At 47.9% G+C, this 50,480-nt stretch carries 52 protein-coding genes; 39 read left to right on the forward strand and 13 right to left on the reverse strand.

Features of this window, described 5'->3' with window-relative positions; genetic code table 11:
• Positions 1-524: 524 nt before the first annotated feature.
• Positions 525-3,761 (reverse strand): ABC transporter ATP-binding protein/permease, encoded by a 3,237-nt coding sequence (locus G7Y37_RS07270; protein ID WP_165062808.1) that lies wholly within the window; start codon positions 3,759-3,761, stop codon positions 525-527.
• A 228-nt stretch (positions 3,762-3,989) separates the two neighbouring features.
• A complete protein-coding gene (locus G7Y37_RS07275) occupies positions 3,990-4,505 on the reverse strand; it encodes a ferritin (RefSeq protein WP_165062809.1) in 516 nt (171 codons plus the stop codon).
• Positions 4,506-4,570: 65 nt separating this feature from the next.
• Here G7Y37_RS07275 and tilS point away from each other — a divergent pair, with 65 nt between their 5' ends.
• Entirely contained in the window at positions 4,571-5,668 is a 1,098-nt protein-coding gene (gene tilS, locus G7Y37_RS07280) for a tRNA lysidine(34) synthetase TilS (RefSeq protein WP_165062810.1), read from the forward strand.
• A 12-nt stretch (positions 5,669-5,680) separates the two neighbouring features.
• Here the strand turns inward: tilS and G7Y37_RS07285 are convergent, their stop codons facing one another.
• A complete protein-coding gene (locus G7Y37_RS07285; RefSeq protein WP_165062811.1) occupies positions 5,681-6,640 on the reverse strand; it encodes a C-terminal binding protein in 960 nt (319 codons plus the stop codon).
• Between the two features lie 483 nt (positions 6,641-7,123).
• Between G7Y37_RS07285 and G7Y37_RS07290 the strand changes: the two genes are divergently transcribed.
• A complete protein-coding gene (locus G7Y37_RS07290) occupies positions 7,124-7,375 on the forward strand; it encodes a GlsB/YeaQ/YmgE family stress response membrane protein (protein ID WP_165062812.1) in 252 nt (83 codons plus the stop codon).
• Between the two features lie 81 nt (positions 7,376-7,456).
• Here G7Y37_RS07290 and G7Y37_RS07295 read toward each other — a convergent pair whose 3' ends face one another.
• The 4 genes from G7Y37_RS07295 to G7Y37_RS07310 all read right to left on the reverse strand — a co-directional run bounded on the left by G7Y37_RS07295 (position 7,457) and on the right by G7Y37_RS07310 (position 12,826).
• Positions 7,457-9,904 (reverse strand): FtsX-like permease family protein, encoded by a 2,448-nt coding sequence (locus G7Y37_RS07295; RefSeq protein ID WP_165062813.1) that lies wholly within the window; start codon positions 9,902-9,904, stop codon positions 7,457-7,459.
• Positions 9,905-9,913: 9 nt separating this feature from the next.
• Positions 9,914-10,693 carry an ABC transporter ATP-binding protein gene (locus G7Y37_RS07300; protein WP_165062814.1) on the reverse strand — a complete coding sequence of 260 codons (780 nt, stop codon included), beginning with the start codon at positions 10,691-10,693 and terminating at the stop codon, positions 9,914-9,916.
• 163 nt (positions 10,694-10,856) lie between these two features.
• Positions 10,857-12,077 carry a HAMP domain-containing sensor histidine kinase gene (locus G7Y37_RS07305; protein WP_165062815.1) on the reverse strand — a complete coding sequence of 407 codons (1,221 nt, stop codon included), beginning with the start codon at positions 12,075-12,077 and terminating at the stop codon, positions 10,857-10,859.
• Positions 12,074-12,826 carry a response regulator transcription factor gene (locus G7Y37_RS07310; protein ID WP_241156060.1) on the reverse strand — a complete coding sequence of 251 codons (753 nt, stop codon included), beginning with the start codon at positions 12,824-12,826 and terminating at the stop codon, positions 12,074-12,076. The genes G7Y37_RS07305 and G7Y37_RS07310 overlap by 4 nt, the downstream gene beginning before the upstream one ends.
• Positions 12,827-13,128: 302 nt before the next feature.
• Between G7Y37_RS07310 and G7Y37_RS07315 the strand changes: the two genes are divergently transcribed.
• The 3 genes from G7Y37_RS07315 (at position 13,129) to G7Y37_RS07325 (ending at position 18,643) form a co-directional block, all read left to right on the forward strand.
• On the forward strand, positions 13,129-14,679 hold the full coding sequence (locus G7Y37_RS07315) for a sodium:alanine symporter family protein (RefSeq protein ID WP_165062816.1): 1,551 nt from the start codon (positions 13,129-13,131) through the stop codon (positions 14,677-14,679).
• Positions 14,680-14,947: 268 nt separating this feature from the next.
• Complete coding sequence (gene arsS, locus G7Y37_RS07320; protein ID WP_165062817.1) at positions 14,948-16,972, forward strand: arsenosugar biosynthesis radical SAM (seleno)protein ArsS; 2,025 nt, start codon at positions 14,948-14,950, stop codon at positions 16,970-16,972.
• A 138-nt stretch (positions 16,973-17,110) separates the two neighbouring features.
• On the forward strand, positions 17,111-18,643 hold the full coding sequence (locus tag G7Y37_RS07325) for a hypothetical protein (RefSeq protein ID WP_206214133.1): 1,533 nt from the start codon (positions 17,111-17,113) through the stop codon (positions 18,641-18,643).
• Here the strand turns inward: G7Y37_RS07325 and G7Y37_RS07330 are convergent.
• The 6 genes from G7Y37_RS07330 to G7Y37_RS07355 form a co-directional block, all read right to left on the reverse strand.
• Positions 18,605-19,240: a GyrI-like domain-containing protein gene (locus tag G7Y37_RS07330; protein WP_165062855.1), complete on the reverse strand. Its 636-nt coding sequence runs from the start codon at positions 19,238-19,240 to the stop codon at positions 18,605-18,607. The two genes, G7Y37_RS07325 and G7Y37_RS07330, sit on opposite strands and share 39 nt — an antisense overlap.
• Before the next feature lie 183 nt (positions 19,241-19,423).
• Positions 19,424-20,119 carry an ABC-2 transporter permease gene (locus G7Y37_RS07335; protein WP_165062818.1) on the reverse strand — a complete coding sequence of 232 codons (696 nt, stop codon included), beginning with the start codon at positions 20,117-20,119 and terminating at the stop codon, positions 19,424-19,426.
• Positions 20,116-21,018 (reverse strand): ABC transporter ATP-binding protein, encoded by a 903-nt coding sequence (locus tag G7Y37_RS07340; RefSeq protein WP_165062819.1) that lies wholly within the window; start codon positions 21,016-21,018, stop codon positions 20,116-20,118. Before G7Y37_RS07340 ends, G7Y37_RS07335 begins: the two co-directional genes overlap by 4 nt.
• Before the next feature lie 80 nt (positions 21,019-21,098).
• Positions 21,099-21,473 (reverse strand): GntR family transcriptional regulator, encoded by a 375-nt coding sequence (locus G7Y37_RS07345; RefSeq protein WP_165062820.1) that lies wholly within the window; start codon positions 21,471-21,473, stop codon positions 21,099-21,101.
• Positions 21,474-21,744: 271 nt separating this feature from the next.
• A complete protein-coding gene (locus tag G7Y37_RS07350) occupies positions 21,745-22,323 on the reverse strand; it encodes a manganese efflux pump MntP family protein (protein WP_165062821.1) in 579 nt (192 codons plus the stop codon).
• 56 nt (positions 22,324-22,379) lie between these two features.
• A complete protein-coding gene (locus tag G7Y37_RS07355) occupies positions 22,380-23,033 on the reverse strand; it encodes a DNA-3-methyladenine glycosylase (RefSeq protein WP_165062822.1) in 654 nt (217 codons plus the stop codon).
• 150 nt (positions 23,034-23,183) lie between these two features.
• Here G7Y37_RS07355 and G7Y37_RS07360 point away from each other — a divergent pair, with 150 nt between their 5' ends.
• The 34 genes from G7Y37_RS07360 (at position 23,184) to secY (ending at position 50,190) form a co-directional block, all read left to right on the forward strand.
• Positions 23,184-23,831, forward strand: coding sequence for a nucleoside triphosphate pyrophosphatase (locus tag G7Y37_RS07360; RefSeq protein WP_165062823.1), 648 nt, complete (start codon positions 23,184-23,186; stop codon positions 23,829-23,831).
• Between the two features lie 120 nt (positions 23,832-23,951).
• Positions 23,952-24,266: a hypothetical protein gene (locus G7Y37_RS07365; protein WP_165062824.1), complete on the forward strand. Its 315-nt coding sequence runs from the start codon at positions 23,952-23,954 to the stop codon at positions 24,264-24,266.
• Positions 24,250-24,696, forward strand: a complete 447-nt coding sequence (locus G7Y37_RS07370) for a PIN domain-containing protein (protein ID WP_165062825.1) — start codon at positions 24,250-24,252, stop codon at positions 24,694-24,696. Before G7Y37_RS07365 ends, G7Y37_RS07370 begins: the two co-directional genes overlap by 17 nt.
• A gap of 130 nt (positions 24,697-24,826) precedes the next feature.
• Positions 24,827-25,378, forward strand: coding sequence for a hypoxanthine phosphoribosyltransferase (hpt, locus tag G7Y37_RS07375; protein ID WP_165062826.1), 552 nt, complete (start codon positions 24,827-24,829; stop codon positions 25,376-25,378).
• Positions 25,379-25,393: 15 nt separating this feature from the next.
• The gene (gene ftsH, locus G7Y37_RS07380; RefSeq protein WP_346773613.1) at positions 25,394-27,643 is read left to right on the forward strand and encodes an ATP-dependent zinc metalloprotease FtsH; all 2,250 of its coding nucleotides are present in this window, start codon (positions 25,394-25,396) and stop codon (positions 27,641-27,643) included.
• Entirely contained in the window at positions 27,644-28,966 is a 1,323-nt protein-coding gene (folP, locus tag G7Y37_RS07385) for a dihydropteroate synthase (RefSeq protein ID WP_165062827.1), read from the forward strand.
• Positions 28,951-29,736 (forward strand): biotin--[acetyl-CoA-carboxylase] ligase, encoded by a 786-nt coding sequence (locus tag G7Y37_RS07390; protein WP_165062828.1) that lies wholly within the window; start codon positions 28,951-28,953, stop codon positions 29,734-29,736. Before folP ends, G7Y37_RS07390 begins: the two co-directional genes overlap by 16 nt.
• Positions 29,737-29,869: 133 nt before the next feature.
• Positions 29,870-30,547: a biotin transporter BioY gene (locus tag G7Y37_RS07395; RefSeq protein WP_241156062.1), complete on the forward strand. Its 678-nt coding sequence runs from the start codon at positions 29,870-29,872 to the stop codon at positions 30,545-30,547.
• 108 nt (positions 30,548-30,655) lie between these two features.
• Complete coding sequence (recJ, locus tag G7Y37_RS07400; RefSeq protein ID WP_165062829.1) at positions 30,656-34,009, forward strand: single-stranded-DNA-specific exonuclease RecJ; 3,354 nt, start codon at positions 30,656-30,658, stop codon at positions 34,007-34,009.
• A 1-nt stretch (position 34,010) separates the two neighbouring features.
• Positions 34,011-36,293 (forward strand): bifunctional (p)ppGpp synthetase/guanosine-3',5'-bis(diphosphate) 3'-pyrophosphohydrolase, encoded by a 2,283-nt coding sequence (locus G7Y37_RS07405; protein WP_165062830.1) that lies wholly within the window; start codon positions 34,011-34,013, stop codon positions 36,291-36,293.
• 139 nt (positions 36,294-36,432) lie between these two features.
• Positions 36,433-36,714, forward strand: coding sequence for a type II toxin-antitoxin system RelE/ParE family toxin (locus tag G7Y37_RS07410; protein ID WP_165062831.1), 282 nt, complete (start codon positions 36,433-36,435; stop codon positions 36,712-36,714).
• A gap of 11 nt (positions 36,715-36,725) precedes the next feature.
• A complete protein-coding gene (locus tag G7Y37_RS07415) occupies positions 36,726-37,061 on the forward strand; it encodes a HigA family addiction module antitoxin (protein WP_304518581.1) in 336 nt (111 codons plus the stop codon).
• A gap of 127 nt (positions 37,062-37,188) precedes the next feature.
• The gene (locus G7Y37_RS07420) at positions 37,189-37,866 is read left to right on the forward strand and encodes an MBL fold metallo-hydrolase (RefSeq protein ID WP_165062832.1); all 678 of its coding nucleotides are present in this window, start codon (positions 37,189-37,191) and stop codon (positions 37,864-37,866) included.
• A 42-nt stretch (positions 37,867-37,908) separates the two neighbouring features.
• The gene (locus G7Y37_RS07425; RefSeq protein ID WP_165062833.1) at positions 37,909-38,964 is read left to right on the forward strand and encodes an inorganic phosphate transporter; all 1,056 of its coding nucleotides are present in this window, start codon (positions 37,909-37,911) and stop codon (positions 38,962-38,964) included.
• Between the two features lie 12 nt (positions 38,965-38,976).
• Complete coding sequence (locus G7Y37_RS07430) at positions 38,977-39,600, forward strand: DUF47 domain-containing protein (RefSeq protein ID WP_165062834.1); 624 nt, start codon at positions 38,977-38,979, stop codon at positions 39,598-39,600.
• 122 nt (positions 39,601-39,722) lie between these two features.
• Positions 39,723-41,033 (forward strand): trigger factor, encoded by a 1,311-nt coding sequence (locus tag G7Y37_RS07435; protein WP_165062835.1) that lies wholly within the window; start codon positions 39,723-39,725, stop codon positions 41,031-41,033.
• Between the two features lie 257 nt (positions 41,034-41,290).
• Positions 41,291-42,121, forward strand: a complete 831-nt coding sequence (gene rplB / locus G7Y37_RS07440) for a 50S ribosomal protein L2 (RefSeq protein WP_165062836.1) — start codon at positions 41,291-41,293, stop codon at positions 42,119-42,121.
• Between the two features lie 19 nt (positions 42,122-42,140).
• Positions 42,141-42,413 carry a 30S ribosomal protein S19 gene (gene rpsS, locus G7Y37_RS07445; RefSeq protein WP_165062837.1) on the forward strand — a complete coding sequence of 91 codons (273 nt, stop codon included), beginning with the start codon at positions 42,141-42,143 and terminating at the stop codon, positions 42,411-42,413.
• 12 nt (positions 42,414-42,425) lie between these two features.
• Positions 42,426-42,767 (forward strand): 50S ribosomal protein L22, encoded by a 342-nt coding sequence (gene rplV / locus G7Y37_RS07450; RefSeq protein ID WP_165062838.1) that lies wholly within the window; start codon positions 42,426-42,428, stop codon positions 42,765-42,767.
• Between the two features lie 3 nt (positions 42,768-42,770).
• Positions 42,771-43,493: a 30S ribosomal protein S3 gene (rpsC, locus tag G7Y37_RS07455; RefSeq protein ID WP_165062839.1), complete on the forward strand. Its 723-nt coding sequence runs from the start codon at positions 42,771-42,773 to the stop codon at positions 43,491-43,493.
• Positions 43,494-43,919 (forward strand): 50S ribosomal protein L16, encoded by a 426-nt coding sequence (rplP, locus tag G7Y37_RS07460; protein WP_165062840.1) that lies wholly within the window; start codon positions 43,494-43,496, stop codon positions 43,917-43,919.
• Entirely contained in the window at positions 43,920-44,114 is a 195-nt protein-coding gene (gene rpmC, locus G7Y37_RS07465) for a 50S ribosomal protein L29 (protein ID WP_165062841.1), read from the forward strand.
• Between the two features lie 11 nt (positions 44,115-44,125).
• Positions 44,126-44,386 carry a 30S ribosomal protein S17 gene (gene rpsQ, locus G7Y37_RS07470; RefSeq protein WP_165062842.1) on the forward strand — a complete coding sequence of 87 codons (261 nt, stop codon included), beginning with the start codon at positions 44,126-44,128 and terminating at the stop codon, positions 44,384-44,386.
• Between the two features lie 39 nt (positions 44,387-44,425).
• Positions 44,426-44,794 carry a 50S ribosomal protein L14 gene (gene rplN / locus G7Y37_RS07475; protein ID WP_165062843.1) on the forward strand — a complete coding sequence of 123 codons (369 nt, stop codon included), beginning with the start codon at positions 44,426-44,428 and terminating at the stop codon, positions 44,792-44,794.
• Between the two features lie 12 nt (positions 44,795-44,806).
• On the forward strand, positions 44,807-45,148 hold the full coding sequence (rplX, locus tag G7Y37_RS07480) for a 50S ribosomal protein L24 (protein WP_165062844.1): 342 nt from the start codon (positions 44,807-44,809) through the stop codon (positions 45,146-45,148).
• Positions 45,149-45,381: 233 nt separating this feature from the next.
• Positions 45,382-45,924: a 50S ribosomal protein L5 gene (gene rplE, locus G7Y37_RS07485; RefSeq protein ID WP_206214134.1), complete on the forward strand. Its 543-nt coding sequence runs from the start codon at positions 45,382-45,384 to the stop codon at positions 45,922-45,924.
• Positions 45,925-45,996: 72 nt separating this feature from the next.
• The gene (locus tag G7Y37_RS07490; protein WP_165062846.1) at positions 45,997-46,182 is read left to right on the forward strand and encodes a type Z 30S ribosomal protein S14; all 186 of its coding nucleotides are present in this window, start codon (positions 45,997-45,999) and stop codon (positions 46,180-46,182) included.
• Positions 46,183-46,288: 106 nt separating this feature from the next.
• Entirely contained in the window at positions 46,289-46,687 is a 399-nt protein-coding gene (rpsH, locus tag G7Y37_RS07495; protein ID WP_165062847.1) for a 30S ribosomal protein S8, read from the forward strand.
• Positions 46,688-46,697: 10 nt separating this feature from the next.
• Positions 46,698-47,237 carry a 50S ribosomal protein L6 gene (gene rplF, locus G7Y37_RS07500; RefSeq protein ID WP_165062848.1) on the forward strand — a complete coding sequence of 180 codons (540 nt, stop codon included), beginning with the start codon at positions 46,698-46,700 and terminating at the stop codon, positions 47,235-47,237.
• A gap of 15 nt (positions 47,238-47,252) precedes the next feature.
• On the forward strand, positions 47,253-47,624 hold the full coding sequence (gene rplR / locus G7Y37_RS07505; RefSeq protein WP_165062849.1) for a 50S ribosomal protein L18: 372 nt from the start codon (positions 47,253-47,255) through the stop codon (positions 47,622-47,624).
• A 12-nt stretch (positions 47,625-47,636) separates the two neighbouring features.
• Positions 47,637-48,161 carry a 30S ribosomal protein S5 gene (rpsE, locus tag G7Y37_RS07510; protein WP_165062850.1) on the forward strand — a complete coding sequence of 175 codons (525 nt, stop codon included), beginning with the start codon at positions 47,637-47,639 and terminating at the stop codon, positions 48,159-48,161.
• A complete protein-coding gene (gene rpmD / locus G7Y37_RS07515) occupies positions 48,161-48,352 on the forward strand; it encodes a 50S ribosomal protein L30 (protein WP_165062851.1) in 192 nt (63 codons plus the stop codon). The genes rpsE and rpmD overlap by 1 nt, the downstream gene beginning before the upstream one ends.
• Positions 48,353-48,466: 114 nt before the next feature.
• Entirely contained in the window at positions 48,467-48,916 is a 450-nt protein-coding gene (gene rplO / locus G7Y37_RS07520; RefSeq protein ID WP_165062852.1) for a 50S ribosomal protein L15, read from the forward strand.
• Positions 48,910-50,190, forward strand: a complete 1,281-nt coding sequence (gene secY, locus G7Y37_RS07525) for a preprotein translocase subunit SecY (protein WP_165062853.1) — start codon at positions 48,910-48,912, stop codon at positions 50,188-50,190. Before rplO ends, secY begins: the two co-directional genes overlap by 7 nt.
• Positions 50,191-50,480: the final 290 nt, after the last annotated feature.

The raw sequence follows: 50,480 nt of genomic DNA on the forward strand, positions 1-50,480 counted from the left end.
TATCCTGTAAAGTGTCCATAGTGGCCGTTGCCTTTCTGCTGAATCGGTTACTTTCACAAAAACGATTCTAGGCAATGGTCACTTCTATCTCAAAGTGGCTCCTGACACCAACTTTCGGCACACGATCAAATGCAAAGCAGATTGAAGCTTCCTAGTTCAAAAAAGTTAGAAAAATGGTCAAAACTTCCGGCTTTCCACGGTTCTGAACGCAAAACCCTGCTTGCTAAGGCATCAAAAAGGCAGTAAGTTTTCTGTTTGCCCAGTGTTCTCCACAATTCAAGTTAGCCATGTGGCGCTATGACCATGGAAAGCTGGAAGTTTTGACCATTTTTCTGCAAAAAAACTTCCCAAGGCCTGTAGTCCAAGCCTGTAGCCAATCGTACTAAAGAGCAGCGTGCCAAAGAATCGCACCAAATGCCGATCGCAAATGCCGATCGCGTCATCGATCGACATTGACCGCGTCACTATCGCGTCTGCTGATCGCAACACCAATCAATGCTGATCGCACCACTATCGCGCCAACTTTATTCCGAACGCAGCGCCTCTACCGGGTCTTTCCGACTGGCGCTGCTGGCAGGAATTAGACCTGCTATAAATGTAAGCGCAACGCTTATTATTACCAAAATGAAAGCGGCTTGCCATGGTAGGCTGGCTACATTTGGAACATCAAATAGCGTATACACAAGGGCGCTTACCGGTATACAACAAAGCGCAGTTATGCCCACTCCAAGCACGCCCGCAATAAGCCCCTCTATAACAGTTTCGGCATTGAATACTTGGCTTATGTTGCCTTTGCTTGCGCCAATTGCGCGCAATATACCAATTTCTTTTTTGCGCTCAAGCACGCTTATGTAGGTTATGACACCTATCATTATTGAGCTAACAATAAGACTGATAGACACAAACGCTATAAGCACATAGCTAATCATATCTATGATGGTAGTTACCGAGCTCATTAATGCGCCCACAATGTCGGTGTAGGTTATTGCTTTCGATTCCTGACCGCTTTCATTCATGCGATCGTTATAAGAATCTAGTATGTCTATAATGCCCTGCTTAGCTTCGAAATCTTTGGCAAAAATGTCTATTTCGTAAGGATTATCAATTTGTGCGTAGTTCAATTTTGCCAAATTATTATCAAATGAAGCTTCGGTGCCGCTCATCATTGACGTTATTAGTTCTGTAAGCTCTTCGTCGGTCATGTTGAATTCGAAGGCATCTTTGAAAGCTTCAGCATCTATGCTCATAGCCTGCGACATTCCCTCGGACAGCTGGTTCATTGCTCGGGTCATAGCGGTGGTCATCGCTGTACGCATTTGCGAGGAAAGCGCACTCATAACTTCGGTCATGTACTGCGTCATGTAATTATTAAGATACTCTTGCATGGCGGCTTGCTGTTCAAGCTGTTGCTGCTGCATGGCGCTGGTGTCAATTAGACCATTTGCCATCGCGTCAGAAATTATGACTTTAGCGCTGTCGCTTGCCATATATGCCTGCACTTTTTCTGGCATGGTGGTGCCGGGTAGTGTGGCTAGTTGGTTTTGGAAGTCTGTCATAAGATCGCTAACCATTTTTGCAGCAACTTCTTGGTTAATTTGCATCCCCGACATATCCATGCCAGCGTTTTCGCCATTGCTGCCGCCGCTGCCGCCGCTGCCGCTATCGCCACCGCTGCCGCCGCTGCCGCCGCTGTCGCTGCCGCTATCGCCGGGCATCTGCGAACCCATCTGGCTAAAGTCAATATTAGGTTGCGGCAAGCTGGACGAATCAAAATTAACATCAAGGTTGCTCAAATCTAGCTTCATCTTGCTTTCATCAAACTTGAATGCCGCTTGCAGCGCACCTGTGTTCACCTTGAATAAATTGCTCATATCGAAATCGGAACTTTTTTCGTCTTCTTCCGTAAACAATTTGCCGTTAAACACATCGGTATTTGGCTCTGCCAATTGGTCTTTTACTATCTGCGTTTCACCAGCTTGTTCTATCAAATGCTTAGTTAAATCTGGTGTGTAGTAAATTCCGCCAGAGTTTAGCATGGCTGAAGTGGCACCATTTTTAGGTTGCACAATGCCCGATATAACCAAATTTTCGCCGTTTTCTATAAGGCCTTTTACGTATTCGTCATCGTCTGATTTGTCTATCCAGACACCAAATTCTTCGTCATACTGGTAGTAGTCGGCTGAGCAAACTAGCTTTAATTTCAAGTTCAGGAAGTCGCTATAGGTAAATACGGCATTGTCGTTTACCTCGGTTACAACTTCTTCTTCGTTCATGAATGCGCGCACCATCTCGTCTAGCACGGCATGATCGCGCAGACCCAGTATGTACAGCAAAAAGTCGCTTACGCTGCCGTTTTCGGTAAGCACAAGCACACATTCATTGTATTTTTCGGGCCAATGACCAGCCTTTACGTCATAGCTTTCTTTAGCCATATCCATAGTGCCCATCATTTGAGCAAACATATCGGTGCTCATCATGGTTGACATCATGTTGTTTGTATACATGCTAGAGCCCATGCCCATTGAAGAGAATGTAGTGTCAGGGTTAACCTGCTGTACGCCATTTTCGGTATCTGCCAAATAGATTTGTGGCGTTACGTTGTACTTGTATTCCACATCGTTGGCAAATTCATATATGTTGCTTTCGCCGCTGTCTAGAAATTCTTTTAGCGATGCCAGATCGTTCGATCCTACACTTTCAAACATTCTGTTCATTACGTTGGCTTCGTGCACCACCGTATCGTCGCCATTTGTGCTTTTAGAATCTTCATTCGTCTCTTCGTTGACCATACCCATGCTAGATACCATCATTGATGTCATATCGAAACCGGTGCTTGTAATTTGCAACGGATAAGATGACAAGGTTTCTTCCTCTACGCTGGTTATGTAGTTGTTTACGCCGTTCGCCAATGCAAGAATGGCAGCAATTCCAATAATGCCAATGCTTCCCGCGAAAGCCGTCATTATTGTGCGGCCCTTTTTGGTCATAAGGTTGTTGAAAGAAAGCGAAAGTGCCGTTAAGAAACTCATAGATGTGCGGCGCGGCTTCTTCGCGGCTAGGCTGGCTAGTTCATCTGTTGTTGGGGCGTATGGGTCGGTATCGGCAAGAATGTGCCCGTCGGCTAAATTAACGATGCGCGTTGCGTATGTGTCAGCCAATTCCGGATTATGCGTAACCATAATTACTAGGCGGTCATTTGCTATTTCTGTTAGCAAATCCATAATCTGGATGCTGGTTTTGCTGTCTAGCGCGCCGGTAGGTTCGTCGGCTAGCAATATTTCCGGATCGTTTATTAGTGCGCGCGCTATGGCGACACGTTGCATTTGACCGCCGGATAGCTGACTTGGCTTTTTGTGAACGTGGTCGCCCAATCCTACGCGCTTTAGTGCATCTATTGCGCGATTGCGCCGCTCTTCGCGACCCACGCCGGAAAGAGTCAGCGCCAGTTCCACATTTGCAAGCACGGTTTGGTGCGGAATAAGGTTGTAACTTTGGAATACGAAACCGATGCGGTTGTTGCGGAAAGTGTCCCAATCGCGATCTTTATAGTTTTTTGTGGATATACCATCTATTATCAGATCGCCAGAGTCGTAGTGGTCTAGTCCACCAATTATGTTCAGTAAAGTTGTTTTGCCCGAACCGCTTGGTCCAAGTATGGCAGCGAATTCATTATCGCGGAAATTGATTGATACATTATCTAGTGCTACTTGTGTGAAATCACCTGTGGTGTAGGACTTGCGGATATTCTTAAGTTGAAGCATAAAAGCCTTTCGTACTTTGGTACCGAGCTGGCGTTTGTGGTTGCATTCGAAAGAGCCTAGATCAATCGTCTATCGAATTCTAGCGATTTTGGTTTGCAATAAGCTCAGCTACCAGTAGTTGCGCCAGTTGCATTGCATTTTTTAGGTTGTAATTCTACCGTAATACTGCTTTTATGCATTAAAAAAGACCGCCAAGAGACGGTCTTCATATATTCAACGTTTAATAATTTACTCGGCAGCCAGAGGGCTGGGAACGCTATATGCGCGACCGGCATACTCTTGGTTCAGCTCGAACAGCGAGTGCTTATCTTCGCCGAATAGTTCCATTTTGGTAATCATATCGCGGGCAGTGTCTTCTTCTTCCATCTGCTCATCAATAAACCACTTCAAGAACTGCATTGCGCGGTAATCTTTTACCTCTTCAGCTGCAGCATAAATGTCATTAATAAGGCTGGTGACATACTGCTCGTGCTCAAGCGCTGCCTTTAGCGGACCCATGTAGTCGGTGAAAGTTTTGTCTGGCTGAGCGATGGCGCCTAGCTTCGGCACTTGGTCGTTTTCTATCAAATACTTGCGGAAAATAAGCGCATGGTCGCGCTCTTCCTGAGCCTGAACCATATAGAAGTTCGCATAGCCGTTCAGTCCAGCATCTTCGTAATAATCGGCAAAAGACATGTACAGATAAGCCGAGTACAGTTCTTTGTTAATTTGGTCGTTAATTAGTTCGTAAACTTTTGCATCCATTCGATATTCCCTTCTATTTGATCGCTTGGTTGTGTTACATATTAGAATACCACCTAGGAGGCATTATGAATAATGAATTGATGCATACAATGTGCAGTACTGCGGAGAAGTACGGGCTGTTTTGTGCCGACTCTGCTGTTTTGCTAATGGTGTCTGGCGGCAGCGATTCTACGGCGCTGGCGTATTTGATGGCGGCGGCGCGTGCTGCGGGCAAGGTAGGGCCTGTGGCTATGCTGCACGTAAATCATAAACTGCGCGGTTGTGCTTCAGATGAGGATGCGGAATTTGTATCTGGTCTGGCTGCGCTTTTGGATATTCCGCTATTTGTGTGCGAAGTGGACGTGGCGGGTGAGGCTGCTAGGTCGGGCGACAACGTAGAGGCTGTGGCGCGGCGCGAGCGATATGCGGCTGCAAATGAGGCGCTTTCGTCAATGTGTTTGCATGAATGCGTTCCGCTTTCTGAGGGGCGCATTGTAACAGCGCATACGGCAGATGATCGCATTGAGAATTTTTATATGCGCTCTATTGTTGGCACTGGTCCCGGTGGGTTTCGAAGTATGAAGCGCAAAAACGGACCGGTTGTGCGTCCGCTTTTGAATTGCACGCGCGAACAGCTGCGCGACTATATTTGCGCGCGCAAGAATGCTGGGCTTGATGTTATGGAAGATGCTGCCGGTGCGCTTTGGCGCGAAGATGCCACCAATGCGCATACTGACCGATTTCGGGCATATGTGCGTCACAAGATTGTGCCGCAAGCCAAGGAGTGGAGCGCTGGTATGCCGCAAACTCTTACGCGCACGATGGATTTAATTGCTGATGAAGACGATATGCTAGATGCTATGGCAGACGAAATTATTGCAGAGCGTGTAGATATGGTTGAAGGTGGTGCGTTTTTTAAGTTGTTGCCTGTATTCGGCGAAGTTCGCATGCCGCTTCAGCGCAGAGTTGTGGTGAAGCTGCTGAAGCGGTTGTTGGGTGCCGACGAGCGTATCGATACTGCGTCTGTTGATGCAGTATTGGCGGCTTTTTCCGACGGCAAGCCAAAAAGTGGCTATGTCGCCAATATTCAGGGGAACTTAGCTATAAGCTCGAATAAGCGCGGGGTGCTAGTAGAGCCTATGGCTGAGTATCGCCGTCGTCGGAAGGGTTTGCTAGCTACCTAGCTCCCTAGCTACCTAGTTCACGCAGTTTTCGGGCGTGCGCCCTAGCACTACGTCGATGGCATTTTGAGTGCAGCGCCGCCGCAGCTCTACGGCAGATTCTTCCGACCAATAAGCGGCATGTGAAGTTAATACTGTATGCGGCGCTTGGCATATTGGCGATGCGGGGTCTACTGGCTCGTCTTCAAACACGTCTATACCTGCGCCCCACAACTTATCGTTAAAGAGCGCCTCTGCCAACGCATCGGTATCTATTACTGCCCCGCGCGAGGTGTTTATCACCACTGCATCTGGTTTCATAATGCCAATGTTTTGCGCGTTCAGCATGTGATGTGTTTGCGGCGCCAACGCTGTGTGGAAGCTAACCACATCGCTTTCGCGCAGTAAATTTTCAAACGTAGTGTAGGTAAATCCATCGGGCGATGTGCAATTGGGCGCGCCCGATCTATCCCACGCTATAACGCTAAATCCAAGACCGCGTGCTTTGCGGGCTACAGCTTGTCCAATATTTCCCATGCCCACCACGCCGAATGTGCGCCCATGCGCCTGCCCCAATGGGCGGTGGCGACGAAAATTCCATATGCCAGCGCGCATATCTGCATCTATTTCATTAATGCGACGCAGCACGCACATGGCAAGTGCTATTGCGTGGTCAGATACCACTTCGGTGCCGTAGTGCGGAACATTGCACACTCGCGTGCCGTTTTTAGTGGCGGCAATAACGTCTATGTTGTCTATTCCGGTGCCGGTTTTGCTAATAACTTTCAGCTGCGGAAGTGCGGCAAATACCTCTGCGGAATATTCGCCGTATGATGTAATGGCTCCATCGGCTTTGCGTAGATGCTCGATTATTTGGGTAGGGTGGCGCCCATCCGGTTCATTATATGCGCGGAAAGTTATGCCCGCGGCTTCTATCATCTGGCGTTCAAATTCTGAATCGCCGAAATCGGTATCGGTAACTACGATAGTGGGCAAAACCCCTCCTTTATTCCCGCAACTGCGCTCTTATATCTTAAGTGTTGTTGCGTATTGTTGCGCGTATTTTCTAACAGTCATGTGCTGTAGCACTTTGCCAATGGGTATAGATTGTTCTAGCACTTCTATTTGGAAGAAATGGCATAAAAATTTGGAAAAATGGTCAAAACTTCCGACTTTCCACGGTTGAACTGCCCCATGGTTGACCTGAATTGTGGAGAACACTGGGCAAACAGGGAATTCCTTGGCTTACGCAACGCGATTTAGCGCTTTCTACCATGGAAAGCCGGAAGTTTTGACCATTTGAGTCAACTTTTTTGGATATGGGAATAATTTTGCGCTTTCTGCGCAATGTCTTTCTACGCAATACGAAACTATGACAGGCTTCTTTCGGACTGTTTACGGGTGGGCTGTGCGCAACTTTAACTAGCATCGCTCTTCTATGCTGAGTTTATTGTCGGCGAACATTGAAAGGAGTGAATCATGAGTATCATCGTCTGGATTATCATCGGCGGTTTAGCCGGTTGGGCTGGAAGCGCTATTATGAAAAGCGAAGGCGGACTGTTGCGCAATATTATTGTAGGAATTATTGGCGCTTTAGTCGGCGGTTTCATTATGAGTTTCATAGGAGCCGAGGGCTTTACCGGATTCAACCTGTGGTCGTTCTTAGTGGCGCTTTTGGGTTCTGTGGTTTTCCTTGGCGTTATGGGCATCTTCACCAAGCGTGCAACTTAAATGCAGAAGGGAAATTTAATCCTTCTACATCGGGGTTGCAACTTTTATAGAGGTGCAACCCCGATGATATGTGCCATGAAATTACTCGACAACCAATTTGCGGATGTCTACTTGGCGTATGGCGTTGCCTGATACATAAGCACTTATGGTAAAAATCAGAGAAAGCGCAAGCGGTAAAAGTATGACTTGCCACCATGGAAGGGCAATTGCGAAATTCCCAACACCGAATAAACCGAATAGTTTACTAACTAACCAGCTGCCTCCGAGTGCCGTTATAGCTGTTCCCAGCGCAGACCCTGCTAGTGCAATGCTTAGGAATCGCAGCGCAAAAGAAATACGAAGCGCGCGCACGCGAAACCCTAAAGCTCGATAAATTCCTAGGTCGCCTCTCTCGCTTGTAAACATGCGGTTGCTAATTAGCGCTACGGCTACGCATGCTAATACTCCCGCGAAAGCCGCCATGGCATAACCCATAGTTATGAATAAGCTTCTGATTAGGGCTACCATATTTGTGGAACCTCTGAAAATACCGGTGTCTTCTAAGCTTATATCTTCGCCAAAGCGCGCTTCTAGCGCGGTGCGCACTTCGTCGGTTTTGTTTGGGTCTACTAATTGGTATTGGCGCGAATCTCCGCGATTGGCTTTTTCGATACTAACCAGCTGCTCTAGTCCTTCGTATGTAAGGATAGTTCCATATCCTGCATTTAGCATGGCAGAAAGAATACCCGAAACTAGATATTCCTTTTCAGCGCCGGTGCTGTCGGGCAGCATCAGTTTGTCGCCCACGCTAAGCCCCATATCTGAGGCAAGACTCATTCCGACAAGCGCCTCGTTTGTTTGTGTGGGTTTGCGTCCAGATACAACAGTAGCATCGGAAAATATGCTCATGTCTGTTAGCCCTACAAATGTACGGCTTTCACCATTTATGTTAATCATAGTAACAGCTTCTTCCCATACACGCTTTATCGGGCAAACTTCTTCTATAGCTGAATTAACGTCTTCAAAAGACAAATTGTCGTTTTCAAGCGACACAGAAAGATCGCTTTCCCACAATCCAAAAGCTTTATACACAGCATCTTGTGTGTTTAGGGCACCGCCAATTCCAAATATTAGTGTGATGAATGCGCACAGCAAAAGCGAACACGCCGCCAGACCAATATAGCTGCGTTTTTGCGCAACAATAGCGCGCCAAGCCAAAGAAGCTTCAAGCCACGAGCCGTTAATTGCGCAATTAGCGCGTGGCGAAAATCGGACATCTCCATGTCCACTGCGCAGGGCAGAAAGCGGCGATATGACCGAAAGTTTGCGCGCTTTTAGAAACACGGTAGCCATCATAAGCACCATAAGAGTTGCTAGACAAATAAGGACGGTGCTAGGGAAGCTGGCGTTTTGGGTAAGGACCCCGGTTAGCAGCATAAATGCCGACCATGTAAGAGGCTCAATTGCTATTCCTACTACGAACCCTATAACCATTCCTGCCAAGGCAGCTACCATGTATTGAAGCGCAAGTGTGCGCCGCAGAGTTTTTGCCGGCACGCCTAGTGCCTTAATAATTCCCCAGTCCACATAGCCCTCGCGTATAGATGCAGACACCGAATGCACGCATATTACAAGCGCTATCGCAAACAAAAGGCACGCAAAAACGCCAAGGATGGCTGTTGCTACATTTACTACCATAAGCGCGTATCCCGCCAAAGTCTGGCTAGAGAACAGGTTTGTTGCGCTGGCGCCCCAAGTGGTGTTTTCGCCTATGATGCGCGTTAAATCTTGACTAGTAAGTCCGCTTGCTTGTGCGGCGGGTGTCATATATACGTTTATTTCGGTTAAGGGGAAAGCGGTGTGCGCCCGCGCAAATATACTGCTTTCGCCACGGGTGGTGGCGCTGTTGAATATGTCGCTGACTTCTGCGTGCAGCGCATTGAAGGTTTCCGCTGCTAGCAAATAGCGATTGGTGTCCATAAACGGTGTTCCCATTTGCGGATCTTCGAAATACCCGGCAATTTTAAGGCGCACCTGTTTATCGCCTATGGTAAGCACAGCGAAGTCGCCTATATTCACATTTTGAAGAATGTGTATGGCGGGGGTGATATAAATTTCGTCAGCGCGCGGAGGCGTAGGGTTTGTTTTATATGCGTCGAAATTGTCTTCAAGCATTTTGTAGGAAATTCCGGTGCCCCATGCTTCGAAGATTTCAGACGATTGCGTTGTGTTGGCTACAGTTTTGCCCTGCGCATTTTCAAAGTTCACCGTAACAGAGAATGTAGGCGTTTCTAAAACACTTTCCACTTCGGGAAGCGCTTTAATGTCGTCTATGGCTTGGCTGTTTAAGTTGGTAGGGAAGTCTGTGGCAAATGCGTCTCCTGCATTCGCTTCTTGTAGAGCGGCGGTTTCCCGCGTGGTAAGGTCGGTGGACAGACACAATGTAAACGTAAGAGCGAAAGAAGCCAGCATTACTAAAATTCCCAAGCCAATGAACGTTTTCTTGTCTCGCTTTAGCCCGGCTAATACCAGTGTACGCAGAGGTTCCATATTGCGCCCCTACCATGAAAGCGACGAAAGCCAAGCGTTTGCTTGCGCTTCGCGGTCGCGCGTATACGAGATGTCGTTGCTGTGCTGTGCATCCCATGGCGGCAGATTTACTTCGCCTCGCACATCGCCATCTTCTAAGTAAAGTATGCGATTGCCGCGCATAGCGCTACGTATGTCGTGCGTCACCATAACGATTGTTTGACCTGTTGCGTTTATTTCACTTAAAAGCGCCAGCACTTCCAAGCTATTGGCGCGATTCAGTGCACCTGTGGGTTCGTCTGCAAATACGATGTCTGGTTGGTTTACCACCGCTCGTGCCACGGCGCATCGCTGTTGCTGTCCGCCCGACGACTGATTGGGAAGGTGGTTTGCCACATCGTGTAAGCCCATGCGCTCTATAAGGTTTTCAACTGCTTCTAGCGTCTTTTTAGGTGTGCGACCTTCTTTTAAGTATCCGGGTACAGCTATGTTTTCAAAAAGCGTTAAATTGCTGACCAAATTTGCTGCCTGAAAAACGAACCCGAAGTGCTGTGCCCGCAAATTAGCAAGCGCTTGTTCCTTCATGCGCACAATACTTTTTTCGCAAAACAGCACGTCTCCTGCGGTAGGCTTATCCATGCCCGATAAACAGTACAGAAGCGTCGATTTTCCCGAGCCGCTTGGTCCCATAACAGACGTGAAATCGCCTTTATATATTTTCAGGTTAATATTGCCTAATACGTGGGTTTGCACTCCGTCGGCAACGTAGCTTTTGGCTAGGTCAACTGCCTCTAATGCAATTTGTTTCATTGTATTTTTCCATTCTCTAAACTGTGCTGAAAGCTACTTTACGAAATGTAATATTAAGAAGTCATTAAGGTATGCGCCCTATACGTGAAATTGGAAAGATGGAGTGAGGGTTGCGCAGCTTCTGAACGTAACCTTTCCGACTTTACCTATAGCGCGTGCAAGATTATTCGGCGTGTGGAAGAGGAAGTTCCAAAACTATACATAGTCCGGGATTGGCGTTTTGAATCTGCATTGTTCCGTTCATGCGGTTCATAAGGTAGTTGGCTATGAATAAACCTAATCCTGCTCCAGTTTTGTCTTTTGCGTTTGCGCCGCGATAGAAACGCTGCGCAAGGAATGGGATATCTTCAGCGGCAGCACCGGTGCCAAAATCGCGCACCGTTATGCGGTAAGCGTCAGCGCTAAGCATGCCGGAAATTTCCACAGCAGACCCGGTGGCGTATTTCGCAGCGTTTACTAGTAAATTATCTACTACTTGTTTTAGTCGTTTGGAATCTATGTTTAGTGTGGCTTGATCGGCACGCACGCACGTAACGTGTACGGCTTCGGCAAAGTTGCTTGCGCACTGGTGCAGAATGGGAGCAACGGGTGTTGCCGTGCATGTTACATCTATGCGATCCATGTCGGCTAGCGCGTGTACCAACAAATCTTCTACAAGCTCTGCAGCTTCATCGCATTTTGACATTATTATGCGTTCGTAGGCTAGGCGCTCTTCGGGAGTTTGGTCTAACTGAAGCTCTAGCGCTTCGGCATAAGTACGAAGCGATGCAAGCGGGGTGCGCAAATCGTGCGAAAGCGATGCTAATGCCGTTTTATAGGCAAGTGCAGCAGCTTGTTCCTTTTCGCGCGAGCGCTTCAATTCCGCACGTAGATGATCGAACGCCCACGCGAAGCGTCCAAACGGATTAGAGCGCTCATATGCAAGAGGCGCATCTAAATTTCCATTTGCTACTTGTCCCGCGAAATCTTCCAAACGTATAAAAGGGCGAATAACGCTGAAATACATATATAAAGATAGGGCTAACACGGCGGCAATGGATGCAGCGGATAAGGTTAGAATTGCTGCGAGTATGCGAAAATCTTGTTCAGAGACAGCGCTGCGTAGAATATCTTGCGTGGACGCAAGGGCATCGTCAGCCAATTCGATACTTGCTATTGCGCTTTCGCCCGCTTCGCTTTTACCTGCATCATTTCCTGCGGCATTTGTATCTAGTAAGCTGGTGCGCACCTCGTTCAAATGCAAAATTTCTTCGCGCAATTTATTTGAACCGGAATCGCCTATACAAAACGCTGCAGCGCATATTGCGATTGCAACTATGGCAGCAATCGCAATTGCCGTATACGCAATAAGTCGCTTTTGTATTCTATTGCTCTCGTTTGTCATTGCGAATCTGTTTCCTTTGGTGCGTCAAATAGGTAGCCCTTTCCGCGGACAGTCTTAAAGAAAACGGGGTTGGCGGGATCGTCTTCTAGTTTGGCGCGAAGCCAGCTTATATGCACCGCCACAGTTTGTGCCTCTACGCTGCAGAATGCTCCCCATATCTCGCTTAACAGGGCTTCTTTTGAAAAGGCTTTATTGCAGTTACCCATCAAAAATGCGGCAAGCGCAAATTCTTTGGGCGACAGTTCAACTTGAATGCCATTTTTAAGTATCCGACCACTTGAAATATCAAGCGTGAATGGACCTATTGTTATCGGCGCCTCTGGCTCGGTAGACCTATTTTGGCTGCTGCCTCCAGTCATGGTGCCGCTATTGCGCCTCATAAGCGCTTTTATCTGAGCTAATAACTCTTTTAGGCTAAATGGTTTTGGAAGGTATACATCTCCACCTTCTTCTAACGCTTTTATGCGGGCATCCGCCTCAATGCGCGCCGAAACAAACAGCAAGGGCACACCGCTTTTGCGGCGCAGTTGTCTACATAGGGTAAATCCATCGTCGCCCGGTAAATTCACGTCTACTACCAAACAGTCAAACGTTTTGCTTTCTAGCAGCTCATAGGCTGCTTCGGCACTTACAGCCGCATGTACGCAAAATTCATTTGCTTCTAAGAAACGTTTTATTATCTTGGCTAAATCTTTATCATCTTCAACAATAAGTACACGTCGTACTCTGTTTGTTTGCGGCATTTCCATATCTCGCATTCATCTACAGTGCAAATGACACAATAAAGGGCGCATTGAATTTTGCGCTTTCATTACTTTCATTAAAAGTAAGCGCCATTATGGCATCGTTATCGTTCTTGAGCAATTTTGCCAACATCTTGGTTAAAAGGTAATAACAGCTTTTTATCAAATAGGAAATCTTGGCTGCTCTGAATTTTGGCTGCTTGAGAATGTAATTTACATTCTCATTCTTACTTCGGAGAAGCCATCTTCAACTAAACGCTTATGGAGGTGACAGAAAGGCGGCAGCTTTACAGAGAGGGAGTGTCGCAATGGATACGGCAAGCGTAAGTAGCTTTCTTGTTTCGTTAACGGGCGATATAAATAGTTTTATGTACACCTATATTTTGGTAATCCTGTTGGTGTTTACCGGGGTGTATTTCACCATTCGCACGCGGTTCGTACAGCTGCGATACATTAAAGATATGCTTACTCAGCTTTCCGAAAAGCGCGTTGACGCAGGCGGCAAAGCTATTTCGTCGTTTCAAGCCATGATGGTATCAACCGGATCGCGCGTAGGCACGGGCAATATAGCCGGTATTGCGACCGCTTTGGCTATAGGCGGTCCGGGTGCGTTGTTTTGGATGTGGGCAATGGCGCTTATTGGTGCCGCTTCGGCTTTTGTGGAGTCTACGCTTGCGCAAATCTGGAAAGTCAAAGTTGGCGATGGAGAATTTCGCGGCGGTCCGGCGTATTACATGCAGCAAGGTTTAGGCAAGAGGTGGATGGGCGTAATGTTTGCTGTCTCGCTTATAGCTTGCTATGCCATAGGTTTTAATGAGCTTCAAGCCTATAATGCGGCTTCGGCACTGGAATACTACATTCCCGATTACTCCACCAACGGCGCGGCTGTAATTATGGGCGTTGTGCTTACTGCATTAACGGCGGTTGTTATTTTTGGTGGCGCTAAGCGCATTTCAGTTATCAATTCCGTAGTTGTGCCCATTATGGCTTTGGCTTATATCGCGCTTGGCATTTGGGTAACTTTAAGCAATGTTGGTCTGCTGCCGCAGGCTTTCTCTCTGATGTTTAGTTCCGCCTTCGATTTTCAGGCTATATTTGGCGGATTTGCCGGCTCAGCGGTTATGCTGGGAATTAAGCGCGGTCTTTTCTCTAACGAGGCTGGTATGGGTTCGGCGCCTAATGCCGCTGCAACGGCATCGGTGTCGCATCCGGTGAAGCAGGGATTGGTGCAAACGCTGTCTGTTTATATTGACACTATGTTTATCTGTACCTGCTCGGCTATGTTGGTGCTGGTGTTTATGGTGCAAAACCCTCAAGCTGCGTCTGGCTTAAACGGGATGCCGTTGGTGCAAATGGCTGTCTATCAATTTGCGGGCAATATTGGCATAGCCTTCATTACGGTAGCTGTTTTTCTATTTGCTTATACCAGCCTTATCGGCAACTACTTTTACGCAGAGTCAAACTTGAAATTCATTTTCGGCGAAAAGAAACGCCTCATTTTTTGGTTTAGGATTGCTTGTTTAGTCGTAATTTTTGCAGGCTGTTTAAGCAGTTTCGATTTGGCATGGAACATAGCCGATATTCTGATGGGCATTATGTGCATCATTAATCTTGTTGGCATTTTGCTGCTGGGAAAGTGGGCTATTCGTTGTCTGGATGATTACGCGCGTCAGCGCAAAGCGGGTGTAAATCCTGTGTTTAATGTGTCGTCAATTCCGGGAATGCCTGCGTGTGAGTGCTGGAACAACACCGACAATCGGCACACAGCCGGGCGCACAACCACCGGCGAAAGTAAATTTCCAATAATGCAGCAAAATGGTGCGGCAAGTTTGGTGTCTGACGGATTGCGGGAACTTTAATTCGGAAAAATGGTCAAAACTTCCGACTTTCCACACTCAAACACACCTAATAGCACCCGCCGAGACACCATTGAACACTGTTTGCCCAGTGTCCTCCACATTTCAAGCGGGCTATATGGCACTTCCACCGTGGAAAGCCGGAAGTTTTGACCATTTTTTCTGCAAAAGTTGATATGCGTGCAATTCTGTTTAGCGAAAATCGCTAGTCGTGCATCTAATATTAGATATAATCCAATGTGTTTTAGGCACTTAAATAACGGAGGGGTGTATGTCAACTTGCCAGTCTCATAGCGTGAAGCGCCGTTTGTTCAAAGATGCCGGGCGCGCTTGTCCTATTGACTACAAGATTGCTGAAGACGCTTTCAGCGGTACGCCGCAGGAAAGTTGCGATGTTTTGTATGTGGTAGGTGGTTTGTACGGCAATCCTTTCGCGCTAGATGCTATAGAGGCTATGATTCAGGCGGAAGACAGCAGTAAGAAAACACTTGTGGTATTTAACGGCGACGCGCATTGGTTTGACAAAACTGCCGAAAATTTCGCCGCTATTGAAGATCGTATTCAGAAATATGTGCCGCTGGTAGGCAATGTTGAAGCTGAACTGCGTCGTCAGACCGATGTGGGGGTGGGGTGCGGCTGCGCCTATCCGGAATGTACGACTGACGAGGCGGTTTCGCGTTCGAACAGAATACATAAGATGCTGTCTATAGCGGTAGATAAGCATCCCGAATTAAAGCAGCGTCTTGTTGGGCGTCCAGCTACGCTTACTGTAGATGTAGCTGGCTTTAAGGTGGGAATAACCCATGGCGACGAGAAGCTGATAGGTGGATGGGATTGTTCGCGCGAAACCCTGCAAGACATAATGCGCCAAGACGAATTAGATGGTTTCATGGCGGCAAACGGCATTGATGTTTTTGTCACAACGCATACGTGCGCGCCTGTGGCTCTAACGTTGGCGCGTGGCGCCATTATAAATAACGGTGCCGCTGGCCTTCCGAATTTTGCGGGAGAGAATTTCGGGTTATGTATTCGCATTGCGTGCAATTCTAGTGAAGAATGGTCGTTTGGCACGCAGCTTGATGATTTGTTCATTCAGGCTGTGCCTGTTCGCTACGATCATAATGCGTATGTGAAGTGGTTTGATGCGTTGTGGAGTGAAACTAGTCCTGCGGCTGTATCGTATAGGGACCGCATACTTAACGGTCCGGAAGACTATTTGATCGACTCTTTGTTGGGTGGGTTTAGTTGTGGGCCTTCTGCTGCGGGCGTTCGAAGAAGCGGCACTCGGGCTACAGTGCGCGATGTGAATTTGGAATTAGCCAAGCTGCTGTATTTCGAAGATGTGTTAGACGATGAATCGTGTACGATAACCGATCCGTTTCCTAATACTTTGCAAGTGAATTTAACGGCTAAATGCAATATGGCTTGCGCGCATTGCCATCACGGCTGTAATCCTAAGCGTGATGAACATATGAATCATGAAACGTTGGAAGCCATTTTGAAAGTGGCGCGCGATAGACAAATGCAGACTATAGACATAACGGGCGGCGCGCCTGAAATGCATCCGGAATTCGAGTGGTTTTTGCGCGAGGCTGCCAATGCTGTGCCTAATGTAATGGTGCGTACAAATTTGACAGTACTAGATTTGCCTGAGTATTCCCATCTTTTGGATGTGTATGCACGTTTGGGTATAGAACTTGTGGCGTCGCTTCCTAATGTGTTTGGTGCGCAGGCCGATATGCAGCGCGGGCACAAAACATATGACAAGTCGATAAAGATATTGAAATTGCTGAACGACTTAGGTTATGGGCGCGATTCTTCTTGTGTATTAGATTTAGTGTTTAACCCGCAAGAGCCAATTATGCCGCCAGAGCAGAATGAACTTGAACAAATGTATAGGCGACGTTTGGGGCAGGTGGGCATTGATTTTAATAATCTATTTGCTGTCGCAAATAATCCTATTGGTAAATATGGTGCAAGTCTTATAGATTCCGGCGCATTCCAGAATTATATGGATTTGCTAATAGACAGTTTCAACCCCGATACATGCGAGAACATGATGTGCCGCCATCAGCTTTCCGTAGGGTGGGATGGCACGGTGTATGACTGCGACTTCAATTTAGCATTGGGGCTTGCTGCCGAGGATGAAAATGGACCTATAAACATTGCCGATTACGCTAACGATGCTGCTCGTTCGCTTCAGCGCAGCATTAAGTTTGGGAACCATTGTTATGCGTGTACCGCTGGGTTTGGGTCTAGCTGCGGTGGCACATTAGTGCAGGGCGAAGCCAACTAGAATAGGGCGCTTGGGTGGCGCATGCGTGCGTCTGCCGATTCTAAAGTTGACAAATTATATATATTGGTTAATGTCCAATATTAGACATAGACAAACTATGTTTAACATCATGCCCACGCAAAAAGGAGGTTGAAAGGCATGACGATGGATATGACCACCGGTATATTCTTCTGGGGCTTTATGATCGTATATGGCATTGTGATGTTTGCCATAGCCCCGAAGACTGTGACCGTAGGCGGCTTCTTTAGAGGCGAAGATCGCAAGGGACGCGATGCCAATCCTTGGCTTGTCATGGCGTCCGTCTTCATTGCATGGATTTTTGCGAAGTCGGTTACAAACGCGGCTAATATGGGCGCCAATTTCGGTATTGTAGGCGGCGTTGGATACGCAGTATATTGGCTGTGCATTCCGCTAACCGGTTGGGCGCTTTATAGGCTTCGCGTGAAGTTTCGCGCAACGTCGCTTGTCAGTTTCCTGACCGAGCATTATGGGGTTGCAGCGGCATTTTGTTTCTCGGCAGCTATTCTTGTACGTCTGTTTAACGAAATTTGGTCGAACACATCTGTTGTAGGTGCCTACTATGGCAATTCGGGTACTGCACCGTTTATTATTGCAGCAATTTTGTTCACTCTACTTACGCTGGCATATTGTTGTCGCTCGGGCATGCGCGGCTCTCTTATTACCGACATGGTGCAAGCAATACTATTCGCAGCGTTGCTTATTGCAGTGTTGTGCTTTGTTGTGCCCACACATGGTGTTGGTGAATTCATGTCAACCGGCGTATGGACGCTGGAAGGCGGCGTTGACTTCATAATAGGTGCTGGCTTGCAATGCTTAAGCTACGGTTTTCACGATGCGGTGCTAACCGACCGCGGCTTTCTATGTGAAGCCAAGAAAATGCTGAAAGCATTTATCGTGGCTGGCTTGCTGGGTTTTGTCGCTATTGTGCTGTTCTCGTTCATCGGCGTGTACGCCTATCTTGAGGGAATGAGCATTAGTGGCTCAGACGCGCCTGTGGTTGTTGCGGAATCGTTCGGTATACTGGCGTTCTTCTGCATGGCAGTCATAATGATAATGACGGCTGGCTCTACGCTGGACTCAACTTTTACAGCGCTTTCGAAGCTGACTGCGCGCGATTTGCCGGGCATTTTGGGTAAGAATCTAGATCACGTTCGCCGTGCGGGCATTTTGTTTATGATTGCTTTTGCAATTGTGGGCAACCTGCCTATGATTATGGGTGCCGACATTATTCTAGCTACCACAATTTCCGGCACCATGATAATGGGCTTAGGTCCCATCTTCTTGATGCATGGCGTAGTGAAGCCGACTAAAGTAGGTTTCTTCCTAGCCTTCTGGATTGGCATGATTTTGGGCATTTGGGATGTTGTTGATGCCGCGTCGCTCTCGTTTATGAATATAGGCGCTGGCAAGTATGCGAATTTCCTAGGTGTTAATCTCTGGGGCGCTATTATTTGCTGGCTGGCTTACATTATTCCGGGCGTTGTGGGAATGATGCAAGACAAAGCGCGCGGTATTGAGCCTACTTGGAAAGGGCTTTCTCGCGAAGAAATACGTGCCAACGAGGAAAAAGAGCGCGAATTGGAAGCTGCGGGCACGGGAGATGCACCCAGCTTACATTCTTGCAATGGGCAGGCGAATTACGGTTCGTAGCCTTTCTGGGGCGCAGCGACGCGGATCGGACAAATATATTTCATGGTGCAGGCGCTTGTCCGTCAAGTTCACGCAAAAGCCCTGCTCAGCTGCAAATTTATGCATACTTTCTATGGTTGGTGGCTCGTCGTCGTAAGGACCAATGTGCATACACTGTACACACATGCCTTCGTTTATGGTTAGCATTTCGGCGGCAGAAAAGTCGGCACCTTTCTTTTTGCTGGCTTCTTCTGCTGCCCACGCGAATATATCAGGCGTTACAAAATCTGGAAGCCTTATGCAGCTTATCCATTTGAATTCCGATTTGCGGGCGGGGTCAAATTCGCCGTTACTTTCATCTAGCGACCAAAAGCCTTCCAGCGGCGGCACCACATAGGGAAAGTATCCGTCTATATTGTGCCCTGCTTTCGGCGACATTTTTATGGTGAAAGAGATTCCATAGAGCATCTGCATAGCCCTTTGATATTGTCCCCCTTCGACATTTGGGTCGCCCTGACCCCTGACGGCAACATAAGTAATGCTAGGCATTTCAATTATGGAAGGCTTTTTCGATGGTTGGTATATATCCTTGTATTCTTTCTTGAAATCAAACGCCATGGTTGCCACTTTCTTAGTAAGGTTTATCGAAGTGCGCTTGCTGCGCCAACAGCCTGCGCCAACAGCCTGCGCCAACAGCCGCTCTAGCGTTTCAGACGTTTCCGTAGCTGCCAATTATAAACGACAATGTTGCGCTGTATGTATTGCCAATAATTGCCGGACTTGCTTTTGCCTCAAGCTGTGTTACAAATTGCGACCCTCGTACAACTTTGCTGCAAGTGCGGCGCTAGCAATATATAAAGTTATAGAAACCACAATTCCCACCGTCCATAAAATTGCTACTGCAGACGTGTTGAAAAGCGCAGTTTCAACCGTTTCCATAATTGGCGTACCATCCACGAAAACCATTCCTATAGCCAGTATCATTATAATAATAACTGGCACTATTCTTATCCCTTTTGTCATTCCGAAACGCATAATAAGAGGAAGCCCTATTGCAGCCGCTATCAGCATTATTAGTAAAGATACTCCGCCGCTTGCCACTACATACAGCGGATCTGTGTTTGTAAGAAGCATTTTCTCTGGAACTTCTATGCTTCCAACTAACATTTCTGCCACGCCCGTAAAAGCAAATCCAATAATTATTGCTAGCAAAAAGTTAAGCAGAGCCACTATTGCTATGCTTGCATATCTGCCATAAGCTACTTGATGGCGTTTTATTGGAAGCGTAAGACGGAATTGTTCCCAATTATTCATTTCGTCATAGGCTGCAATACTGTAGAAATACATGCACGACATACCCATTGAAATAGCAGCAACGCCGACAATTGCCGACTGCGTAGATATCATTATAAATACGCCTACAATCAGCATCATTACAACCGTTTGCACGAAGGCATTTTTCATGGTTATCAAGTCGGAGAAAATCATTGCTTTCATATGCGTTCTCCTTTCAAGAAAAGCGTCATGTAGGTTTCTATATCTACTTTGTCGCACACTATATTTGGGTAGGCTTGCTTGAAAGCTGTGCGATCTGGCGCAAGTAAGTCAATTTCGTATTGGTTGCGCATTATGCGTATTGGCTGTGCATCGGGGCTTAGCGCGTATGAACTTTTTATTGCTTCAAAATCTGCGGTGCGACATCGAACTATTCCTGCTATATCGCAAATTGCATCTTTATCCACATCGAATACGACACGCCCGTTGTCTAGGCATACAACTCTGTCGGCTATTTTGTCTAAATCGGTAGTTATATGAGTAGATAGCAGTATGCTTTTGTCTCCCTTTTCCATGTATTTGCGCAGAATTTCTAGCACGTCGGCGCGCGCAATCGGGTCTAGCCCGGCGGTAGCTTCATCCAATATTAGCAGCGACGGATTATGCGACATGGCAAACGCAAGCGTTAATTTCATTCCCATACCGCGCGACAAATCGTCCACTTTCTTGTTTTTATCAAGTTGAAAGCGCGAGCAAAGCTCCCAGAAATTGTTGCTGTCCCAATTACTGTACGTCATGCGCCCAATTAGCTCTACGTCACTAACGCGCCCTTCTTTAGGAAATGCGCACGTGTCGAATACTACTCCGATGCGACTTTTGATGTTTGTGTTTTGCGAACTTTTTAACGGCAATTTGTGCCCCAACACTTCAATCGTGCCCGCATCTATGTCGATAATTCCAAGCAGCGCTTTCAAGGTGGTGGTTTTCCCGGCACCGTTGCCGCCTATTAGTCCCACTACGCAGCCTGACTCCACGCTAAGATTTACGCCGTCTAAAGTGAAGTTGTCGTAGTGCTTTGTAAGCCCTCTTACTTCAATCATGTTATGTACAATTTCGTGCATCTGGGTGCACCTTTCTTTTCTCGGGCGTTGTTCGAGTTTGTTTCTATAGTTGGTTGTGAAGGTGACAACTGTGTAAATTGTCAGTTTTCGCTGGCTATTACATCTATCATTTCATGAATGTCTTGGATGCTAAGGTTGGCGGTTTTTGCTTCGGCGTACACTTTCTCCAGTAACTGCTCTATGTTGCGCAATTGCTCTTCGCGCAGCAGTTCCATATTTCCGCCGGATACAAAACTTCCCTTGCCCTGTACTGTGTCTATAAAACCAAGTTGCTCCAGTTCTGCATATGCACGTTTTGTGGTTATTACGCTTACTCTTAGGTCGTTCGCAAGCGATCTAATTGATGGCAGCGATTGACCTTCGCGCAACGTACCCACAAGAATTGCATCTTTGATTTGCCGCGCTATTTGCTCATAGATTGGCAGATCGCTCGAATTAGAAATGATAATTTCCAAGCTACTCCTTGTCCTTCGGCGCTTTATCGTCGGGGCGTCCCCGTCGGATAAAGCGGAATAGTGTATATACCCTATATGCACAGTATATACATTCTCTAGGAATGCTGTCAAATTAGAACAGTCGCATCGTCGCGCAAAACGGTGAAACCAACTGAAAAATAGGAGAATACCGTTCATCGCGCGGAAGCCCAATTTTGCGCGATGAGCCCAAAGAAGAAGACCCGGCAAGGTGGTTCATTCGCGATATTTGCGATGGCGCTTCTTGCCGGTTTTACGCAAGCAAACCTAAGTGTTCTAGCAGTATTTTCACGCCAATAAGTATTAGGATAATGCCTCCAGCTATGGTGGCGGTGCGCTCGAAGCGTGAACCAAATTTGCTGCCAATTGCAACACCTATAAGCGAAAGTGCGAATGTTGTTAGTCCTATAACAACTGCCGCCAACGCAATATTTACACCCAGAAACGCGAACGATACACCCACGGCTAAAGCATCTATGCTTGTGGCTATTGCAAGTGCAAGCAGCTCTTTCATATCTAGTTTTGGTACGGTAGTAGAGCAGTCTATGCTTTCGGGCTTTTCGCGCGCAGCTTCAATTAGCATTTTGGCACCTATGAACGCAAGCAAAATAAAGGCAATCCAATGATCGACAGGCTCTATTACACCGGCGAACGATACGCCTAAAAGCCATCCGATAACAGGCATAATTGCTTGAAACCCGCCAAAGAATAAGGCAACAATTGCGGCGTGGTGCCAGTTCACTTTCCGCATGCAGAGCCCTTTGCAAACAGATGCAGCGAAAGCATCCATCGAAAGACCAACTGCTACTATAAATAATTCAACTATTCCCATTTTTTAATTCTAGCATTAAGAACTATTGCGAACTTTGGTTGCATAAGCTAACCGCATTATCTGGCTTTTTTGGGTGCATAGTCGCGGCTATATCCGGGCACATCCATGTGCGATATCGCCCATAAATACAGGCTAGCCACGCTTCCGTAGGGGCTGTAGCGCCGTCTATATTTCTCAAACAGCTGGCGTGTTACTTTTCTGTGGTGGTAAACCATGCGCATTCCGCGATGAATGCCCAAATCGCCAAAACTTAATATGTCCATGCGGTTTAGGCAGAACAGCAAAAGCATTTCGGCGGTCCACTTTCCTATACCTTTTAGCGAGCATAGTGCTTCTATAGCTTCAGCATCGCTCATGCGTTCTACTGCGTCCAAATCGAATTCGCCGGCTTCTATTTTGGCGGCAAAATCTTTGATATATTCAGCTTTGCGAAACGTTATTCCGCACGACTGAAGGCTATCTACGCTGGCATCATTGATGCTTTCCGGTGTAATTTCGCCTAGCTTTTCTTGCATGCGTCGCCATACGGTCTGTTGGGCGGCGGTGGAAATTTGCTGCCCTATTATCGTGTGAACAACGGCAGAAAATAAATCGTCATCAAGTTCGCGATACACGTGCCCTACAGCATCAATCGCGGCACCCAGTTTGGCATCTTTGGCTTTTAGAAATTCCACGGCTTCGTTGCTGTATTCGAAATATTTGCTTGCCATTTGCGCCTTTTCGGTCGTAGCTTCTTGATAGATAATTAGCGATGCAGATTTGAATAATACTACCTTGAAGCGGCAGCGTGCACAGGTAACAAGTGCAGTAAACTTGCTAGCGATTGTGCGGCTTTGAATGGTGTGTGAATAGGAGTTGTTATGGATGCTACAGATGCGCCTTTAAATGCGCCTTTGAATATTATCTTGGCTAGCGGTAGCCCGCGTAGGCGCGATTTGCTGCGCGATGCCGGTGTGAAATTCACTGTGCGCACGCCGCATGAGGCGGTAGATGAGCAGCTAGAGCCCGATCAGCTTATTATGCCGGCAGAGGCTGCCAAGAAACTGGCAGAGCGTAAAGCGGGTGCGGTAATGCAAGAGCTTTTGGCGGAATCGCCGGTGGGTATGTTTGCGGTTATAGGGGCAGACACCATGGTGGTGAAAGGCGCGCGCATTTTTGGCAAGCCGCGAAATTTGGAAGATGCAAAAGGCATGTTGCGCGAATTATCGGGTTGCACCCATCAGGTTATAACCGCTGTATCGGTTTGGATGATGGCTGCACCGGAAGCTGAAAATATTTCAATGGCTTATCGTACATTTGCTGAAGCCAGTAGTGTTACATTTCGTCAACTTACCGAAGATGAAATAGTTGATTATTTACGCAAAGGTGAATCATTCGACAAAGCGGGTGCCTATGCTATACAGGGCGAAGGTCGTGCGCTGGTGGAAAGCTACGAAGGTGCGCTAGACAACATAATAGGGCTTCCCGTAGAACGTCTGCTACGCGAATTTCCCGATTTCGCCAGCTGAAAATGCAGAGAAGATGCAGTACCAAACTATGCATTTATTAAAAACGCATATTGCCTTGGTTGACAATTGGGAATAATAGTAAGAAAATGTCATACGTCATACAATTTATGAGGTGGCATTATGAGCAAAATGGTTTCGGCACGCATTCCTGATGCGCTTTATGAACAAGGAAGCATTCAACTTGAAAAGCTGGGGTCTAGTCCTAGTGCATTAGTTAATGCTGCATTTGAATATTTGGTTGCTGAACGTTCGCTTCCGCTTAGTGGGCACAAAGGTAAAGTTAATAAAAAGCGCACTCTTTCGAAAAAAGAAACAGCCCGGTTAAAGGCTGCATTTCAGGCTTGTAGTCTTAATATAGATATTCCTAGTAGTGTTGCCTACGATAAAAATTTGGCACATGAGGTAAGACGTGGAAAATATGAAACTCTTGCTTGATACAAATGCGTTGATAGATCTTATTGCGTGCAGAGAGCCCTATGTTTTTGATATTCGTAAACTTTGTATCGCTTCTACATTTGGAGATGTGCAACTATGGGTAAGCACGCAATCTTTTACTGATGCTTATTATGTTTTGCGCAAAAGCGCCACGGAAGAACAAGTCAAACAGGCGCTTCTATCGGTTTTGGAATTCGTGTTGCCGTGTGGTACTTATGCTGCCGATATTAAGGCGGCGTTAGAATCTGAATGGCACGATGTGGAAGATTATTTGATAGCTTTTTCGCCGAAACATATTGGGGCTGACTATATGATAACTCGCGATGCAGATATGTCTTCGAAGTGCCCCATAAAGGCAATGACTGCGCATAATTTTGTGAAGTACTTGGAAACCGAGCATGGGCTTGTTTATGACGACATAAGTATTTAGCTATTGTGTTTCGATGCGTCTATTTATGTGCTTTCGAAATGTTGCAAGTGTGTTCGTAATCTAGCTGTTATTAAATAGTGCCTTTGAAATGATAAACTGAACACTTATAACATTTGTGAAGGGAACTGTAGTGCATGATGATATCTCACGACAGCTTTTCGATGAACAGCGAATAGCGCAGCGTGTTAGCGAATTAGGTGCCACCATAACGGCTGACTATCAGCCCTTAATTGCCGCGCACGACCAAATAGTTATGGTGTGTGTGCTGCGCGGTGCGGCTGTGTTTGCCGCCGATCTTGCGCGCGCCGTGAAATTGCCGGTTGAAATGGATTACATGTGTGTATCTTCTTACGGCGACAGCGCTACAAGTTCGGGCACAGTGCGTATCCAAAAAGACCTAAGCACTAACATAAAAGGTCGCCATGTCATCATTGTGGAAGACGTGGTAGATACGGGTCTTACCCTGAAATATTTGCGCAAAAATCTAATGTCGCGCGAGCCGGCTTCCGTGCAAATTGCTGCATTTTTGCACAAACAGCACGAAGGTCAGGCACAGCTAGATTGCCGCTATATCGGGTTCGAATGCCCCGATGAATTCATCGTTGGCTACGGGCTAGATTACGCCGAGCGCTATAGAAACCTTCCATATCTAGGTATTTTAAAGTCAGAGATATACAGTTAAGGAATATATTTCAGTATGTCAGATAAACCAAACAAACAAAGTGGACAAAATCAACGCAAGCCCGGCGGTCAGAAAGATGGCAAGCCGAATCAGCAGCGCACTACCATCATACTTGTTGTTGTAATGTTGTTGGTGGTTGCGTTCATTAGCAGCCAGTTTATGAACATGGGCAACAGAAACGCTACAGATTCGCTTGAAACTAGTGAATTTGTGCAAGCGCTCGATCAAAATCGCGTTGAAAGTGTTGTATACGCTGCAAGCGACTACACTGTAACCGGTAAATATTATCCAGCTAGCACCGCGGGTGCGGGCATTTTGGATGCTTTCAATGAAGCGTTTGGTTCCATGAATGCGCTTATGGCGCAGCAGCATGATCCGGACGGGCAAAAGCTAGGCGGTGTTGGTACACGCACGCTGGAAGTGCAGAAACTGGGTACGGCTCGCAATTATTCCAGCGTTTATGTGGGTGCCGATTCGCTTGGCAATATTTTGGCGGAACACCCTGAAATTCAATACCAAATAACCCTTCCAAGCGGGTGGCTTTCTATTCTTACAACATTGCTGCCAATTTTGCTTATAGGCGCTTTGCTGTTCTTCTTCTTTAGCCAAATGCAGAAAGCAAACAATTCTCAGATGAGTTTTGGTAAGAACAAGGCTAAAAAGACTACCGAAGAACGCCCCGATGTGAAATTTGAAGACGTTGCGGGTGTGGATGAAGCGGTTGAGGAAATGCGCGAAGTGAAGGATTTCTTGGCAAATCCTGAGAAATACCAATCTATAGGAGCTAAAATTCCGCGCGGATGCTTGTTGGTTGGACCTCCGGGTACTGGTAAAACTTTACTTGCCCGGGCAGTTGCTGGCGAAGCGGGCGTGCCGTTTTTCAGCATATCTGGTTCCGACTTTGTGGAAATGTTTGTAGGCGTGGGCGCAAGTCGTGTGCGCGATTTGTTCAAGGATGCAAAGGAAGCTGCTCCTTCCATAATATTTATTGACGAGATAGACGCTGTAGGTCGCCAGCGCGGAACCGGTCTTGGCGGTGGGCATGACGAGCGCGAACAGACGCTAAACCAATTGTTAGTAGAGATGGATGGCTTCGATGCCACAGAGTCGGTGGTGCTAATAGCCGCTACGAACCGCGCCGATGTTTTAGACCCAGCTCTGCTGCGTCCCGGTCGTTTCGATCGCCAAATAGTTGTAGATACGCCTGATGTGCGCGGACGGCAGCGCATTCTTGAAGTTCATTCGAAGGATAAGCCCATTGGAAGCGATGTTGATTTGGCTGCGATAGCCAAAATAACTCCGGGCTTTACCGGTGCCGACCTTGCAAATTTGATGAACGAAGCAGCACTTCTTACCGCGCGCAAAGACAAGAAGATAATAACTATGCGTGAAGTGAATGAGTCGCTTGAGCGCGTGATAGCGGGACCGGAGCGCAAGGGTCGCGTTATGAATGAAGACACGAAGCATATAATTGCTTATCACGAGAGCGGGCATGCGCTAGTGGGGCACCTGCTTGACCACGCCGACCCGGTGCATAAGATTTCTATTATTAGCCGAGGTAGGGCGCTGGGTTACACGCTTTCTATTCCCGATGAAGACAAAGTTCTTAATTCTCTTTCCGGGATGAAGGACGAATTGGCTGTATTCATGGGTGGACGTGTAGCGGAGGAAATTTTCTGTGACGATATAACCACAGGTGCCAGCAACGACTTAGAGCGTGCGTCGAAGATGGCGCGCGCTATAGTTACACAATACGGCATGAGCCCGCTTGGTACGCAAGTTTTCGGGCAGCCTAATCATGAGGTATTCCTCGGGCGCGACTATGGCAATACGCAGGATTATTCAGACGAGACGGCGCGCCGCATAGACGATGAGGTGTCGAAGATAATGCGTGAGGCGCATGATAGGGCGCATGCTATCCTTAGCGCGCATGCCGATCAGATGGATTTAATGGCTAGCGTTTTGCTAGAGCGCGAGACGGTAGAAGGCGAAGCGTGTCAAGCTTTGCTAGATAATAAATGGCAAGAGTATCTAGATCGCGAAGACGAGATAATTGCTGCTAAAGAAGCTGAAGAGGCTGCTGCGCGGGCAAAAGATGCCACTGAGCACCCTGAACTTGTGGATGCAACCACTGTGGATGCTAACGCTGCCAACGAACAAGAGCCGCTTCCCGGCGAAGTGCATGTTGATTTGCCGCCCGCCGAGCAAAACAATCAAAACGATCCATATGCAGACCCGTATGGTCTAAACGACAAGAAGGAATAAATGCGCTGGCATTGCAGAGAATTTGAATTTAACATCAGCACGCCCATAATCATGGGCGTGCTCAACGTTACGCCCGATTCTTTTTCGGACGGGGGTAATTTCATTTGCCCAGACGACGCTGTAGCGCATGCGAAGGAATTAATAGAAGCGGGTGCTTCCATAATAGATGTGGGTGGCGAATCTACGCGCCCCGGCGCATCTGAGGTTTCCGCAGATGAAGAATGGCAACGCATAGGTTCTGTGGTGGAGCAGTTATGTGCGGAAGGCATGTGTGTTTCAGTGGACACTCGTCATGCTGACGTGGCGCGGCTTGCTGTAGAGGCGGGTGCTAGCATCATAAATGATGTATCTGGTTTTACCGATCCTGCTATGCAAGAAGTTGCGCTTTCTTGCGAAGCGGGGTTAGTCGTTATGCACATGCGCGGCACCCCCGAAACTATGCAAAGCAACACGGAGTACACCGATGTGGTTGCAGAAGTTCGCGATTGGCTGCGCCAGCGCACCGCACAGCTTGAAAATTTGGGAATTGCGCATGAACGCATTTGCATAGATCCGGGTCCGGGGTTTGGAAAGACCGCAAAGCAGACAATAGAACTAATGCGCAACATTCACGAGTTTGTTCGACTTGGGTATCCGGTTATGGCTGCTCCATCGCGCAAAAGCTACATTGCTTATGCTTATCACATAGATGACCCCGATCCTAAAGCGCGCGATACGGCATCGGCGGTAGAGGCGCTTATGGCTTGCGAATTGGGTGCCAGTGTGGTGCGCACCCATAATGTTGCCGAAACAGCTGCAGCGCTTTCGCAATTGCGACCTTATGTGGTGCTGTCGCTTGGGTCGAATGTGGCTCTTGTGGCAGAATCTGGTGAAGAGCAGGAAGCTAAAATTGCGCAAATTAACTATGCAGTTGGGCAGCTATGCCAACTTCCCGATTCGCAGATAATAGACATGGCTTCGTTTTACGAAAGCGAACCGGCATATTATGAAAATCAAGATAAGTTTGTAAATACAGCAATTTTGCTGCGTTCAGGCATAGCACCTAAAGAGCTCCTTGATTACTTACATTCTGTAGAAAATAGTTTGGGTCGCGTGCGCGAACGCGAAAATGGTCCCCGAACCATAGATATAGATATTGTTGATTATCAGATGTACAACTATTCTACAGACGATCTTACGCTTCCTCATCCGCGTGCAACCGAGCGCGATTTTGTGGTAAAGCCCGTGTCCGAAATGCTTCCCGGGCATGTGTTAGCTAATGGCGTGGCATTAGAGGAAATTCCCGAACAGGATAGATTGGGTCGGGCGTGCAAGATAGCTTGAGCTTCTTCCGTATAACTTACTTTGATGAAGTGTCGTCTACTAACGACCTTATAAAGCAGAGCATTGATAAAGGTGCGCCCGAAGGTGAAGTGGTTTGTGCGCGTGTGCAAGCTGCAGGTTATGGCAGGCAGGGCAGAGTATGGAAAAGCCCAGAGGGTGGTCTTTACATGTCGGTATTGCTGCGTCCTGCGGTGGAGCCTGCGCAACTTCCAACACTTAGTTTAGTGGTGGGCATAGCTGTGCGTCGTGCTATTGCTGGACTGGCGGAACTTAGCAGCGCCAACAACGTTTTGGTGAAGTGGCCAAACGATATTGTGCTTTGCATGTCAGCCGACAAAAACAGCGGTGCTTTTCAAAAATTGTGCGGTATATCTAACGAGCAGCATAGCGGCGCTATATGTATAGGTATTGGTGTGAATGTGCAAAAACCGCATTCATCAAACGATGTAGGTGGCAAAAATGTAGCCGCTTATGTATCGGATATTGTGCGCTCTAATGCGCCTTCAATTGATTTAGTATGCAGGACCATTCTGCAAAATTTTCTCAATTGTTATACCGAGTGGATACAAACAGGATTCGCTACGTTCTTGGAGGAATATAATGCGAATTCAGCTTTAACAGGCAGAGAGGTTCGCGTGCAGCGTGCCGATGGTTCGCTAATTGCTGAAGGCATTGTATGTGGCATAGATTCTACGGGCGCGCTTGTTGTCAGAGATGCGGAAGGTGCCAAGCGAAAAGTTTTATCAGGCGAAGCGCATATTGCGCTTTGATTACCGCGATTTCTAATTTAGATATTGTAATTATTACCAGTTCACTTATAATTACTTTTTCAAATGCTTAATTACTTTTCAAATGTTTGCTCGGGGCTCAAGTAGAGCAGGATTTAGTGTTGGGGGTGTTTGAATGCCTCAGACCGACTATAAAAAACTAGATGAAATGTCTGCCGAGTCTTCTAAGTCTACCGGGACAAGTCGCGCCAGATCGGTGGCTGTTGTCGGGTTGTCAATTGCGATTATTGCTGTATGTACTTGGGTCACAATTCCAATGGGTCCTATTCCTTTTACACTTCAAATGTTTGCTATTCCGCTTATTGTTTGCATATTGCGTCCAAGCGAATCGATAGCCGCTATAGCGGGGTATTTAGTATTAGGCGCTGTAGGGTTGCCGCTCTTTTCGGGAATGCGGGGCGGCATTGGGGTTATTATGGGACCAACAGGCGGCTTTCTTTTGGGCTATCTACCGGGTGTAATATTAGCTGCGCTTTTCTTGTATATAACAATGCCTGTGGCAGATAAATACTGCGCCAAACGCATGGAACAAGCGCAAGCAGACCAATTAAGACCTAGTGCGTGGCAGCGTATACGCGCAAATTTACTTGGGTGTACGTTTCAACTTGTGGCGGGAATTATTTTCACGTTTGTTTCATACGTTACGGGTTGGGCGCAATTTATGTTGGTGGCAAGCGTTGGTCCAGAAGCTGCATTTGCGGCGTGCGTAGCACCGTTTATTTTGCTAGATGCAATTAAGTTAATTGCGGCTGTAGTAGTGGCGCAGCCAATTCGTCTTGCCATTTCCCGATAGTTAAATATTTAGTATCAGTTTTTTTAATGACCGTGCTAACGTGGTGTAAATTTACGCTCGGAATATGCGACAATCTTATGCAAGAAAAACTTGCACGATAGGTAATGAATGTCAACTCAATTCAAAGTAAGCGCCGCAGCGCCTGATGCTGTGGCGTGCTTGCAGCGCGAATTGAATATGCCGCATTTTCTCGCCGCTACACTTGTGGCGCGCGGTTTTGATACGCCGTTTGCGGCGCGCAGCTTTATGTCGCCATCGCTAGAGCGCGATTGGCTTAACCCCTACGATCTTCCCGGCATGGCAGATGTCGCCAATTCGGTTGAACAGGCAATAGATGCGCACAAACATATAGTAGTATTTGGCGACTTCGACTTAGATGGCATATCGGCTACTACAGTGCTTACTCGTGGTATACGGGCGTTGGGCGGAAAGGCAACCCCGTTCATTCCAAAGCGCTTCGAAGAAGGCTATGGGTTATCGCTTGCGGCGTATGAACGCATGAAACAGCTACAACCCGATCTTATAGTCACGGTAGATTGCGGCATAGCGTGCGCTAAAGAAGTGGCGGCAATAATTGCCGATGGCGTTTCTGTTGCCGTAACCGATCATCACGAAGCGGGCTCTAGCGTTCCTGTGGGAATCCCTGTATGCGATCCGAAAATAGTAGATGGTTGCCCAAGCAACATTTTAGCCGGTGTCGGAGTTGCTCTGAAGCTTGTGCAAATGCTGGGCAGCCGCCGCGGTTTTCCGTATCTTTGGCGCAGTTATACCGATTTTGCGGCTCTTGGCACCGTAGCCGATCTTATGCCAATGCGTGATGAGAATCGCGCGCTTGTAGCTGATGGGCTTGCACATATGAATAATGAAGTGCGCCCGTGCATTGCCGCGCTAATTGAAGCTAGCGGTTCTAGCGGAAAGCCCATAACTTCTACATCGCTTAGTTTTACATTGGTGCCGCGCCTGAATGCGGCTGGTCGTATGGGAGATGCGCAACTGGCACTAGATTTGCTAATGTGCGACTCTTATCCTGAAGCTTTCGAATTGGCGCAACGGTTAGAACAGGTAAATGACGAACGCCGTGCAATAGAGGCGCAGCTTTCTGAAGTGGCAAAAGCGCAAGCTAGCGAAATTTATGCCGGTCAGCGCATATTGGTGGTTGCGGGCGCAGGTTGGCACGAGGGCGTAAAGGGCATAGTGGCTAGTCGGCTGGTTGGAATGTATGGCGTGCCGGCTATATTGTTCACCATAGATGGCGATGAAGCGCGCGGAAGTGGGCGCTCGGTGGGCAATGTGAATCTGTTTGCTGCTATAGAAAACGTGGAAGATTTACTAACGCGCTTTGGTGGACATGAAGCAGCGGTTGGTGTTACTCTTCCCGCAAAAAACCTTCCGGAATTTACGCGGCGCTTGCAGGAATATATGCAGATGCTGCCCGAAAGCGAATTTAAACCCATAACGGAAGTGGACGCAATCGTTAGCCTAGATGAGCTTACGTTGCAATCGGTGCAGATGATGGATGCACTCGCGCCATTTGGGCAAGAAAATCCTGTACCACACTTTTTGGCGCGTAACGTAACGCTTGAGAATTGTCGCGCTGTAGGTGCCGACAAAAATCATTTTTCGTGCAACCTTACGAACGGGCGAACTAGCATAGGCGCAATTTTGTTCCATTGCGAAAATATTCAAGATTTGCTGCATAACGATTCTGTAGTTGATGCTGCGTTCAGCGTACAAATTGACGAATGGCGTGGGCGGCGCAGTGTAAAAGCTATGCTAGATACACTGGCTCCAGCGCATGTGTGCGGCGCTTTATGCGCGTGTATAGATCCTTCCGTACCCGAATTGTTCGAGAAGCTATTTGGGCAAGAAAGCAAACTTATAAGCGCGGCTTTAACATGTGCAGCCGCACCTTCTGCAAATTCAGAACAGCGCACTTGGAAGGTAGTAAGCAAGCGCGCCGCTTGGGAGGAACTCGGAAAACGCGATCCGAAAGCGCTAGAGGCGCAAATAATTGAAGCCATTATTGGCAAGAGAACGCTTCATCCGGCACAACGAAAAATTCTCGATCGCTTAACAGAGGGCAAGTCTACGCTTGGCGTTATGGCTACAGGGCGCGGCAAATCGCTAATTTTCCAAGTGTATGCCGCTATGCAGGCATTAGTGTGTCATAAAGCCAGTTTGTTTGTGTATCCGCTTCGTGCGCTTATGGCTGATCAGGCTTTTCATATGGCTCAACAATTCAGTAGTTTTGGGCTAAATTGTGCCGTGCTAAATGGCGAATGTTCCCAGAGTGAGCGCGAAGCGGTCTACGCAGGCTTGACCGATGGCTGTATAGACATAGTTCTTACAACGCCCGAATATCTAAGTTTTCATGCCGACAGATTAGCTGCAAGTGGGCGCATTGGTTTTATGGTTGTAGACGAGGCGCACCATATTGGAATGGCTAAAGCTGGGCAGCGCATGGCGTATACGCAACTGGGTAGCGTTGTAAGTCGTTTGGGCGGTCCGGTTGTGCTTGCAGTAACTGCTACGGCACCCGCTGAAGTGGCAGAAGATATAAGCGACAGCATTCCTGTAGACGGCAGTGTGGTAGACGATTGTGCGCGCGATAACCTACATGTGAACGACCAGCGTAACATACGTAATCGCGACGATTATCTGGCATATTTAGTTGCTGCTGGCGACAAAACTGTCATATATGTAAATTCACGCGAACAGTCGGTGGGCGTGGCGCGCAGGCTGCGTCGTCGTGTTCCACAACTGGCACCCATGATAGGTTTCTACAATGCAGGCTTAACGCGCGCCGAACGCAAGCGCATAGAAGATTTATTCCGCGCGGGCGCGGTGCAGGTGCTTGTTGCCACATCGGCGTTTGGCGAGGGCATCGATATTCCCGATATTCGAAATGTGGTTTTATATCATATGCCTTTTAACGAGGTTGAATTTAATCAGATGGCAGGTCGTGCGGGGCGTGATGGAAAAGATGCGTGGATTCATCTTCTGTACGGCAGCGCCGATGTGTCAATAAACGAGAGCATTTTGGCAGACCTTACTCCTAATCGCGATGTTATGGCGCAAGTTTATCGCTGTTTATGCGCGCTGCAAAAGCAAGCAACCGACGGTTTTCTTTGCATTAGTTTTGAAGATTTGGCTAGGGAAGCCAGCAATAATATATGCATAGTTTCGCCTACCGCTGCTGCATGTGGCATATCTGTATTTCGCGAACTGGGGCTTATTGAGACTCAGGAAACATACAATAACGGGGTGACGCAGCACAAAATACGCGTTAATATTGGTGCGCCCAAATGTGAATTAACCGATTCGGTGCGCTATCGTGAAGGGTTGGATGAGCTGAGTATTTTCCGCGCATTTCGCAAGTGGGCTATGCGTAGCGATTTAGATCATCTATCCGTGCGGGTTACGCACCCCATAACACCTGATATGAAGCGTGAAGGACGCTAGTATGGCAACATTGACAGAGCAAACAACTAAGATGCTTACTCCTGAAGAAGTATTCGCCGAACTTGAAAACTTAACTAGCGAATACATGAGCGCCGATGAGCAGGCTACTCTTTTGCGTGCATTCCGCTTTGCGCGTGAAGCCCATAACGGGCAGTTGCGCAAATCGGGTGAGCCATTCATAAATCATCCGCTAGAAGTGGCAAAAATTCTGGCGGATTTACGCATGGACACCGAAACTTTGTGTGCAGCCATTTTGCACGATACGGTAGAAGACACTTCGGTAACTGCTGAAGACATAGAGCGGGAATTTGGTCCAGATGTGCGTCAGCTGGTAGAGGGAGTTACAAAAATAACGCGTATCGAGGTAGGTTCTTTGTCCGACGAACAGGCGGCTACTATTCGCAAGATGCTTGTAGCTATGGGTAAAGACATTCGCGTTATTGTTATTAAGCTGGCTGACCGGCTTCACAATATGCGCACGCTAAGCAGTCTTCGCGAAGACCGCCGCATATTCAAAAGCCGCGAAACACTTGAGATATATGCGCCAATTGCGCATCGTTTGGGCATAAATTCGGTGAAGTGGGAACTTGAAGACTTATCGTTTTTCTATCTAGAGCCGAACAAGTATAAACAGGTAAGCCGCATGGTAACTGACACGCGTACCGAGCGCGAGGAATACCTGAACAACGTTGTTGATATTTTGCATGAGGAAATGGACAAAGTGGGCATAGAGGCGCGCATAATGGGGCGCCCGAAACACCTGTATTCCATTTATCAGAAAATGTCGAAAAAGGGTAAAGGTTTCTCTGAGATTTACGACCTTATTGCAGTGCGCATAATTGTTCAGTCGGTGAAAGATTGCTATTCGGCGCTTGGTGCTGTGCACACGCTATGGCACCCGATGCCCGGGCGCTTTAAAGACTACATTGCAATGCCGAAATACAATATGTATCAAAGTTTGCATACTACAGTTATGGGACCTACGGGTCGTCCGTTGGAAGTGCAAATTCGCACCGAAGAGATGCATCGTGCAAGCGAATATGGCGTTGCGGCGCACTGGCGCTATAAGGAAGGCGGCGGTCGCGTAAGTCGTGACGAACTTGATTCGCAGTTGGCTTGGCTGCGCGAAATGATTGACTGGTCGGACGAAGCGGACGATTCGCGCGAATTTCTCAAGAACCTGAAGATGGATCTCGATAATGCCGATGTGTATGTGTTCACGCCAAACGGCGATGTGAAGACGCTGCGCGCTGGTGCCACACCAATTGATTTTGCGTATTCGGTGCATACCGAAGTAGGCAATCATTGTGTAGGCGCTAAAGTGAATGGGCAAATAGTGCCGCTGTCGTACAAGTTGAAAGTAGGCGATCGCGTAGAGGTACTAACATCGAAGAATGCAAGTCCTTCACGCGATTGGCTTGGCATGGTGGCAACACCTTCGGCTCGCAACAAAATACGCGGCTATTTCAGCAAGCAGACACGTTCAAGCGATAGGCAGGAAGGTCATGACATGCTTATGCGCGAAATGCGCAAGCACGGTTTAGGGCTTTCCAGCGCGCGCAGCGTGAAAGCGCTAAAGAGCGTGGCTGAGGCTATGGGCTTCAACGATGCCGACGATATGTTTGTCCAACTTGCGCGCGGCAAAGAAAGCGCGCAGCATGTGGCGAATCGTCTGCTGAAAATACTGGTCGATAGCGCAAATGAAGCCGCTAAGACACCCGCACCCGGTGTTGGGGCTGGCTCTACCGGCGTTATGGCACCCATGATAACCAGCGTGAAGCGCCCCAAGAAACACGAGGCGCATTCCAGCCACGGTGTTGTGGTGAAGGGGATAGACGATGTATTGGTGCGTTTGTCGCGTTGCTGCAATCCTGTGCCGGGTGATGAAATAATCGGTTTTGTTACCCGCGGGCGTGGGGTTAGCGTACACAGGGCAGATTGCCCGAATGCGCAAGATTTGCGCCGCAATCCCGAGCGAATAATTGATGTATCGTGGGCAGGCGATGCTCCGCGCGAATCAACGTTTAAGGTGGAAATATACGTTGAAGCGCTAGATCGCATGAATTTGCTTTTGGACGTAACGCGCGTTTTGTCGGATGTGGGTGCGAACGTTATCTCATGTACGACGAATACACATCGGGACGGCTTGGTTGAAATGCGCTTTTTATTTCAAGTGGGCGATTTGTCTATGATCGATTTAGCGATTCGTGAACTTGCTGCGGTTGAAGGTGTTTTTGATGCTCGCCGCATGATGCCCGGTCAAAAAATTGCCTCTACTAGCTAGGGGCAATTTTAAAGCGTTTCTTTTATATGGCTGTTCATTAACTCGTAGGACTTCCAGTCTGCGTGAGCTAAATCAAAATGGATAGCAATTTGTAATTAGTCACGTTTCGCGTTACAATTGTTCCAATAAAGGAGCGCGATTGATTAAAACATTTGCCGATAAAGAAACTAGAAAGTTCTATGAAACTGGGAAATCGAAAAAGATCAGCTTGGACATTCAAGCGAAAGTGTTGCGTAAGTTAGATCAGATTGATGCTTCTAGTACGGTTGAGGCACTTGAGCTTCCGCCAAGTAATCGTCTACGCAAACTGCGTGGCAATAGAGAGGACCAATATTCTATAAGCTTAAACATGCAGTGGCGAATTTGCTTTCGATTTGAAGACGGCAATGCATTAGACGTTGAAATTTGCGATTATCATTGATAGGGGTAATTATGAGCTACGCAAGGCGTGACGATATGAAATATATGAAGCGGCGCCCTACGCATCCCGGAGAAATATTGCGCGAAGAGTTTATGTCTGAGTACGGTCTAAGTGTGGCCGAATTGGCTAACAGGCTTGGAGTTTCTAGGCAAACCGTAAACGAGCTTGTGCATGAGCGGCGTGCAATAAGTCCAAATATGGCTCTTCGATTGCAGAATCTTTTTGGCATGGATGCGGCTGTCTGGATGGAAATGCAACAAAAGTTAGATTTGTGGGAATCAATGATTCAATATCGTAGCGAAATAGATGCGATTAAACCTATGAAACTTGTAGTTGCAGGTGTTTAATAAAAAGTTAACAGCATACGTAACAGTAGATAATTACGTTTGTGTCGCTGTGCGTTAATGCTCTGTTACTTGGTTGGCTGATAAACATAAAAACGTTGTTGTGTGTTGACGCAGAAAGAGATGTGCTATGGCTGACGTTGTTACCGTAAATGGTTTGTGCGTAGATGTTAAATTCTTAGTTATGGGACCTCTGCAGAACAATGTGTATATCATCTCTGATGGATTGGGCACTTTTGTTGTAGACCCTTCGCAAGATGCTGAAACAATATTAGAAGCGCTAGGCGGCGCAAAGCTTGATGCGATAGTTATAACGCATGCACACTGGGATCATATGGGTGCTGCGGCTGAACTGCGCAAAGCTACCGGTGCGCCTGTAATAGCCAGCATTGCCGATGCGCCGTTTATTGAAAATCCGCAAGACATAGGCACTTCGCGCAAAGCTGCACCTTGCAAAGTAGATCGCGTGGTTGCAAATGGCGATGTGGTCTGCGTGGGCAATATGGAGTGGAAAGTTATAGAAACTCCCGGTCACAGCAAAGGCTCAATATGTCTATTCTGTATTCCGCAATTCGGTAATCACGCCGATGGTCTAGCTGTGCTTATATCGGGCGACACGTTATTTGCTGGTACAACTGGCAGAACCGATTTTGAAGGCGGGTCTGTGGTCGATATGGCGGCATCTATGAAGAAGCTTGCCGCCCTGCCCGACGATACTGCGGTTCTTCCCGGGCATAACAGTTTTACTACCATCGGCAACGAGCGTCGCACCTTCTCTCTATTCGGAGATGAACCCGACGAAATTTAATGTAATAATATATCCAGTTTAGGTCTTAGCGAAAGGCTATTTGTGACGATCGACTGGTCGCTTTTTATTACTGAGCTTATCAGCAATCCGCTCTTGCTGGCTGTAACGATATTGAACATTGGTGTCATAATCGTGAATGGTGCAACTGATGCACCTAATGCAATTGCGACAGTAGTGTCTACTAGGGCAATGAAGCCGCGCCGCGCCATAATGATGGCTGCAGCATGCAACTTCGTAGGGCTACTTGTAATTTCTGCCATATCACCTGCTGTAGCGCAAACAATTTTTGGAATGGTCGATTTTGGTGGCGATTCTTACAAAGCATTGGTAACACTTATGGCTGCTATGGTAGCCATTATTGTATGGGGTAGCGTCGCATGGTGGTTTGGCATACCTACCTCGCAATCACATTCGCTAATTGCGGGGTTAACTGGTGCCGCAATTGCTCTAATGGGCAGCTTTGATGCCATAAACTGGAATGAATGGATAAAAGTTATATATGGCATTTTGCTGTCTACACTTATGGGTTTTGGTCTTGGTTGGGTCTTCTATAACATTATAAAGAGGCTATTCCGCAACGTTAACCGCCAGAATGCAAACACTTTTTTCAGGTGGGCGCAAATTTTTTCCGGTGCGGGTGTTGCCTTTATGCATGGCGCGCAAGATGGTCAAAAATTTATGAGCATTTTTATTCTGGCAATCTTGATGGCTGCCGGTATGGGTACCGGTTCAGGTTCGCTTACTTTGCCCGTTTGGCTTATGCTTCTATGCGCGCTTTCTATGGGTGTTGGCACCGGGGTAGGTGGCGAGCGCATCATTAAAAGCGTCGGGGTCGATATGGTAAAACTTGAGGCATTTCAGGGTTTTGCCGCCAGCGCATCAACATTCGTTAGCTTAATAGTAGCCACGTTTGGTGGTTTGCCTGTGTCTACTACACATACAAATACTACAGCTATTATGGGAGTTGGCGCAGCCAAAAGCCCAAAGGCTGTGAAATGGTCCATTGCTATAGACATGGTGAAAACGTGGGTGCTTACTTTCCCCGGCTGCGGCATAATGGGATTTGTGTTTGCAAAACTATTCTTATTCCTACTTTAGAAGGGACTCGTCATGGCAAAGGTTAAGCTGAACTACTTTAAGGCATACGAGAAGCTTACTGGTTTAGCTGTTGAAGAGGCAGACCTGCTAATAGAAGCTATGCGCTCTTTTACCGATGCCAGCGGGTACTCCGACACAATGGTTGAGATGCACGAATTTGAGAATCGCGGCGACAGTATCAATCATGACATTTTCACCGCAGCCGCTATCGATTTCATGCCGCCTTTCGATCGCGAAGATGTTGTGAATCTGGCGCAAGCGCTTGATAATGTGCTTGATTATATAGACGATGTACTTGGACACATGTATGTGTACGACATTCGCACTATGCCAGAAGATGCGTTGCAATTCGCCGAGCTAATCAAAAAGTCGGTTAAGGCGCTAGACCGCATGATGGCAGAATTCCATACTTTCAAGAAGAATAAGAAGTTCAAGCAGCTTGTTGTAGACATAAATTCTTACGAAGAAGAGGCCGATGCGCTGTACAAGCAGGCTATGCGTCGTCTTCACGTAGAAGATAACGAAGCTGTTATGCATGTGCTGGTATGGTCGCGCATTTACGAGCGCATGGAGAGATGCTGCGATGCCACCGAACATGCAGCTGACATAGTTAGCACAATTATGCTGAAAAATTAAATAAAGCCAAACAAGAACATAGTGTATAGAACGTAAATACCTTGCGAATGTAGTGTTTTACGGTTATATCTTGCTGCTACAATTTCAAGTAAGAAAAACCAATTAGAAATTGAGGTTCAGTAATGAAGGTTAGCAAGAAAAACACTGCAGATGGCAAAATACTTTTGCAAGCAACTGCAACAGCTGCAGAAGTAATCAATGCGCTAGATGCCGCACAGATAGCATTTGCCCAGAGTATGGGCATTCGACCAGAGCAGGGCAAAAGTGTACCGCAGCTAGTAGAAGAGCAGATGGGTGTAAAAGACCTAGATTCTATTGTGCAAGCAGGCGCGCAAGAAGCGCTTGTTCCCTTGGCATTAGATGCAAAAAATTTGGTGCCCCTGTATCCACCGACTCCTAGTCCGAAATCGGCATTTAAGCGCGGTCAAGAATTCCGCTTCGAACTAGAGGTAGAGCCCAAGCCGGAATACGAGCTAACATCATATGATCCTATAAGCATCAAAATTCCCGAATTCCAACTTGATGAATCTGTGGTTGATGCAGAAATAGATAAGATGGCTGACAATTACAAGGCATTCATTGCCGATTCTGATAGTCCAGAAGGTCGCAAGGTGCAAAAGGGCGACCATGTGCGCATAGCCATGAAGGCATTTGAAGATGGCGAAGAAATTACGCAGCTAAGCACCGACGGTCGCACTTATACTGCTGGTGAAGGTTATATGCCAGAAGGTTTCGAAAACGAAGTTTTAGGCATGGAGGCTGGCGAAACCAAGGAATTTACATTTGATGGACCCGACTTCGATAAAGACTTCAATCCAATAACGAAAAAAGTTGACGCAACCGTTACTGTGTTGGAGTTTCAAAAGGAAGAAAAGCCCATCATAGATGATGCTTGGGTGCAAAAAAACATGCCTATTTATAGAGGGCTTGCCGAATTGCGTGCCGATATCAAGCGTAATCTAACCAAGCAAGGGCGCGACCAGTACGACGATTATGTACGTCAGATAGCTGCTGAAGAAGCAGCGAAGCGTTTTCAAGGCAAAATTCCCGATGAGGCTTACGAGGCTATGCGCGAGAACTTGCTTGCGCAGTATCGTCAAGGGCTGAAACAGCAAGGTAAAACATGGGAAGAGTTTGTGGAAGAAAACGGCGGTGATCAGCAAATTGGCATGATGATGATGCTTCAGGTTCGTCAAATGCTGGTGACTGGTTTTGTGTTAGATGCCATTTTCCGCCATCAGAAAATGACGCTTACCGATGATGACGTTCTGGAGGCGTGCCGTGCTATGAATCCGCAGGCTGACCCAAAGGCCATGCGCGAACAGATGGAAAAAGCTGGTCGCGGTTTCGCTATGCGAGAAAGCGCCGAGCGTCTAAAAGCTAATAAGTGGTTGGTCGAAACTGCCAATATTGAATACCAAAGCGCTGAATAGTGCTAAATAGCAGTTTTTAGCCCGGGCATTCTTTCGTCTATATTCAGCAGATTTTTCTGTGAAAAATGTAGAATCTGTGCTAGAATCTTCGTTTGCGTCTATAGGTGTATGGACACACCCGGGCGCGTTGTAAGACCGAGTCGCAGTATAGAGCCTCTAATCTATGCAGCGGCAATGGTTTTACATCGTAAGTAGGAAGAAGCCGCTGGTGTGCGTAGAGGCGCGCGAACAGCAGCTTCATAGAAGAAGGGAACAACGTGGGCGTTAAGCAGTACAAGCCGACCAGCCCCGGGCGTCGCTTTCAGACTGTTTCCGACTTCGAGGAAATAACAACCTCGACGCCGGAAAAATCTCTGTTAGCGAAGAAGCCTAACAAGGCGGGTCGCAATAACAACGGTCGCATCACTTGTCGCCATAAGGGTGGCGGAGTGAAGCGTCGCTATCGTATTATCGATTTCAAGCGCGATAAAGATGGTATTCCTGCTAAGGTTGCAACCATTGAATACGATCCTAATCGCACAGCGCGCATCGCACTTCTGCATTATGTTGATGGCGAAAAGCGCTACATCATTCATCCAAAGGGCCTGAAAGTGGGCGACGTGGTAATGAGCGGCACCGAGGCTGACATTAAGCCCGGCAATTCTTTACCGCTTGAAAATATCCCTGTAGGTACTTTGGTACATTGCGTGGAATTACAGCCCGGCAAAGGCGCTAGCATGGCACGTTCAGCTGGCACTAGCATTCAGCTGATGGGTAAAGAGGGCAAATATGCAATTCTGCGTATGCCGTCTTCTGAAATGCGCCGCGTTTTGCTTACCTGCCGCGCAACCGTGGGCGAGGTTGGCAACGCCGAGCACTCCAACATCAAAGTTGGCAAAGCTGGTCGTAATCGCTGGAAGGGCATTCGCCCAACCGTTCGCGGTACTGTTATGAACCCGGTTGACCATCCTCATGGTGGTGGTGAAGGCAAGAACAAGACTTCTGGTCGTCATCCTGTAACTCCGTGGGGTGTTCCAACTAAGGGTCATCGCACTCGCAACAAGAAGAAGGCTTCAAGCCGCCTGATTATCAGACGTCGTAAGAAGTAACCGAGCAAGGAGTAAAAAGTTGAGCAGAAGTTTGAAAAAGGGCCCATTCGTTGAGCCGCGCCTTCTCGGTCGAATACAGGCGATGAACGAAGCGGGCGAGAAGAATGTTATAAAAACATGGAGCCGTGCTAGCACCATCTTCCCGGAAATGGTGGGTCACACCATAGCTGTTTACGATGGTCGCAAGCATGTGCCCGTATACATTACTGAATCTATGGTCGGCCACAAGCTGGGCGAATTTTCTCCCACCCGCACATTCCGCGGTCATTCCGCCGACAAGGGAAAGCGATAGGAGGCGCGCACAATGGAAGTTAAAGCTGTTTCCAAGTACGTTCGCGTGTCGCCGCGCAAGGCCCGCGTCGTTGTGGACCTTATCCGTGGTAAAGGCATAGAGAGTGCCCGTGAGATTCTTGCGTTTTCCGAGCGCGCAATCGCCGAGACTGTGCTGAAAACGCTGAATTCGGCTGTAGCGAATGCAGAACACAACAACCACCTTCGCACCGACAATCTGGTCGTGAAGACGGCGTTTGTGAACGAAGGACCAACGCTGAAGCGTATTCGTCCACGCGCTAAAGGTTCAGCTAGTCGCATCAATAAGCGCACTAGCCACATCACGATCATCGTCGCACCGCGAGAGGAGGCTTAAAGCATGGGTCAGAAAGTCAGCCCTACAGGGTTCCGCCTAGGCATCACCGAAGATTGGCGCAGCCGTTGGTATGCCGACAAAGACTATAAGGAAACTCTGGAAAACGATCTTGCTATTCGCAAGTTCCTTGACAAGCAGCTGGCACGTGCCGCTGTTTCGAAGACAGAAATTGAGCGCGCGGGCGACAAAATAACCGTCACCATAACCACTGCGCGTCCCGGCATCGTTATCGGCAAAAAAGGTGCCGAAATTGATGCTCTTAGCAAAAAGTTAGAGAAAGTTGCGAACGGTACGGTTGCCATTAATGTAGTGGAAATCCGCCGTCCTGAACTAGATGCAGAGCTTATAGCGCAGTCGGTTGCTGAGCAACTTGAGGGTCGTGTCGCATTCCGTCGCGCAATGCGTAAGGCAGTGCAAAGCGCTCGTAAATCTGGCGCAAAGGGCATTCGCGTTCAATGCTCTGGTCGTTTAGGTGGCGCTGAAATGAGCCGTCGTGAATGGTATCGCGAAGGTCGTGTGCCGCTGCAAACTCTGCGTGCAAAGATAGACTACGGCTTCGCTACTGCGAACACTCAGATGGGTGCCATTGGCGTACAAGTTTGGGTATATCACGGCGACGTACTGCCCGGACAGAAAGCTCCAGAGCCTGCGCTTGAGGGTTCAAGCCGTCCGCAGCGTGGACGTCGCGGCGATCGTGGCGGCCGCAATGAAGGAGGTCGCAGATAAATGTTAATGCCTAAACGTGTCAAGCACCGCAAGGTGCAGCGCGGCTCCATGAAGGGCAACGCTAAGGGTGGTACACGTCTGAATCATGGCACCTATGGTATTCAAGCGCTCGAGCGCCACTGGATTACCAACCGTCAAATAGAGGCTGCCCGTGTTGCTATGACTCGTCACATGAAGCGTGGTGGTAAAGTTTGGATCACCATCTTCCCCGATAAGCCCATCTCTAAGAAACCCGCTGAAACCCGCATGGGTAAGGGCAAGGGCGCACCCGAGGCTTGGGTAGCTGTTGTAAAGCCCGGACGCATTATGTTTGAGATAGATGGCGTGGACGAAGAAACTGCGCATGAGGCACTTCGCTTAGCAATAATGAAGTTACCCATTAAGTGCAAGATCGTCTCTCGCGAGAGCCAGAAGCAGGAGGACTAAATGAAAGCATCAGAGATTCGCGAGCTTTCTGCAGAAGACTTGACCGAGAAGCTCAAAGACGCCCGCGCAGAACTTTTTAACCTGCGCTTCCAAATGGCTACTAGCCAGTTGGATAACACGGCTCGTGTGCAGCAGGTCAAGAAAGACATCGCGCGCATCCTCACCGAGCAGCGTGCCCGCGAGTTGAGCGCGTAAAGGAGCAGAAGATGTCAGAAACAAGGAATCTACGCAAAGTTCGTCAGGGCGTCGTTGTAAGCGATGCGAACGATAAGACTATTGTGGTGTCCGTGGAAGAGCGCAAGCCGCATCCTATCTACGGCAAAATGATTACTACCACTAAAAAGTTTCATGCCCACGATGAAAACAATGAAGCCGGCAAAGGCGACACTGTTCAAATAATGGAGACACGCCCGCTTTCCAAAATGAAGCGCTGGCGCCTGTCGAAGATCGTCGAGAAAGCCAAATAGCGGCGCGCTTGCACTGCTATGTGAAGTAGGAGGAAAAGCATGATCCAGATGCAATCCATGCTCAATGTGGCTGACAACTCCGGCGCGCGCAGGGTTCAGTGCATAAAGGTACTGGGCGGAAGCAAGCGTCGTTACGCCGGCTTGGGCGACGTTATTGTGTGCTCTGTTAAGGAAGCACAACCAAATGGCGCCGTCAAAAAGGGCGAGGTTGTTCGTTGCGTTATCGTGCGCGTTAAGAAAGAGGTTCGTCGCGCCGACGGCAGCTATATCAAGTTTGACCAGAATGCGTGCGTGCTAATCAACAACGATGGCACTCCGCGCGGTACGCGTATCTTTGGGCCTGTTGCTCGTGAGCTGCGCGATAAGAAGTACATGAAGATCGTGTCTTTGGCACCGGAAACGCTCTAGGAGGTGCTAAAGATGGCAACTAAGAAAACCGAGCGCAATATTCTTCCCATAAAGAAGGGTGACACTGTAACCATTCTTGCTGGTAAGGATAAGGGCAAAGAAGGTAAGGTTCTGCGTACCATTCCTGAAACCGAGCGTGTAGTAGTTGAGAAAATTAACACCATAAAGAAAGCTATGCGTCCTACGCAGGCTAATCCTCAGGGTGGAATCTCTACGATAGAAGCTCCGCTAGCAGTAAGCAATGTTATGCTTATCTGTCCTAGCTGCAAGAAACCTACACGTGCAGCTCGTCGTCGCGATGACAGCGGCAAGAAGATTCGAGTTTGCAAGAAGTGCGGCAAGGATATCGATTAGGGCTTCCGCAGCACCCCGCTGTAAAAGCTCTAGATGGGCAGAATGGCGATTGCGGATGTTGCCGTAGCGCGATTCTGCAGCGCTAGAAAAATGTGATATAAAATCGCATTTTTCGACGCGCGAAGCCAAGCGCTAGGCAATATCGGCAATCGCTTGGAGTAAATGCCTTTAAGGGCAGGGGGTCGGAAATCTCCTGTCAAGAAAAAACGAAGGAGAGTAAGAAAATGGCAGATATGCCTCGTTTAAAGAAAAAGTATTTAGATGAAATACGTCCTAAATTAAAGGACGAACTGGGACTTGATAATGTAAACGAGATCCCTACATTGAAAAAGATCGTTGTAAACATGGGCGTTGGCGAAGCTGCTCAAGACAGCAAGCAGCTAGAAGGCGCCATTAGCGATTTGCGCGTTATCACCGGTCAGCAACCGATGGTTTGCCGCGCAAAGAAATCTATCGCAGGTTTCAAACTGCGCGAAGGTCAGGCGATTGGCTGCAAGGTTACTCTGCGCGGCGATCGTATGTGGGAATTCTTCGATCGCTTGGTAGCAACTGCTATTCCGCGTATTCGCGACTTCCGTGGTATGTCTCGCACCAGCTTTGACGGACGCGGCAACTATTCCATGGGTGTTACCGAGCAGCTCATCTTCCCCGAAGTGGACTACGACAAAATAGACCACACGCGCGGTATGGACATAACATTCGTAACGAGCGCGGCAAACGACGAGGGCGCTCTAGCATTGCTAGCCGACCTTGGTTTCCCGTTCAAGAGCAAGTAAAGCGATAGGACCATACGGTCCTTTCGTGTAACCTCGACCAGAGTCATTTGACTCGCAAGAAAGAAGGAATGCATGGCTAAGAAATCGATGATTGCCAAGGCCAAGCGAGAGCCGAAATATTCTACGCGCCAGCACAATCGCTGCATGCGTTGTGGGCGTCCTCGCTCTTATTATCGCAAGTTTGGCTTATGCCGCATATGCTTGCGCGAACTGGCTAATGAAGGCAAGCTGCCCGGCGTAACTAAGTCATCTTGGTAAACCGGATGTCTTGGAGTACGGGTGTGCCCGCATAGAAGGCGCAGCCGCTAGGGGCGGTATGCGAACCAGATGCGAGGCTCATCACTAACCAAAGGAGAAACCTGAAATGACAATGACCGATCCCATAGCAGACATGCTAACGCGCGTGCGTAATGCACAGTCTGCGGCTAAGGACTCTGTGTCTATGCCCACCAGTAAAAAGCTGGTAGAGATCGCCCGAATAATGGACGAAGAGGGCTACATCGGCGGATATGAGGTTGAAGACGGCGAACCCCGTGGCACCCTCACAATTACGCTGAAATATGGTCCAAAAAAACAGAAGACCATTCGCGGCATTAAGCGCATCAGCAAGCCGGGTCTTCGTATTTATGCAGGTAAAGACGAACTGCCGCGTGTTCTCGGCGGTCTTGGTACTGCAATCATATCAACCTCGGCTGGCGTTATGACCGACCGCGATGCCCGCAAGAAGGGTATTGGCGGCGAGGTTATCGCCTATATCTGGTAGGGGGTGCGCAATGTCTCGTATCGGAAAGATGCCAATTTCTGTACCATCGGATGTGGAAGTGAATATTGACGGCACCACTGTTACCGTCAAAGGCAAGAAGGGCGAACTAACTCGTACTTTCCAGCCTACCATGGTTATCAAACAAGAGGGCGATTCTGTAGTAGTTAGCCCTGTTAATGATGAGCGTCAGACGAATGCATACTGGGGTCTTACCCGCAGCTTGCTTCACAACATGATTATCGGCGTGTCCGAGGGCTACACCAAAAAGCTTGAGCTTGTCGGCGTTGGTTATCGTGCAGCGCTAAAGGGGCGCGACCTAGAGATGCAGCTGGGCTTTTCGCATCCTGTATTAGTGAAAGCGCCTGAAGGAATTACATTTGAGGTTCCTTCGCAAAACGAAATTACTGTTTCTGGCGCATCAAAAGAGCAGGTTGGTCAAGTTGCAGCCGATATTCGCAAGTGGCGTAAGCCCGAGCCGTATAAGGGCAAGGGTATTCGCTATGAAGGCGAATATGTGCGTCGTAAAGCCGGCAAAGCTGGTAAGGAATAAGAAGGAGATCGGAAAATGCAGAAATCAATACTCAAGCGTCAATCCGGTCTTGCGCGTCGCCATCGTCGCGTTCGCGGTAAAGTGTCGGGTACTGCAACTCGTCCGCGCATGTGCGTTACCCGCTCTAACAATAATATGTATGTTCAGGTTATCGACGATGTTAGCCGTAAGACCATTTGTGGCGTGTCTACAATGGGTCCTGAGTTCAAGAAGACTGGCGCTAAAGCCTCAACGGTTGCTGGCGCAGCTGAACTGGGCACTATCATAGGCAAAATGGCACAGGATAAGGGTATTAACGAAGTCGTGTTCGACCGTGGCGGAAATCTGTATCACGGGCGCGTGAAGGCTCTGGCTGACGCAGCTCGCGAAGCCGGCCTGAAGTTCTAGGAGGAGACGTATATGGCCCGTAAACAACAGGAAAACGCTGTTCCAGAACTGGAAGAGCGCGTAGTTAGCATTAACCGCGTCTCCAAGACCGTCAAGGGCGGTCGTCGTATGCAGCTTACTGCATTGGTTGTCGTTGGTGACGGAAATGGCAAGGTTGGTCTTGGTTTGGGTAAATCCCAAGAGGTTCCCAACGCCATCAAGAAAGGCGTAGAGGACGCGAAGAAAAACATGTTCACCGTGCCGCTGACTGAAGAAGGCTCCATTCCGCACGAAGTTATTGGCGAATATGGCGCTGGTCGCGTGCTTATTAAGCCGGCTGTTCCCGGTACTGGTGTTATGGCTGGTGGTCCAGTTCGCGCCATCATGGAATTGGCTGGTGTTAAGAACGTTATAACCAAGAGCCTTGGCACTAGCAATGCTATGAATATAGTGAAGGCGGCTGCAGAAGGTTTAAAGGTTATGGAAAGCCCCGAAACAGTGGCTGCGCGTCGCGGAACTACTGTTGACAAGATGTTTGGCAGGAAGGAGCAGAAGTAATGGCTGATGCAAAGAAAACTCTGCGCCTTACGCAAGTAAAAAGCCAGATTGGTCGCAAGTATGATCAGGATCGCACGCTGCGCGCGTTGGGTCTTGGTCGTATTGGCAAAAGCCACGATGTGGTAGATAACGAGTCCGTTCGCGGTATGATATTCAAGGTAAAGCATTTGATAGAAGTGGAAGAACTGTAAAAATTTGACCGTCTTACAAAGGCGGTCAAAAGTTTATCCAGTCATATGCTAACTTTACAAAAGACTTTTTATAGTGAAAGCGAGCGTCGAAAGACGCGAAAAAAGGAGATTTGAATGGAACTTAAAGATTTGAAGCCTGCTGAGGGTTCTACCCACAAGCGTAAGCGTGTTGGTCGCGGTCCTGCGTCCGGTAAAGGTAAAACTGCCGGTCGCGGCATGAACGGTCAGAAGTCTCGCGCTGGTGGCGGTAAAGGTGCAGGCTTTGAAGGCGGTCAGACTCCTCTGGCACGTAGGCTTCCAAAGCTTCCCGGATTCCGTAATCCGAATCGTGTTGAATACATCGCTGTTAACGTCAGTAAGCTTGATCGTATATACGAAGCAGGCGAAACGGTTGACTGCGACACTTTGAAGACCAAGGGCGTAATTAAGCATTCCTGCGATCCCGTAAAGGTTCTAGGAGATGGTCAGATTACAAAGGCTCTTACTGTGAAGGTTGATAAGATTTCTGCTTCCGCTAAGGCAAAGATAGAAGCAGCCGGAGGAAAGGTCGAAGAGCCTTGCTAAGCTCCATAGTCGACGCGTTCAAAGTACCAGAGCTGCGGAAGAAGATTCTGTTTACTCTTGCCATTCTTGCGCTCTATCGCTTTGGCGCATATGTACCTGTTCCCGGTATTCCGTTTAACGAGTTTGCAACGGCGTATCAGGATTCGGGCGTTGCCATGAGTATGCTTGACTTGTTCACTGGTGGCGCTCTGTCTAACTTCAGCGTGTTTTCGCTGGGCATTATGCCCTACATTACTGCATCAATTATTATGCAGCTAATGCAGGGTGTTATACCAGCTGTTGGGCGCTGGGCAAAAGAGGGCGATTCTGGTCGTAAGAAAATTACGCAGGTTACGCGTTATCTTACACTGGCACTTGGCTTAATTAATGCTGTTGGTTATTTGCTACTTTTCCAGTCGCCGGCATACGGAGTAACTTTCTCTAATGAAGTTCCATATTGGCTTACCTGCGTAATAATTGTATTTACATTGGTGGCAGGCACCGCATTCATAATGTGGATGGGCGAGCTTATTACGCAGCGCGGTATTGGTAACGGCATGTCGCTAATCATTTTCATTAGCATTGTTAGCCGCGTTCCGTCCGCTATTTTCAGTTCAATTAACCTTACTGCCGATTTAGGCATGGGCATTGCCATAACCGCACTTATTCTTATTGTCGTTTTGGCTTGCATACCGCTTATTATCTTTATCGAACGTGCTCAGCGCCGCATACCGGTAAATTATGCGAAGCGTGTTTCTGGTCGTAAAATGATGGGCGGGCAGAATACATACATTCCGTTAAAGGTGAATGCTGCTGGTGTTATACCTATCATCTTTGCTAGCTGTATTTTGTACTTGCCAGCACAGTTGGCTGCCATTTTCAATGTAGACTGGCTAACCACTTTTGCTGATTGGTGCTCAACCGGTTGGCTTAACTGGATCTTAACGCTTGTTTTGATTGTATTCTTTGCGTATTTCTACACTTCTATGGTGTTTAATCCGGAGGAAACGGCAGATAACATTCGCAAGCAAGGTGGATTTATTCCCGGAGTACGTCCGGGTTCGGCTACGGTTGCGTATATCAGGAATACGCTGAAGCGAATAACATTACCCGGTGGTATTTTTATTGCGCTTATTGCGGTAGTGCCTACAATTATTTTCTACTTCACTGGTAATCAGCTTATTCAGTCGTTTGGCGGCACGTCTATTCTGATTATGATTGGCGTTGCGCTAGACACTATGAGCAAAGTGGAAAGCCAACTTAAGATGCACAACTACGACGGTTTCTTTAAGTAAACCCATTTATATAGTGCAAAAAGCTCCCGTAAGCCTTACAGGTGCGGGAGTTTTTCTTTTGCAGGTATTGTGCCCAGAAGAATCGTACCAAAGAGTTACATTCAAGCGTAATTAATGAAGTACTTATAACTTGGTTGATGCTTTACTCTAAATATTAAACTCAGCAAAAAGCCGTTCGCGATAAGCCGGGTCTTTAGAGGCTTTAAGAACATCGCCCTCGCGTCCGGCGGCAAATAGGTGTTCGATAAGAGAATTGTAGTGAGCTGCTTCTTCAGCTCGCCCGCGCTTCA

Origin of the sequence: Adlercreutzia sp. ZJ154 (assembly GCF_011039055.1) — a bacterium.
GTDB lineage: Bacteria > Actinomycetota > Coriobacteriia > Coriobacteriales > Eggerthellaceae > Adlercreutzia_A.

What these genes read in the sequence shown, in the direction of transcription:
- G7Y37_RS07270 (WP_165062808.1), bottom strand. Translation starts at nt 3,761, where the DNA reads ATGCTTCAACTTAAGAATATCCGCAAGTCCTACACCACAGGTGATTTC.
- G7Y37_RS07275 (WP_165062809.1), bottom strand. Translation starts at nt 4,505, where the DNA reads ATGGATGCAAAAGTTTACGAACTAATTAACGACCAAATTAACAAAGAA.
- tilS (WP_165062810.1), top strand. Translation starts at nt 4,571, where the DNA reads ATGAATAATGAATTGATGCATACAATGTGCAGTACTGCGGAGAAGTAC.
- G7Y37_RS07290 (WP_165062812.1), top strand. Translation starts at nt 7,124, where the DNA reads ATGAGTATCATCGTCTGGATTATCATCGGCGGTTTAGCCGGTTGGGCT.
- G7Y37_RS07295 (WP_165062813.1), bottom strand. Translation starts at nt 9,904, where the DNA reads ATGGAACCTCTGCGTACACTGGTATTAGCCGGGCTAAAGCGAGACAAG.
- G7Y37_RS07300 (WP_165062814.1), bottom strand. Translation starts at nt 10,693, where the DNA reads ATGAAACAAATTGCATTAGAGGCAGTTGACCTAGCCAAAAGCTACGTT.
- G7Y37_RS07305 (WP_165062815.1), bottom strand. Translation starts at nt 12,077, where the DNA reads ATGACAAACGAGAGCAATAGAATACAAAAGCGACTTATTGCGTATACG.
- G7Y37_RS07310 (WP_241156060.1), bottom strand. Translation starts at nt 12,826, where the DNA reads ATGGAAATGCCGCAAACAAACAGAGTACGACGTGTACTTATTGTTGAA.
- G7Y37_RS07315 (WP_165062816.1), top strand. Translation starts at nt 13,129, where the DNA reads ATGGATACGGCAAGCGTAAGTAGCTTTCTTGTTTCGTTAACGGGCGAT.
- arsS (WP_165062817.1), top strand. Translation starts at nt 14,948, where the DNA reads ATGTCAACTTGCCAGTCTCATAGCGTGAAGCGCCGTTTGTTCAAAGAT.
- G7Y37_RS07325 (WP_206214133.1), top strand. Translation starts at nt 17,111, where the DNA reads ATGACGATGGATATGACCACCGGTATATTCTTCTGGGGCTTTATGATC.
- G7Y37_RS07330 (WP_165062855.1), bottom strand. Translation starts at nt 19,240, where the DNA reads ATGGCGTTTGATTTCAAGAAAGAATACAAGGATATATACCAACCATCG.
- G7Y37_RS07335 (WP_165062818.1), bottom strand. Translation starts at nt 20,119, where the DNA reads ATGAAAGCAATGATTTTCTCCGACTTGATAACCATGAAAAATGCCTTC.
- G7Y37_RS07340 (WP_165062819.1), bottom strand. Translation starts at nt 21,018, where the DNA reads ATGCACGAAATTGTACATAACATGATTGAAGTAAGAGGGCTTACAAAG.
- G7Y37_RS07350 (WP_165062821.1), bottom strand. Translation starts at nt 22,323, where the DNA reads ATGGGAATAGTTGAATTATTTATAGTAGCAGTTGGTCTTTCGATGGAT.
- G7Y37_RS07355 (WP_165062822.1), bottom strand. Translation starts at nt 23,033, where the DNA reads ATGGCAAGCAAATATTTCGAATACAGCAACGAAGCCGTGGAATTTCTA.
- G7Y37_RS07360 (WP_165062823.1), top strand. Translation starts at nt 23,184, where the DNA reads ATGGATGCTACAGATGCGCCTTTAAATGCGCCTTTGAATATTATCTTG.
- G7Y37_RS07365 (WP_165062824.1), top strand. Translation starts at nt 23,952, where the DNA reads ATGAGCAAAATGGTTTCGGCACGCATTCCTGATGCGCTTTATGAACAA.
- G7Y37_RS07370 (WP_165062825.1), top strand. Translation starts at nt 24,250, where the DNA reads ATGAAACTCTTGCTTGATACAAATGCGTTGATAGATCTTATTGCGTGC.
- ftsH (WP_346773613.1), top strand. Translation starts at nt 25,394, where the DNA reads ATGTCAGATAAACCAAACAAACAAAGTGGACAAAATCAACGCAAGCCC.
- folP (WP_165062827.1), top strand. Translation starts at nt 27,644, where the DNA reads ATGCGCTGGCATTGCAGAGAATTTGAATTTAACATCAGCACGCCCATA.
- G7Y37_RS07395 (WP_241156062.1), top strand. Translation starts at nt 29,870, where the DNA reads ATGCCTCAGACCGACTATAAAAAACTAGATGAAATGTCTGCCGAGTCT.
- recJ (WP_165062829.1), top strand. Translation starts at nt 30,656, where the DNA reads ATGTCAACTCAATTCAAAGTAAGCGCCGCAGCGCCTGATGCTGTGGCG.
- G7Y37_RS07405 (WP_165062830.1), top strand. Translation starts at nt 34,011, where the DNA reads ATGGCAACATTGACAGAGCAAACAACTAAGATGCTTACTCCTGAAGAA.
- G7Y37_RS07415 (WP_304518581.1), top strand. Translation starts at nt 36,726, where the DNA reads ATGAGCTACGCAAGGCGTGACGATATGAAATATATGAAGCGGCGCCCT.
- G7Y37_RS07420 (WP_165062832.1), top strand. Translation starts at nt 37,189, where the DNA reads ATGGCTGACGTTGTTACCGTAAATGGTTTGTGCGTAGATGTTAAATTC.
- G7Y37_RS07430 (WP_165062834.1), top strand. Translation starts at nt 38,977, where the DNA reads ATGGCAAAGGTTAAGCTGAACTACTTTAAGGCATACGAGAAGCTTACT.
- G7Y37_RS07435 (WP_165062835.1), top strand. Translation starts at nt 39,723, where the DNA reads ATGAAGGTTAGCAAGAAAAACACTGCAGATGGCAAAATACTTTTGCAA.
- rplV (WP_165062838.1), top strand. Translation starts at nt 42,426, where the DNA reads ATGGAAGTTAAAGCTGTTTCCAAGTACGTTCGCGTGTCGCCGCGCAAG.
- rpsC (WP_165062839.1), top strand. Translation starts at nt 42,771, where the DNA reads ATGGGTCAGAAAGTCAGCCCTACAGGGTTCCGCCTAGGCATCACCGAA.
- rplP (WP_165062840.1), top strand. Translation starts at nt 43,494, where the DNA reads ATGTTAATGCCTAAACGTGTCAAGCACCGCAAGGTGCAGCGCGGCTCC.
- rpmC (WP_165062841.1), top strand. Translation starts at nt 43,920, where the DNA reads ATGAAAGCATCAGAGATTCGCGAGCTTTCTGCAGAAGACTTGACCGAG.
- rpsQ (WP_165062842.1), top strand. Translation starts at nt 44,126, where the DNA reads ATGTCAGAAACAAGGAATCTACGCAAAGTTCGTCAGGGCGTCGTTGTA.
- rplN (WP_165062843.1), top strand. Translation starts at nt 44,426, where the DNA reads ATGATCCAGATGCAATCCATGCTCAATGTGGCTGACAACTCCGGCGCG.
- rplX (WP_165062844.1), top strand. Translation starts at nt 44,807, where the DNA reads ATGGCAACTAAGAAAACCGAGCGCAATATTCTTCCCATAAAGAAGGGT.
- rplE (WP_206214134.1), top strand. Translation starts at nt 45,382, where the DNA reads ATGCCTCGTTTAAAGAAAAAGTATTTAGATGAAATACGTCCTAAATTA.
- G7Y37_RS07490 (WP_165062846.1), top strand. Translation starts at nt 45,997, where the DNA reads ATGGCTAAGAAATCGATGATTGCCAAGGCCAAGCGAGAGCCGAAATAT.
- rpsH (WP_165062847.1), top strand. Translation starts at nt 46,289, where the DNA reads ATGACAATGACCGATCCCATAGCAGACATGCTAACGCGCGTGCGTAAT.
- rplF (WP_165062848.1), top strand. Translation starts at nt 46,698, where the DNA reads ATGTCTCGTATCGGAAAGATGCCAATTTCTGTACCATCGGATGTGGAA.
- rplR (WP_165062849.1), top strand. Translation starts at nt 47,253, where the DNA reads ATGCAGAAATCAATACTCAAGCGTCAATCCGGTCTTGCGCGTCGCCAT.
- rpsE (WP_165062850.1), top strand. Translation starts at nt 47,637, where the DNA reads ATGGCCCGTAAACAACAGGAAAACGCTGTTCCAGAACTGGAAGAGCGC.
- rpmD (WP_165062851.1), top strand. Translation starts at nt 48,161, where the DNA reads ATGGCTGATGCAAAGAAAACTCTGCGCCTTACGCAAGTAAAAAGCCAG.
- rplO (WP_165062852.1), top strand. Translation starts at nt 48,467, where the DNA reads ATGGAACTTAAAGATTTGAAGCCTGCTGAGGGTTCTACCCACAAGCGT.